The following is a 55216-nucleotide window of genomic DNA, read 5'->3' on the forward strand; positions in this document are numbered from 1 at the left end:
AGCTTCTTGATCAACTCCGGCATCGTCCCTCCCCAGGGCCGCGGGTGCGGCTGGCTTCCCGGGAAGAAGCGGTGCAAACGGATCGGGCCGAGCTAGAGGTAGAGGCCGGTGGCGCTGTTCTCCACCCGCTCGGCCGCGACGGCGTGCACGTCCCGCTCGCGGAGCAGCACGTACCCGCGGCCGTGCAACTCGACCTCCGAGCGGTCGTCCGGGTCGAAGAGCACCCGGTCCCCGGAGACGATCGCGCGGACGTTCGGGCCCACCCCGACGGCGGTGGCCCACGCCAGGCGCTTACCGACCGCGGCGGTCGCCGGGATCACGATGCCGGCGGTCGAGCGGCGCTCACCCTCGCTGCCCTCCATGCGTACCAGCACGCGATCGTGCAGCAGCCGGATCGGCAGGCCGGAGTCGAGATTCTCGTCGGCGGTCACGTAGGCAGACGCTACCGTGTCCCACCCCGCCGACCCCGTCGTGGTTACGCGGCGGGGGGCGGGGCCAATGTGTGGCGGATCTGCCCTACGGTGGCAAGGTCGGACGTATCCTGTCCGACCTGACCCCGTGGCCGGTACGACTTCTTCGCAGGAGGTGCGCTTGAGCCGCTTCGAGCGGATGCGCGGACGGCTCCGCCGCGCGTACGAGTCGGGTCGTGAGTCGGTGCGCACCGGGCGCCCGTCGGCCGAGGCCGGCCGTACGGAGGAGGTGCCCGAGCCGGTCGGCACCGCCTCGCCGGCCTCGCCGGGCCCCGTGGCGCCGCCGGCGGCGACCGTCGTCGGCGCGGAACAACCGGCCGCGATGCACAACTCCACGACCAGCCGCGACGACGCCGACGTGCCGCACGGGCTGCGCATCGCCGCCGCCTGGTCCTGGCGGCTGATCGTGATCGGCATCGTCGCGTGGGCGCTGCTGAGGATCGTCGGCCAGATCCGGATCGTCATCATCCCGCTGGCGATCGCGCTGCTGCTGTCGGCGCTGCTCGCGCCGGCGGTGGGCTGGCTGCTGCGGGCGCGGCTGCCGAGGTCCCTGGCGACCGCCGTGGTGCTGGTGGGCGGGCTGGCCGGGGTGATCGGCACGCTGACCCTGGTGGTCAACGAGTTCATCCAGGGCGTGCCGGAGCTGAGCGAGAAGTCCTCCCAGGGCGTACGGCAGATCCAGGACTGGCTGAAGACCGGGCCGCTGCACCTCTCGGACGGCCAGTTGGACCGCTACATCGACGAGGCCGAGGCCTGGGTCGAGAGCAACACCCAGACCTTCACCAGCGGGGCGCTCTCCACCGCCGCCACCCTCGCCGAGGTGCTGACCGGCACCGTGCTGGTCCTCTTCGCGACGTTCTTCTTCCTCCGCGACGGCAACCGGATCTGGCGCTTCCTGGTCCGGCTGCTGCCGGTGGGCGCCCGCTGGAAGGTCGACGACGCCGGCCGCGCGTCCTGGCAGACGCTGGGCGCGTACGTCCGCGCCACCGTGCTGGTCGCCTTCATCGACGCGGTCGGCATCGGAATCTTCCTGGTCGTCTTCGACATCCCGTTCGCGTTCCCGCTCGCCGCGTTGGTCTTCCTCGCGTCGTTCATCCCGATCGTCGGTGCCACGCTGTCGGGCGGTGTCGCGGTGCTCGTCGCCCTGGTGGACAGCGGTCCGATCACCGCGCTGATCATCCTCGGCGCGGTCATCGGCGTGCAGCAGTTGGAGGGGCACGTGCTCCAGCCGCTGATCATGGGACGGGCGGTGGCCATCCACCCGCTCGCGGTGATCGTCGGCATCGCCGCCGGGGTGGTGCTCGCCGGGATCACCGGGGCGCTGGTCGCGGTGCCGCTGATCGCGGTGCTCAACACGGCCATCCGCCGCCTCGCCGCCCGTACCGTCCCGGACACCCCGCCCGACGCCGTCGTGGTGGCGAGCCAGGCCCCCTGACCCGCCGGCGGCGCGGGGTCAGGACTTGGCGAGGCGTTCGAGGGCGCCGCGGGCCACGTCGGGGCGGGTCGTGTACCAGAACGGGGGCAGGGACCGGCGCAGGAACTGGCCGTACCCCCGGGCGGTCTCCAGCCGGGAGTCGAGCACCGCGACCACGCCCCGGTCGGCGGTGGCCCGGATAAGCCGGCCCACGCCCTGCGCGAGCCGGACGGCGGCGATCGGCACGCTCACCGCCGCGAACCCCGACCCGCCGGTCGCGTCCACCGCCGCGGCGCGGGCGGCGGCGAGCGGCTCGTCCGGCCGGGGGAAGGGCAGCCGGTCGATGACCACCAGCTGGCAGGAGTCGCCGGGCACGTCGACCCCCTGCCAGAGGGACATCACCCCGAACAGGCAGCTCGCCCGCTCCTCCCGGAACCGGCGGACCAGCAGTGGCAGCGACTCCTCGCCCTGGAGCAGCACCGGCAGGTCGGTGCGCGCACGGAGCAGCTCCGCCGCCTGCTGCGCGGCCCGTCGGGAGGAGAAGAGCCCGAGCGTACGTCCACCGAGCGCCTCGACCAGCCCCAGCAGCTCCTCGCCGGCCGCGTCGGGCAGCCCGGAGGCGCTGGGTCGGGGCAGGTGCGCCGCGACGTACAGGATGCCCTGCCGCGCGTAGTCGAACGGGGAGCCCACGTCGAGGGACCGCCAACCGGGCCCGGAGGTGGCCGGGGCGACCGGCTCGGCGGCGCGTCCCCCGCGGGTGGCGGTGGCGAGCGCGGCGGCGGCCGGTGAGGGCGGGGTGTTCGGGACGTCCAGGCCGAGCGCCCGGGCCACCGTGTCGAAGCGCCCGCCGAGGGTCAGGGTCGCGGAGGTGGCGACGACCGTGCGCTCCTCGTAGAGGTGGGTGGCGAGGGTGCCGGCGACCGAGAGCGGGGCGACCACCAGGGCCCGCCGACCGGTGGTGTCGTTCTTCTCCACCCACGCCACGTCGTGGTCGGCCTCCTCCAGCAGCCGCTGCGCCGTGGTCGACAGCTCGTCGAGCACCGCCTTGGCCTGCTGCTTGCGGACCGGGTCCGGGTCGTCGGCCTTGACGTCCCCGATCGCGTCCAGCGCGGCCCGGGTGGCGGCGTCGAGCAGCGTGCAGGCCTCCCGCAGCGGGCCCGGCAGCCCGGCGGTGATCCGCCCGGCCGGTGCCTCGGCCAGCCCGACCGCCAGCGCGTCGCCCGCGGCGGTGAGCGCGTCGGCGGTCTCCGGGCGCAGCAGCGGCCGCGCCCGCCGGGCGGACCGGTCGACCAGCTCGGGCACCAGTTCCGCCTGGGCGGCGGAGGAGACCCGGTCGGCCAGTTCGTGCGCCTCGTCGACGACGAGCAGCTTGTGCGGCGGCACGATCTGCCGCCCGGCCAGCATGTCCACCGCGAGCAGACTGTGGTTGGTCACCACGATGTCGGCCTCGCGGGCGCGGGCCCGGGAGGCCTCGGCGAAGCACTCGGCGCCGAACGCGCAGCGGGCCGCGCCCACGCACTCCCGCGCGGGCATCGACACCAGCCGCCAGGCCTGGTCGTCGACGCCCGGATCCAGCTCGTCACGGTCGCCGGTGCCGGTCTTCTCGGCCCAGTCGCGCAGCCGCTGGATCTGCTTGCCGAGCCGGCCCGCCTCGCCGAGCCACTTCGTGCCCCCGGCGGGCCGCGGAGCGTCGAAGAGAGTGTCGCCGGGCTCCTCCTCGCTGGAGCTGTCCAGGCGGGCCAGGCAGAGGTAGTGGTGCCGCCCCTTCAGCACGGCGAAGGTGGGGCGCCGGCCCAGCAGCGGCTCGACCGCGTCGGCCAGCCGGGGCAGGTCGTGGTCGACGAGCTGCGACTGGAGCGCCAGGGTGGCGGTGGAGACGACCACCGGGCCGTCGACCGTGAGCGCGGGCGCCAGGTACGCCAGGGACTTGCCGGTGCCGGTGCCGGCCTGCACCAGGAGGTGCTCGCGGGCCGCGACGGCCGCCTCGATCGCCGCCGCCATCTCCTGCTGGCCGGGACGCGCGGCGCCGCCCGGAACCGCGCCGACCGCCGCCGCGAGCAGCTCCGCACCGGTCGCCCGCCCGCCGGAGCGCCGGCCACCGGCACGGGACGAGGAGCTGGCGGAACCGGTGGCGGTGCGGGGCGGGGTCACCGTGCGACGGTACCCGCCGGCGCCGACAGCCGCCGTCCGCCCGGCGGCGTGGCGTCGTCACGGTACGGCGGCGCCCGGTTACTTCCCTCCCGCGCCCGTTCGGTCGAATCGGCTAGGGTGCCAGTCATGCCGAGCGACGTGGCCCGCGTGATCTACCGCAAGTACGACGGCAGCGCCCACCGCGACTACCCGGCCCGTCGGCTGACCGAGGACGACCTTGGCGTCTGGCTCGGGGTGCCCGCCGGCACGCCCTCGGTCTACCACGGCCGGCCCTCCGTCGAGCAGATCCCGTTCGTGCTTCTGGTGCCGCACCACGGGTGGTGGACGGGCATGTTCAACCCGCCGCCGCGCACCAGCGAGGTCTACTGCGACATCGCCAGTCCGGCCCGCTGGGAGGACGACGACACGGTCCACCTGATCGACCTCGACCTCGACGTGGTGCGTCGGCGCGGCACCGGCCTGGTCGAGTTGCGGGACGAGGACGAGTTCGCCGAGCACCGCGAGCGGTTCGGCTACCCGGACGAGGTGGTCGCCGAGGCGCAGGCGGCGGCCCGCTGGCTGTTCGACGCGCTCGGCGACGGCACCGAGCCGTTCGCCACCTCGTACCGGAAGTGGCTCGCCCTGGTGGTGTGAGCCGGCGCGGCCGCGACCGCCCTGTCGCGGCACGGCCGCGACCACGCCGACCCGCGGCGCGTCACCAGCGGGGCGGCCAGGTGGCCTCCGGCCCGAGCGGCGGCAGGTCGCGCAGCTTGTCGGGGTTGAGCTGGTTGAAGATGCCGGTGACCCGACCGTCGTCCACCGCGAGCGCGCAGACCAGCCGCAGCGGGCGGCCGTCGCGGAAGACCGTCTCCATCTGCAGCCCGAGCACGCCGTCGACCAGCACCGGGCGCGCCCGCAGGGTCGCGCCGTAACGGCCGCCCTGGCTGAACAGGCCCAGGACGAAGCGGCCCACCTTGTCGGCGCCGTACACCGGGTTGCGCCCCGCCGGGAAGTGACCGCCACCGTCGCCGATCAGCACCACGTCGGGCGCGAGGACCTTCAACAGTGCGTCCAGCTCACCGGACTCGGCGGCGGTGACGAACGCCTCCACCACCCGGCGCTGCTCCACCGCGTCGGCGGTCTGCCGGGGCGCCTCCGGCGCGCTGACGGCCCGGCGGGCCCGGGACGCCAGCTGCCGGGCGGCGACGTCGGTGGTGCCGAGCACCTCGGCGACCCGCGCGAACGGCAGGGCGAAGACGTCGTGCAGGACGAAGGCGACCCGCTGCTCGGGGCTGAGGCGTTCCAGCACGACCAGCAGGGCGGTGCCAACCTGGTCGGTGCGGACCGCCCGCTCGGCCGGGTCGGGCGCGAATCCGTCACTTCGGGGCGCCGCGTCGACCGGCGTCACCACCGGCTCCGGCAGCCACTGGCCGGGGTACGCCTCCCGGCGTACCCGGGCGGAGCGCAGCACGTCGAGGCAGATCCGCGCGCAGGTGGTGGTCAGCCAGGCGCCGAGCTGGCGGATCTCGGCCCGGGCCGCCGGGTCGGCGAGGGCGGCGGCGTACCGCAGCCAGGTCTCCTGTACCGCGTCCTCGGCCTCGCTGCGGCTGCCGAGCATCCGGTACGCGACAGCGGTGAGCCGCCCCCGCTCGGCCTCGAACTCGGTAACCAGATCCGTCACGCGCGACCCCCTTCCCAGGACATGAATTCTCCCGCCCCTTGGACGATCCGGCCGCCCCAAACGTGACAGCAGCCGACCCCGATCCCGCCGATCATGGAATTGTGGCGCCTCGACTTGTCGGGGGCGCTCGGCGAGCGGCCCCGGGCGGAGTGGGTGATGATCCGGGGATGAGTGGGATCGACGGGGCTGTCGTGGTGCCGCCCGTGGGGGCGATGCGCGAACTGCTGCGGGTGGACTCCGGTGACCTGGGTTCGATCGATCCGGGGTCGACGCCCGGGCTACCGGGGCGTGCCGTGACGACGAAGGACCGCAAGGGCTGGGCCCGGGCGCAGGTCCGGCTGCTCGGTGACGAGCTGGGCCGGCAGCAGGAGATGCTCTTCGCCACCGCGAAGGTCCGGGCCGGGGCGGCGGGCGCCACGGAGGCCGTGGCGGACACGAGCGCCGGAGCGGCGGACGCCGCCGAGGCGGGGGCGGCCACGACAGCCGGAGCGACGGGCGCGCCCCGGGTGCTCCTCGTGCTCCAGGCGATGGACTGCGGTGGCAAGGACGGCACCGTGAAGCGGGTGGCCGGCGCGATGAACCCGCTCGGCCTGCACATCCGGTCGTTCGGCGCGCCCACGGCCGAGGAGTTGCGGCACGACTTCCTGTGGCGCATCCGGCGCGCGCTGCCGCCGCCCGGGTACGTGGGTGTCTTCAACCGGTCGCACTACGAGGACGTGCTGGTGGCCCGGGTCGAGTCGCTGGTGCCGGAGGTGACCTGGCAGGCCCGCTACGACGAGATCAACGCCTTCGAGCGGGAGCTGGTCGACGGCGGGGTGGCCCTGGTCAAGGTGCTGCTGCACATCTCGTACGCCGAACAGGGCCGGCGGCTGCTGGAACGCCTGGACGATCCCCGCAAGCACTGGAAGTACGACCCTTCCGACATCGACGCCCGGGCCCGTTGGGACGACTACCAGGCCGCGTACGCGGAGGCGCTGAACCGGTGCGGCACGGACGCCGCGCCGTGGTACGTGGTGCCCGCGGACCGCAAGTGGTACCGGGACTGGGCGGTCGCGCACCTGTTGCGGGAGACGTTCGACACTCTCGCTCTCGGGTATCCGCCTGCCGGTTTCGACGTCCGGCGGGAACGGGAGCGGCTGTTGGGGTTTGAGCAAACGAATGAAGGTGAACGGAAGGTGAACGACCAGTGAATGCCGGCTGGCCAGGGGTGGGCCGGCGAATTCCTGGATCTGCGGACACCTAGCATTCCCACGCGGGCGCCCGTGGGGCGGTCGCCACCCTTCCACCGACACGACGAGGTCCGTGCTGTGAAGTTTTCCTTCCGCCCGAACGAGGGCGCCTTCTACGAGCTCTTCACCAGCGCCGCGCACAACCTGGTGCGGGGCACCGAGCTCCTCAACGAGCTGGCTCTCCCCGGCGTGGAGGTGCAGTCGGTGAGCGAGCGGCTGACCGAGGTGGAGCACGACAGCGACCAGATCACCCACGAGCTGTTCAAGAAGATCAACTCCACCTTCATCACGCCGTTCGACCGCGAGGACATCTACCGGCTGGGCTCCCAGCTGGACGACGTGATGGACCACCTGGAGGCGGTCGGGAACCTGCTCTACCTCTACGGCCTGACCAAGCTCCCCTCCCTGCCGCGCGAAATGCACGAGCTGGTCAACGTGCTGGACCAGCAGGCCAAGCTGACCGCCGAGGCGATGCCCCGGCTGAAGACCATGAAGTCCCTCGAGGACTACTGGATCGAGTGCAACCGCCTCGAGAACGAGGGCGACCAGGCGTACCGGATGCTGCTGGTCCGTCTCTTCTCCGGCGAGTACGACGCGCTGACCGTGCTGAAGATGAAGGAGGTCGCCGACGAGCTGGAGGCCGCCTGCGACGCCTTCGAGCACGTGGCCAACACCGTCGAGACCATCGCGGTCAAGGAGTCCTGATCCTGTGAGTCCCGAACTCATCGCCGTGCTGGCGGTGATCGCGGTGGCCCTGGCGTTCGACTACACCAACGGCTTCCACGACGCCGCCAACGCGATCGCGACCAGCATCTCGACCCGGGCGCTGACACCCCGGGTGGCCCTTGCCATGGCGGCGATCGGCAACTTCATCGGCGCGCACTTCGGCGCCGAGGTGGCCAAGACCGTCGGCAGCGGCCTGGTCAAGCTACCGACCGGCCAGGCCAGCCTCGGCATCGTCTTCGCCGGTGTCATCGGCGCCATCGTCTGGAACCTGATCACCTGGTACTTCGGCCTGCCGTCGTCCTCCTCGCACGCCCTGATCGGTGGCCTGGTCGGCTCGACCATCGCCGCGTCCGGCACCGTGCTCTGGACCGGCATCGGCGAGAGCGTCATCATCCCGATGATCCTGTCGCCGATGGTCGGCTTCCTGCTCGGCTACCTCGTGATGATCGCCGTGCAGTGGATCTTCCGGAAGGGGCACCCGGGCAAGCTCAACCGGGGCTTCCGCTGGGCGCAGACCGCCTCGGCCGCCGCCATGTCGGTCGGCCACGGCATGCAGGACGCCGCGAAGACCATCGGCATCGTCGTGCTCGCGCTCTACGTCGGCGGCTACCAGGACGACGCGACCTTCATCCCGGAGTGGGCGTTCTGGACCTCGGCCGCCGTCCTTGCCGCCGGCACGTACGCCGGTGGTTGGCGGATCATCCGGACACTGGGCCGGAAGATCATCGACCTGCGTCCGCCGGAGGGCTTCGCCGCGGAGACCGTGGCCAGCTCGGTGCTGTACTTCAACGCCCTGGTCCTCGGCGCGCCGATCTCGACGACCCACACGATCACCTCGGCGATCATGGGTGTGGGTGCCACCAAGCGGATCTCCGCCGTGCGGTGGGGCGTCGCCGGCAACATCATCGGCGCGTGGATCCTGACCTTCCCCGCCGCCGGTTCCATCGGCGCCCTGATGTACTTCCTGGCCCGCCCGCTCTTCACCTGAGGTGCAAGGAAGGGCCCCTTGTTAACGCCTGGCGTTGTACAAGGGGCCCTTCCTAACGCGCTCACACGTACTCGACGCCGATCTGGGCGCGGATGCCGTCCAGCAGGGCCATGATCTCCAGCGTCGTCGAGTGCGGGACCAGCGGGCTCTCCAGCAGGCCCTCGGCGAGGCAGCGCTGCACCTCGGCCGCCTCGTCCTGGTAGCCGTTGCCCACGAGCTCCACGCCGACCGTCTCCGGCTCGGCGCCGGCCCGGTGCACGGTCACCGACCCGGGACGGTAGAACGGCTCCGGCAGGTCGATCCGGCCGCCCGTACCGGTGATCGAGGCGGTCAGCGGCGTCGCGCCGACCATGCCGCAGCTGAGCGTGGCGACCGCCCCCGACTCGTACCCCAGGACGATCCCGGTGTTCTCGTCCACACCCTCTGGGCTGATCTTCGCCCACGCGTGGACGTGGTCGGGCACCCCGAGCAGCAGGTGGGCCAGGCTGACCGGGTACACGCCCAGGTCCAGCAGCGCCCCGCCACCGAGGGCGCGGGCCCGTATCCGATGCTCGGGCGGGAACGGCCCGCCCACCCCGAAGTCCGCCCGCACGCTCGTGACCGTGCCGATCGCCCCGTCGGCCACCAGCTCGCACACCCGCCGAATCAGCGGGTTGGTGCGCATCCACATGGCCTCCATCAGGAAGAGCCCGTTCGCGCGCGCCGTCTCCACCAACTCGCGGCTGGTGGCCAGGTCGAGCGTGAACGGCTTCTCCAGCAGCACCGCCCGCCCGGCCCGCAGGCAGGTCAGGGCGGCCTCGTGGTGGGCGGCGTGGGGGGTGGCCACGTAGACGACGTCCAGGTCCGGGTCCGCCGCCAGTTCCGACCAGGAGGCGTACGCCCGGGGTACGCCGTGCCGGCGCGCGAACCGCTCCGCGCTCTCGGCGGTCCGTGAACCGACCGCGACCAGTTCGGCGTCCGGCACCAGCCGGAGGTCTTCGGCGAAACGCCCGGCGATATGGCCGGTGGCGAGGATGCCCCATCGAGTCATGGCGGTCACGCTAGCGAAGATCAGCGGTCCGGAGCAGGGCCGTGAGGTGGCCACGAACGGTGTTGTATCGGGACGAAGCTCCAACGCCCCCGGTCGTCGCCTGGGCCCGCCGCAGGCCGGCGAGGGGCTTTGACACAGGCCCTAGGCTCGTCGCATGACGATCGACCCCCACGGCTTCCCCGCACCACCGGCGCTCGTGGAGCACGCCCGGCGGTTCCGCGCCGAGGGTGGCGTCCCGGCCGTGCCCCGGGTCGCGTCCACCGTGCTGCTGCTCCGCCCGGCCGGAGCCAGCTTCGAGGTGTATCTGATCCGCCGGGTCGCCGCGATGGCCTTCGGCGGCATGTACGCCTTCCCCGGCGGCGGGGTCGACCCGTCGGACTCGGCGGCCCACGTGGACTGGGCGGGGCCCACCCCGGCGCAGTGGGGCGCCCGGCTCGGCCTGGCTCCGGAGGCCGCGCAGGCGGTGGTGTGCGCCGCCGCGCGGGAGGTGTTCGAGGAGGCGGGCGTCCTGCTGGCCGGCCCGGACGGCGGCACGGTGGTGGGCGACGTGAGCGGGGACGACTGGGAGGCGGCCCGGGTCGCGCTGGAGCGGCGGGAGGTGGGCTTCGCGGGCCTGCTCGCCGATCGGGGACTCACCCTCCGGTCCGACCTGCTGCTGCCGTGGAGCCGGTGGATCACACCCGAGTTCGAGCCGCGTCGCTTCGACACTTACTTCTTCGGAGCCCTGCTGCCGGAGGGGCAGCGGACCCGGGACGTCTCCGGCGAGGCCGACCGGACGCTGTGGATGCGTCCGGCGGACGCCTGCGCCCGCGCCGAGGCCGGTGAGCTGACGATGCTCCCGCCGACGCTGGTCACCCTCGGCCAGTTCGCGGCGTGCGGCGACCTGGACGGTGTCGTCGCGGCGTCGGCCACCCGCGACCCGGCCACCCCGGTGACCCCCCACCTCGACCTGCGCCCCAACGGGGACTCCCGCTTCGTCCTCGACTGAAGCAGGCGGCCTCGAACAGAGAAGGAGTGGTCATTCCCGCGGGAATGACCACTCCTTCTCTGTATCTGCGTACCTGGGATGGTGTGGCGCGCCGGGGATGCCGGCGGGTTGGGTGTGGGGCTCAGCCGAAGCGGCCGGTGATGTAGTCCTCGGTCTTCTTCACGCTCGGGTTGCTGAAGATCTTCTGCGTGTTGTCGTACTCGATGAGGCGGCCCGGGTCACCGGTCTTCTCGATCGAGAAGAAGGCGGTCCGGTCGGAGACACGGGCGGCCTGCTGCATGTTGTGCGTGACGATGATGATGGTGAACTTGTCCTTGAGCTGGAACATCAGGTCCTCGATGGCCAGCGTGGAGATCGGGTCGAGCGCCGAGCAGGGCTCGTCCATCAGCACCACCTGCGGCTCGACCGCGATGGTGCGGGCGATGCAGAGCCGCTGCTGCTGACCGCCGGAGAGGCCGGCGCCGGGCTTGCCGAGCCGGTCCTTCACCTCGTCCCAGAGGTTCGCCGAGCGGAGCGCCTTCTCGGCCGCCTCGTCCAGGATCGACTTGCGGCGGACGCCGTTGAGCCGCAGGCCGGCCACCACGTTCTCGTAGATGCTCATCGTCGGGAACGGGTTGGGGCGCTGGAAGACCATGCCGATCATGCGGCGGACGGCGGTGACGTCCACGTCGCGGTCGTAGACGTCCTGGCCGTCGATGGTCAGGCTGCCCTCGACGCGGGCACCGGGGAGCACCTCGTGCATCCGGTTGATGGACCGCAGGAAGGTGGACTTGCCGCAGCCGGACGGCCCGATGAGGGCGGTGACCGTCTTCGGCTCGACGGTGAGGTTGATGTCCTCGATCGCCTTGAAACCGCCGTAGTACGCGGTGACCTTCGAGGCTTCGATGCGCTTCGCCATGGTGGTGGTACCTCCGGGGTTCATCGGCCGAGCCGGTTGCGACGGGCCAGCAGCTTCGCGGCGATCGTCAGGATCAGCACGAGGGCGACCAGGGTGAGAGCGGCGGTCCACGCCCGCGCGGGCGCGTACCGGGACGCGTCACCGGCCTGCTGGTAGACGAAGAGGGCCAGCGACGACTGGTTGTTCTCGAACGGGTGGAAGTTGATCGCCGCGCCGCCGCCGGCGACGAGCAGTACCGGTGCGGTCTCGCCGGCCGCGCGGGCGATGGCGAGCATGACGCCGGTGACGATGCCCGGCAGCGCGGTGGGCAGGACGATCCGCAGGATCGTCTTCCACTTCGGCACGCCCAGGGCGTACGCGCCCTCGCGCAGCGGCGCGGGGACCAGACGCAGCATCTCCTCCGTGGAGCGGACCACGGTCGGGAGCATCAGCACGCTCAGCGCCAACGCCGCGGCGAAGCCGGAGAATCCCGGCCGTCCGTCGTTGAAGTACGGCGAGACGATCAGCACCCAGAACGCCAGGACGAACAGACCCGACACGATCGACGGGATGCCGGTCATGACGTCGACGAAGAACCGGATCGCGAAGGCGAACTTGCCGCGGCCGTACTCGACGACGTAGATGGCGCAGAGGATGCCGAGCGGGACGGTGATCAGCGTGGCGATGCCGACCTGCATGAGCGTGCCGACGATGGCGTGGTACGCGCCGCCCTCCGGGTCCCGCGCCCCGATGTTGTTCATCGAGGTGAGGAAGAAGTTGCCGTCGAACCGCTCCAGGCCCTTGCTGACCAGCGTCCAGACCACCGAGGCCAGCGGCAGGACGGCCAGCACGAACGCCGAGTGGATCAGGGCGCTCCAGGTGCGGTTGCGCGCCGACCGGCGACCCTCGACGGCGTTCGCCGCGGCGAACAGTCCGCCCAGGTAGAGCAGCGCCCCGATCACCACGACCAGGACCGGTCCGCCGATGCCGGTGCCGTACACGATCGCGGCGGCGACCAGCAGCGCGGCGAGCGCGATGGCCGGTGCCACGTACTTCGGCAGCCGGCGGGCCCGCAGCGTGGGCGGCTGGGCCGGCGGGCGTGTGCGGTGCGAGGTGACGGTGGTGGTCATGCGGCCGACTCCGTGAACTCCCGGCGGCGGTAGATGATCGCCCGCGCCGTGATGTTGACGATCAGCGTGATCGCGAAGAGGACCAGACCGGAGGCGATCAGCGCGCCCCGACCCGTCTCGTTCGCCTCGCCGAACGCGTTGGCGATGTTGGCGGCGATCGTGTTGCCGCCGTTCTCGATCAGGTTGAACGAGATGCCGAAGGTGATGCCGAGGGTCAGCGCCAGCGCGATCGTCTCGCCCAGCGCGCGGCCCAGGCCGAGCATCACCGCGGCGATGATGCCGGGACGGCCGTACGGGAGGACCGCCGTGCGGATCATCTCCCACCGGGTCGCGCCGAGCGCCAATGCGGCCTCCTCGTTGGCGGTCGGCGTCTGGAGGAACACCTCGCGGGAGAGCGAGGTGATGATCGGCAGCACCATGATCGCCAGTACGAGCGCACCCAGCAGGATCGAGGCGCCGTACGGTCCGTCGCCGCCGAAGAGGGGGAGCCACCCGAAGTACGTGTTGAGCCAGACGGACAGGTCGGTCACTGGCCCGGAGAAGTAGTCGCGTCCCCAGAGACCGAAGACGACACTTGGCACGGCGGCCAGCAGGTCGATCAGGAAGCCCAGGGCGGTGCCCAGCCGGCGGGGTGCGTAGTGGGAGAGGTAGAGCGCGATACCCAACGCCACGGGGACCGCCATCAACAGAGCCAGGGCGGAGCTGAGCAGGGTGCCGAACGCCAGGGCGCCGATGCCGAACTTCGGCTCGGTGTCGTTCGGCGACCAGCCCTCGTACGTCCAGAAGTTCTCGGTGTTCGCCTGGAGTGCCGGCACCGCCTTGGCGATCAGGAAGACCGCGATCGCCGCGATGACGACGAGCACGGTGGTCCCGGCGGCCATGGTGAGGCCGCGGAAGGCCCGCTCGGCGCCGAACCTGCGGGCCCGCGGCAGTGCGCCGCCGCCGCCCAGCCCGGGTCCGTCCGGGGTGCGAAGTGGTGCCTCGGCCACACGCGCCGAGGCACCGGCGGACCACCCGTGAGTGGTTCCGCCGGTGCCGGCGTTGGCCGAGCGGGGAGGGATGCCCATCAGCTCGCTCGCTCCGATTGAGATACGTGGTGGTGTCAGTCAGGTCAGGAGAGGCTCTTGACCGCGGTCTCGACCTTGGTGCGGACGCTGTCCGGCAGCGGGGCGTAGCCCAGCTCGGTCAGCTCCGCCTGGCCCTCGGTGCTGGCGGCGTAGTTGAGGAAGCCCTTGACCAGCGGGAGCTTGTCGGCGGCGGTGCCCTTCTCGCAGACGATCTCGTACGTCACCAGGACGATCGGGTAGGCCCCGGCCTCCTTGGTGTTGTAGTCGATCTTCATCTTGAGGTCGTTGCCCTGGCCCTCGACGGCCGCGCCCTGGATGGTCTTACCGGCCGCCTCGGCGGTCAGCTCGGCGAACTCACCCGCGCCGTTACCGATCTTGGCGATGCCCAGGCCGGCGTTCTCGGCGAACGACCACTCCATGTAGCCGATGGTGCCGTCGGCACCCTTGACCCGGCTGGCGACGCCGTCCGAGCCCTTGGCGCCGGTGCCGCCCGGGGCCTTCCACTCCTTGGCCTTGCCGAAGGTCCAGTCGGCCTCGGAGGTCTTCGAGAGGAAGTCGGTGAAGTTGTCGGTGGTGCCGGAGGAGTCCGACCGGTGGATCGTCTGGATCGTGGTGGCCGGCAGCTTGGCGTCCGGGTTGTCGGCCTTGATCGCCGCGTCGTCCCACTTGGTGATCTTGCCAGCGAAGATCTTGGCCAGGGTGGCTGGCTTCAGCTGGAGGTTCTCCACGCCGTTGAGGTTGTAGGCGATGGCCACCGGGCCGATCACCATCGGCAGGTTGATGGCTTTGCCGGTGGCGCAGCGGGCGTCCGCCTTCGGCTGCTGGTCCTCCTTGAGGGCGGAGTCCGAGCCGGCGAAGTCGGCGGTGCCGGCGATGAAGGCCTCGATGCCGGCGCCGGAACCCGAGGGCTCGTAGTTGATCGTGACGCCCTGGCACTTCTGCTGGTACGCCTTGATCCACTCGGCCATGGCGTTCTTCTGCGCCGAGGAGCCCTGAGCGTTCAGCGTGCCGGTGGCGCAGTCGACCGCGCCGGCCGACCCGGAGGCGGAGGCGCCACTTGCGGGCTCGTTGTTGTCCGAGCCGCATGCACTGAGAGCGAGCGTCGCGGTAAGAGCGAGGCAGGCGAGAGTGCCGTGCCGCTGGAGCTTCACCTGAGGGGTTTCCCTTCACGTCTGACTGGCATCGCGGCCCCGGGTTGGGGGCCGGGGGAGCCGGCACGCTGACCGGCCTGATGCAAAAGCTAGGAGCGTCAGGTGACTGGTTCGCCGGTCACAAGTGAACGGAAGGTGAACACGTGCGACCCTCGCGGTGGCCGCTCGCTGAGGGCGAGTTGTCCGTTTAGTGAACTCGGCTGCCCCTGTCGGAAGAATGGTCATTTTTCCGGCAGGCCGTTACCGCGCCGAGTCGCGGCCGTTATCCGGCGGTGATGCGGCGGGGCGGCCCCGACCCGGTCACCGGCCCACCGGTCAGCCCCGGTGGTAGTTGACGTGCGCGGACCACCGGGCGAAGCCGAGCCGCTCGTACAGGGCCACCGCCCCGGTGTTCGACTCGTCGACGTAGAGCATCACCCGGTCCAGGCCGCGCCGGTCCCGCAGGTACGCCAGGCCGGCCGCGGTCAGCGCCTTGCCGAGCCCGCCACCGTGGGCGCCCGGGTCGACGCCCAGCACGTACACCTCGCCGATCCGGGCCGAGCCGGGCCGCTCGTGGACCTTGGTCCAGTGGAAGCCGAGCAGCTCACCCGTCGACTCGGCGACGGCGAGCAGGAAGCCGGCTGGGTCGAACCACGGCTCGTCGAGGCGTACCCGCAGGTCGGCGGCGGTCCAGCGGCCCTGCTCGGGGTGGTCGGCGAAGGCTCGCGCGTTGAGCGCCAGCCAGGCGTCGTCGTCCGCGCCCGGCCGGTACGCGCGCAGCGTCACCCCGTCGGGCAGGCGCGGCTCGGGAACCGGGGCGGTGAGCGGCCGGCGCAGTTGCCAGAGCACCCGGGCCCGCCGGAAGTCCAGGTCCACCGCGAGGGCGGCGGCCGAGGGGTGGTCGCCGTGCGCCCAGGCACGCAGCGGCCCGGTCGCCGCCGCCAGCACGCCGCGGGCCAGGGCACGTCCGGTGCCGCGCCGGCGGTGGGCCGGGTGGACGACCATCTCCACCCCGGTGCCCGCCGCCGGGTCGGTGGTGTCCAGGTGCGCGTACCCGGTCAGGGTGCCGTCGTCGGCGCGGGCCGTGAGATGCACGGCCGGAGCCTCCCGGTCCCGAAGCCGGAGGAGGACGTGCTCGTCGAGCGGGTCCGCACCGTCGGCGTCCCCGGCGGCGCGGGCGAGGGCCAGCACGTCGGCGATCTCCGTCGGGTCGAGTCGGTCGGTCCGGTACACCCGGTCGATGGTGTGTTCGGGGCTGCTCACCGGGTCACCGTAGCCCCGTTCCCCCGGCCGGCTCCGGCGGACCGGACGGCATCCGCCGCCGTCGCGCCGACCGGGCGTCCGCCGGTCCTTGCCGCCACGTCCCGCCGCCATGCCCCACCGTCGTTGAGGTCGCCGTCATGTCGCGCCGGGCGGCAGGGCCTCCACCTGGAACCGGCTGGTGAGCTCCGGCAGGATCCGGTAGAGCGCGTCCACCGTGCCCTGCCGGTCGCCGCCGGCATCGTGCAGCAGCACGACCGCACCCGGCTTCGCGCCGGTCATCACCGTCGACGCGATACGGCCCGCGCCGGGCGCGCGCCAGTCGGCCGGGTCGACCGTCCAGTGCAGCGGAATCATGCCCAGTTCCTCTGCCACCGAGACCACCCCGTACGTCCAGGCGCCGCCGGGCTGCCGGTAGTAGGCGACCGGCGCGTTCGGCACCGCCGCCCGGATCGCCTCGGTGGTCCGGAGGAGGTCGGCCCGGATCCGGTCCGGCGACCGGGCGCCGAGCGTGACGTCGTGGTTCCAGGTGTGGTTGCACAGCGTGTGGCCGTCGGCCACGATCGCCTGGATCAGCTCCGGGTGGTTGCGCGCGTTCTCACCGACCACGCAGAACGTCGCCGTGACGTGGAACTCGCGCAGGATCTCGAGGACCTGCGGGGTGTACTGGGGGTGGGGCCCGTCGTCGAAGGTCAGCGCCACTGTCGACGTGCCGGTCGTGCTGCGGGCGCCGTACGTGGGGATGCCGTCGACGATCTCCGGTGCGCTGGTCGCCTCGCCCGAGCCGGGACGCCCGGTGGGGTCACCCGACCGGGGCTGGTCGGCGCCGGTCTCCCCAGGCAGGGACGACTGGTCGCCGTAGTGCGGACCGGTGGCACTGGTGGTGACGCCGGAGCGCAACCCGTCCGGGACGAGGCTGCGGCCGATCGCGTACGCCGAACCGAGCAGCGCGGTCAGCACCAGCGTCACGATGCCGAGGGCGCGGACCGCCGGGGAGACCCGCATCAGTCAGCCCGCCCGTGTCGAACCGCCGCCCCCGTAGTCACTGCACGCACCGGTCGCCCCTTCCACCTCGCCCAACCCGGCAGTCAGAATAAGGCGGGCTAGTAGGGCAAAAGGGGCGAATGCCCAAACGGGGTGGTCAGACGGGCAGTGGTGCGTGCTCGCTGTCGGGCAGCGCCCGCGACGGCGGGACGACGAACTTGTAACCCACCTGGCGGACCGTGCCGATCATCGACTCGTACTCCGAGCCGAGCTTTGCCCGCAGGCGCCGGACGTGCACGTCCACCGTGCGGGTGCCGCCGAAGTAGTCGTAGCCCCAGACCTCGCGCAGCAGCTGGTCCCGCGTGAAGACCCGGCCCGGGTGCTGGGCCAGGAACTTGAGCAGCTCGAACTCCTTGTACGTGAGGTCGAGCGGCCGGCCCTTCAGCTTCGCGGCGTACGTGTCGGGGTCGATCGTGAGTTCGCCCGCCCGGATCGAGCCACCGGCGCCGGCGGTCGCGTTGCTCAGCCGGCCCACGGCCAGGCGCAGCCGCGCCTCGACCTCGGCCGGGCCCGCCGAGGCGAGGATGACGTCGTCGACGCCCCAATCCGCGTTGAGCGCGATCAGGCCGGCCTCGGTGACCACGGCGACCAGCGGCACGCCGAGCCCGGTGGCGTGCAGCATCCGGCAGGTGGCCCGGGCCTCGCTCAGCTCGGAGCGGGCGTCGACCAGCACCGCGTCGGGGCTGGGGCCGGCGACCAGCGTACGGACGTCGCGCGGCGCGGTGCGGACCGAGTGCGGCAGCAGGTCGAGCGCCGGCAGCACAGCGGACGGTTCGCCTGCCCGCGCGGTCACCAGCAGCAGGATCTCCACGATCACCTCCGTCCCGGCGGCCCTCGGCCGCGCGCGACCAGCGGCACACTCCTGGCGGGTGGCGCTGAGAAAATTGCGTGGGTCCCGGCGTCGCTGACGGGCGGGGTAACGGCTTGAGCGTAACCGATCGCCCCGGCTGAGCCCTCGGGCCATTTCCCGTTTGCCCGATGTGCCCTTGATCGCGCAACATGTTTTAACCTCGCCGAAACCGTGACCTCCGTGGTCGCGGCCGGGTCTGGCACGATCGGAGGGTGTTTCCCTCCAGCACGCCGGACACCGGCCGTGACCCGTGGCCAGACCAGCCCCCGGGCGCCCAGCAGCCTGCGCCGCGCCCCGGTGACGGCGAGGAGCGGGCGGAGCGCGGCGGCCCCCGCCGGGCCCGGCGCGGCGGGGAGCCGGCGCGCCGGCCCGCCACGGAACCCAGTGACGAGAAGGACGAGGAGGTCACCCCGCCCGTCGAGGTGCGGCGACCACTCGCGCTGAGCGTCGCCGGCTTCTCCGCGCTGCTCGGAGCCGGTCTGGTGCTGGCGGCGCAGACCTCGGGGCCCGGTCACCGGCTGCCGTTCACGATCGTGGTCCTCAGCGTCCAGTTGCTCTCGGTGCTGGCCTGGACGATGGCGGCGCGGCCACCCGCACTGGCGGTGGTCGCCGCGGTCAGCGCCGTGGCGGCGGTCGCGGCCGACACGGTGGCCGTGCAGACCGACACCGCCCGGCTGATGCCGCTGCTCCAGGTCCTCCTGGTGGGTCTGGTGGCCGCCGTCCTCGGCCAGCTCGTGCGCCGGGTCGACCGGGTGCGGGTCACCGACTCGCTCCGCGGCACCGCAATGATCGTGTCCGGCGTGGTGGCGTTCGGCACACTGATCGTGCTGAGCCGGATCCCGGCGGGGACCCAGACCATCACGGTCTGTCTCATCGCCGCCGGCGTCGCGCTCACCGTCGCCCGGGCCACCGACGCGTTCGCCGCCTGGCCCCGGCTGGCCCCTCAGGTCCCCCGGGGCGCGGCCGGTGTGGTCGGCGGCGCCATGGTCGGCACCCTCGTCAGCGCGGTCCTCGGCAGCTACCTGGTGACCCCGTTCACCCCGACCCGGGCCGCGATCATGGGCCTGGTCGCGGCCGTCGCCGCCGTCCTGACCGACCTCGCGGTCGGGTACGCGGAGGCGGGCCGCCTGATGGCCGGCGAGCAGCCCACCATGTGGGTGGCCCGGCACATGCAGGGCCCCCTCGCCGGCTTCGCCCTCGCCGCTCCGGCCGCATACGCCATGTGCAAGCTGGTCCTCTGACATGTGCAAGCTGGTCCTTTGACCGGAGATTGAGATTTTGCCCGTTCGGGTACCACCGTTGCGCCGCGGCGCGGCACCGGAAGGACGACAGGAGGCGGCGTGACCGAGGAGTACGCGTACCAGGAGCGGCCCCGGCGGCGGGGGCGCCGCACACTCGTCGTCCTCCTCGTCCTGTTGCTTGTCCTGGCCGGGCTGCTGGTGGCGGCCGACCGCGTGGCGGCCGGGGTGGCCGAGCGCGCGATCGCCGACCAGGTCCGGCAGGAGGTCGCCAAGCAGGACGCGCAGTCCTCCCCGCCGGAGGTCGAGATCGGCGGCTTCCCCTTCCTCACCCAGGTGCTCGACGGCCGGTACGAGCGCATCTCCATCGGGCTGCGCGAGGTGCGCGGCTCGGTGCAGGGCGACGCGGTGGCGCTGCCGACCCTCGACGTGGACGCCCGCAACGTGACCGCCTCGCTGGACACCATCCGTTCCGGACGGGGCGACGTGGTCGCCGAGACCGTCAACGGCACCGGCATCATCAGCTACGACAGCCTGGCCGCGCTGCTCGACCGCGAGGGGCTGCGACTGGGCGAGCAGGGCGGCCGCCTCGCGGTGACCGCCCCGGTGGACATCCTCGGGCAGCGGCTGACCGTGACCGGCACCGCCGACATCACGGTCAGCGAGCAGGGAAAGGTGGCCCTGCGGTTCAACAACCTCACCGCCGAGGGGCTGCCCAACGTGCCGCTGGCGCGCACCCTGCTCAACAACTACGCGCAGAGCATCTCGATCGACGTACCCCTGCCGGATCTGCCGTTCCAGCTGGCGGTCCGCGAGGTCCGGCCGCTGCCCGAGGGGCTCCAGGTGACCGCGGACGCGCGCGACGTTCCGATCAACGCGGTGAGCTGACCGGCGACGACGCGTCCCGGATGCTGGTCGGTCCGGTGGCGTCGCCCGGGTTCGCTGGTAGGCTCCCTGCCCATGGGGACGCTCCTCACCAAACGGCGCGCGGTCGACCTGTGCCGCGTGGCCACCTGCCTGTGTCGCCCCGTCATCTGACGGCGGGGCTGTCCTCGGCTGCCTAGCAGCCATCGGCACGCAGGGGCTTCTTTCTTCTCCCGTGCTCTCTTTCCACGCCCGGCAGCGGCGCCGTCGCACGAACCCGTGATCCGTCCATACGGTGGACCCCACGCGTGGTGCGATCGTCATCCATTGCGATGCCTCGTGCTGGTTCACCGTCCATCTTCACCAGGGAGTGATCTGATGAGTCGCGACACCGCACTCGTCTCGGCCGACTGGGCCGAGAAGAACCTCGACGCCCCGGCCGTCGTCTTCGTCGAGGTCGACGAGGACACCTCGGCCTACGACGCCGGCCACCTGCCCGGCGCGATCAAGCTCGACTGGAAGACCGACCTGCAGGACCCGGTGCGCCGGGACTTCGTCAACAAGACCCAGTTCGAGGCGCTGCTCTCGGAGCGGGGCATCGCCAACGACGACACCGTCATCCTCTACGGCGGCAACAACAACTGGTTCGCCGCGTACGCGTACTGGTACTTCAAGCTCTACGGCCACGGCGACGTCAAGCTGCTCGACGGCGGCCGCAAGAAGTGGGAGCTGGACGCCCGCCCGCTGGTCAAGGACGCGGTGACCCGTCCGGCCACGCAGTACGTGGCCCAGGAGCCGGACAGCTCCATCCGGGCCTTCCGCGACGAGGTCGTGGCCGCCATCGGCACGAAGAACCTCGTCGACGTGCGCAGCCCCGACGAGTACGCGGGCCGCCTCCTCGCCCCCGCCCACCTCCCGCAGGAGCAGGCGCAGCGCGCCGGCCACGTGCCGACCGCGATCAGCGTGCCGTGGTCCAAGGCGGCCAACGAGGACGGCACCTTCAAGTCCGACGACGAGCTGCGCAAGATCTACGCCGAGGCCGGGCTGGACGACGGCAAGGAGACCATCGCGTACTGCCGGATCGGCGAGCGCTCCTCGCACACCTGGTTCGTGCTCCAGGAGCTGCTCGGCCACCGCAACGTGAAGAACTACGACGGCTCCTGGACCGAGTACGGCTCGCTGGTCGGCGTGCCGGTCGCGCTCGGCGACGAGCCCGGGGAGGCCTGACGATGACCGCACCCACCGCAGCAGCCGCTGCCACCGCTGCCGGCTGCGCCGCCCCGGACCAGTCCGCCCCGCTGCCCGCCAGCCTCGACCTGGAGAAGGAGACCGTCATCACCGGCGTCGTCCGCTCCGCCGAGGGCGAGTCGGTGCCGGGCGCGTACGTCCGGCTGCTCGACTCCACCGGTGAGTTCACCGCCGAGGTGGTCACCTCGCCGGCCGGGCAGTTCCGCTTCTTCGCCGCCCCCGGCACGTGGACGCTCCGGGCGCTCTCCCGCCACGGCAACGGCGACACCGCCGTGACCGCCGCCCGGGGCATCAACGAGGTGGCCGTCACGGTCGCCAACTGACCCGCGCTCTGAATCGACCGCGGCCCGCCACTCCTGCCGGAGTGGCGGGCCGCTGTCGTGCCGCCTACCTCAGATGCCGGTCGCTCTCGTGCAACTCGACGACGGTTCCAGGCTGAAGTCGAGGGTGCCGACAAAGCCTGCCTCGACCCGGGTGCGCTGCACCTCCGGGATCCAGCCGTCCTTGGCGACGATCACCTCGTACCGGCCCTTGGGCAGCCACCACGCGTACCGGCCCTGGGAGTCGGCGGTGAGCGTGTAGCCGGTGGTGCCGCCGACCAGGTTCACCCGCACCGTCGCCGGTACGCCGACCGTCACGCCGGCGCAGGTGACCCCGGTGACCGTGCCCCGGAGCTTGCCCCAGCTCGCCGGGGGAGACACGTTCATCTCCACGCTCACCGGCGGCACCGGGTACGGTACGTCGGCCGCGAACGCCAGCTCACCCCCGTACCGTCCGGGCTGCGCGACCCCGGCGGCGGCCGTCGCGGTGAGCGTGACGGTCACCGTGCGGGACGCTCCCGGCGCCAGCGTGAAGCTGGTGGGCGAGGTGGCGAGCCAGGGCAGGTCCGCCTCCTCCGCGCACAGCTCCAGGCCACCGAGCCGTTCGCTCTGCGCCGACCCCACGAACGAGGTGGGCGAGCCGCCGATCCGGTACGCCCCGCACGCGGCGGCGCCCCGGTACCGGGCGAACTCCGCGTTCGGCAGGTTCCGCCAGCTGCCGGTCGCCGGGTCGTAGCCGACGGTCCGGTTCGTCACCACGCTGGAACCGCTGGTCACGCCGCCGGCCAGCACGAGCATCCCGCCGGCCGCCGCGTACTGCGAGCCCCACAGCTCCAGCGGCAGGTCGGCGATCCGGGTCCAGCTGTCCGAGGCCGGGTCGTACCGGTACGCGTCGGTGTGCTCGGTGCTGCCGGTGCCGCCGGCGCAGTACACCTGGGCACCGATCCCGCCGCAGCTCAGCCAGGCGACCGGGTGCGGGTAGGGCGCGCCGGTGGTGAAGGCCCCGGTCTTCGGGTCGAACACCACCAGCCGGTCGGTCTCCGCGCAGGCCCCGTCGGTGCAGCCGCCCACGAGGTAGACCTTGCCGCCGGCGACCGCCGTCCCGGCGGCGGCGACCGGTGCCGGGTTGGTCGCCCCGGACAGCGTGCTCCAGGTGCCGGTGCCGGGGTCGAGCACGTCCACCGCCGCGACGGTGTCGTCGTCGGCGCCCCAGCCGCCGAGTACGTAGACCTTGCCGCCCACCGACGCGACGCCCGGCTTGGCGCGAGCGGTCGGCAGGTCGGGCAGCGCCGTCCAGGCGTCGGTGTCCGGGTCGTACGCCCAGGCCTTGCGCTCGGTCCCGGTGCCGCCGCCACCGCCGACCGAGTAGACCCGGCCGTCCAGCGACGCCGCCGCGTTGTCGAAGACGGCCGCCGGCAGGTCGGCGATCCGGGTCCAGGCGTCGTCCGCGGACGTACCGGCCTCCGGCGCCGCGCCGCCGTACGCGGTTCCGGTGCGCGCCTTGCTGATGCCCTTGAGCCTCTGCTCGCGCAGCGGGGCGCCCGCCCGGTTGAGCAGCTCGAACCGGCCGGCGCGCTCCAGCACCGCGACGGTGGCCGGGGCGGTACCGGTGTTCTTCACCGTGAGCCGGGTGCTCCGGGTGCTGCCGTACGGCTGGTGGGACTCGACCTGCGCCGGGGTGACCGTGAGCCGGCCGGCGGCCAGCGTGAAGTCGGCCCGCCGCACGTCGTCGGCGACGACGGTGACGTCCTGGGTCGCGGGCGGGTACGGCGGCCGCGTCGCGGTGAACGGGTGCGTCCCGGTGAGGCCGGAGAAGAGCCAGTAGAAGCCGTCCGGCTGGTTCGGGTCCTCCGGCGTGGCGGCCGAGACGCCCCTGTCGGTGGGCCGGTCCACGCTGGTCACCGTGACTCCGTTCACCGGCGCGCCGGTGTTGCGGTCGGTCGTCGTGCCGACCACCAGGCCGCCCGGCGCCGGCGTGCAGTCCCGGTTGACCAGGGCGACGTCGTCGATCTGCCACCACCAGGCGAACGTGCCCTTGAAACGGAACCGCAGCCGGACGTCCGACGCCCCGCCGGCCCCGGTCAGCGGCACCTCTTCGACGCGCGGCCCGCGCCGGCTCGCGGTCTGGTGCCAGACGTTGGTCCACGTGGCGCCGCCGTCGGTGGAGACGTCCACGTCCGCGGTGTCGGTCACCCCGACCGCCCGCCAGTCGCTGCGGAAGCGCAGCACCGGTACGGGCGTGCCGGACAGGTCCACCGCCGGGGTCACCAGGTCGGTGTCCTGGGTGTTGCCTGAGCCCAGCGCGTCACTGTCGATGATCGCGAAGCCACCGCTGCCGCCGGTGAGGTTGCCGCGGCGCCCCGGGTCGTTGAACACCCAGCCGCCCTTGTCGGTGCGGTTGACCACCGACCAGCCGGCCGGTGCGGTCGTACCGTCGAAGCTCTGCGTCAGCAGCGGCGCGCCGAAGCTCCCGGTGTACCCGGCGGCGGTGCAGGCCGCGTCCACCGGCACCGCCACGTCGACCGTGGTGGCGTCGTCGCCGACCGCCACCTCGCGGGTCGCGGTGCGGTAGCCCGGGTACCGGGCCGTGACGGTGATCCGGTACGCGGCGTCCCCGGCCACCGTGGCGGACCACCGCCCGGTCACCGGGTCGGTGAAGATCGGGCCGCCCGCCCGGCCGGCGACGTCCACGCGCGCGTAGAGCGGCCAGCCGTGTCCGGAGCCGTCGGTGACCCGGCCGCCCAGGGTGACCATCGGGCTCGCCGCGAGCGTGAAGTCCCGGGTGACCGCCGCGCCCTCGGCGACCGTCACGGTGGCCGACTGCGTCGCGAAGCCGTACGCGGAGACCGTCACGGTGGTCTCGCCGGCCGGCACGGTCAGCGCGTACCGGCCGTCCGGGCCGGTGGTGACGGTGCGGGTGCCGTCGCCGACGGTCGCCCCGGCGACCGGGTCACCGTCGCCGGCCGAGGTCACCGTGCCGAGGATCCGCCCGACCGGTCCGCGCGGGGCGGTCCGCACCGCCTCGTACGCGTCGAGCCGCCCTTCGCCGAAGACGTTGTTGTCCGCCGCGGTCCCGCCACAGGTGGTGGCGTCGACGTCGCGGGCGGTGCGGTCCAGCAGTGCCTCCGTGGCCGCGGGATCACCGCGCAGGCTGGGGGCCGCCGACCAGACCAGGGCCACGGTGCCGGAGACGTGCGGGGCCGCCATCGAGGTGCCGTTGAAGGCCTCGTACCCGCCGCCGGGCACGCTGGAGCGGACGGCCACCCCGGGCGCGGCGACGTTCGGCTTCAGCGGGTCGGTGTCGGAGCCGCGACCGGAGAAGCCGGCGATGGCGCCGTTCGACGCGTACGCCCCGACGGCGTACGCGGTCGGGTAGTCGCCGGGTGAGCCGGCGCTGCCGCAGGCCGGGCCGTCGTTGCCGGCGGAGAACACCGGGAAGATGCCGGCGGCCCGCCAGGCGGCGACGGTCTGCTGGTACCACGGGTCGCCCCCGTCGCCGCCCCAGGAGTTGTTGACGATGTCGGGACGCAGGTCGGGTCGCGGGTTCTGGCCGTTCGGGTCGGTCGGGGCCAGGACCCACTGGCCGGCGGCGAGCAGTGCGGCGTCCGAGCACGTGCTCACCTCGCACCCCTTCGCGGCCATCCACCGCGCGCCCGGGGCGACGCCGATCTGGTTGCCGGCCCCGTCGTCACCGACCATCGTGCCCATCACGTGGGTGCCGTGGTCGTTGTTGTCGCAGGGCGCCGGGCCGGGGCAGATCCCCGTCGGGTCGTACCAGTTGTAGGCGTGGTCGAAGCTGCCGCCGAGGTTGCCCCGGTAGGAACGGACGAGGGCGGGGTGGTCGTACTGCACGCCGCTGTCGATGTTCGCCACCACGACGCCCTCGCCCCGGTCGCCGAACTCGTCCCACACCCGGGGCGCGCCGATGTCGGTGAGACCCCACTCCACGGCGGCGGTGCGGGCCCGAGCCTGCGCGGCCGGCGTCGGCCGCACCAGCGGGTAGCTGCGGGTGGGCTCGATCCGGGCCACCTCGGGCCGGCCGGCGAGCTCGTCGATCAGGGCCCGGTCGCCGCGGACGCGGAGGGCGTTGGCGATCCAGTACGACGTGTGCTCCACCTTCCGCGCGTCCAGCAGCCTCCGGAGGTCGCGCTGGGTGCGTTCGGCGGTACCGGTCAGCAGGTGGTGCACGGCGCGGGCGCGGCCGTCCGCGTCCCGCAGCTTCGCGGTGTCCCCGAGTGGGGCCGTCTCCCGCAGGTACACCAGGAACGTCGCGATGTCGGTGGCGGTGAGGCCGTCGAGCAGCCCCGGCGAGACGGTCGCCCGGGCCGGTGTGCCGGGTGGCGACGCGGCGAGCGCGGGCTGGGCGGTCAGCCCGAGCACCAGCGCGCCGAGCGCGACGGCCACACGCCACAGGCGGGACCGCGCGGATGGTCGTACGGACACTGTTGCCTCCCCACGTCCACGGGTCCGGTCAGTTCCGGTCCCGCGAGAGCCATGCTCGTGGGACGACAGACGACGATCAATGAAATGTTTCGGTCAGTACCTGGTCAGTGACGGGACGCGATTCTGGCCGATACGCTGATCCCGGGGCGAGCGCCGGTGCGGGTCGATGGGTGGGAGCCTTCACGTCAGCACGGACGGCCGGGGAGGCAGCGTGTCCGGTGGGGCAGTCCCGATAGTTGTCTGTGTCAGTCCCGACGTGGCGGTGCGCGAGCACGTGCTGCGCCGGCTCGACGGGGTGGGGCCGGTGGTGAGCTGTGCCGACCTGGCCGAGCTGCGCGCGATGCTCTTTCCCGAGCCGCCCGCCGAGCCGCCTGCCGAGGCGCCGGTGCCGGTGCCGGTGGCCCGGGATACTCCGGTGAGCTGCGGCGATCTGGTCGTCGACCGGCCGGGACACCTGGTCACCTGGCGGGGGCGGCCGCTGGCGCTGACCCGCACCGAGCGGGAGCTGCTGGGGCGGCTGGCGAGCCCGCCGCTCGCACTCTGGAGCTACGAGCGGCTCTTCGCCTCGGTCTGGGGCGGCGCGTACCTCGGCGACACGGCCATCCTGCACTCGGCGATGAAACGGCTCCGGCACAAGCTGCGCCTGCTGTCCGGCGGCCCACGCGTGCAGACCGTGCGCGGAGTCGGCTACCGCCTCGTCCCCGCGCCGGACGACGCCACCGGGTGAGCGGTGCGGATGCCGGTGGCCGGTCCGCGCGCGGAGCGGCCCGCCGTACCGACGCCGTCGACTGCGGGCGTGCCGGCGCGTGACACGATGGCGCGGTGAGTGCCGTCCACCCCGGGTACGCCCCACCGTCCGGTCCCGACCGCCCGCCGGGCCGCCACCGGGCCGCGCGTTGGCTGCTCGTCGCGACCGTGGCGTGGGCGATGCTGCTGGTGGCGCTCACGTGGTGGTCGGTCCGCACCGACCCGCCGACCGTGAAGGAGCAGCGCACCATCAGCCAGGCGGTGCCGGTGGTCGACCGGGCGGTGGGCCGCCTCGTCGCCGCGATCGGCCCTGACGGCGTGTGGGTCATGACCCCGGAAACGGTCGAGAAGGGGTGCCGCGTCACGCCGGTCAGCGACGGCGCCGAGCTGATCCGTGGCGTCGACGTGCTGGTCGCCGAGGGCGCCGAACGGCCCCTGCTCGACCGGGTCGCCGACGCGCTTCCGGGGTCCTGGCGGGCCGGGGTGCGCGACAGCGTGGACGGCCCGCGCCTGCGTGCCGACGCCGGTGAGTTCGTCCTGGTCGAGGGCGAGGTGCCGGAGCCGGGCCGGGTCCGGCTCACGGTGGCGACCGGCTGCCGGCCGGCCGACGTGGAGTTCGGGGAGCTGCTGCCGCTGCACGCCGCCGGCCTGGCGCTGGAGGAGGCGTCACGCGCCCTGGGCCGACCGGCGACCGACGCCACCGAGGTGGTCGTGGCGCGGTGCCCCGACGGCGGGAAGGCGTGGACCCGCTGGGTGGACGCCGGCTCCGAGCCGGTGTCGCTGGCCGCGCTGGCGCCGCTGGCCGCCGGCGCCGCCCTCGTCGACACCCCCGACACGTACGCCTACCGGCGCGGCCCGGACATCGTCCTCGCCGACGCCACGGGCGAGGAGCTGCGGCTCGCCGCCTCCACGGGCTGCACGGGCTGACGCGCGCCGGCAGCGGATCGGGACCGCCGGCAGCGGGCCGGGACCGCCGGCAGCGGGCCGGGACCGCCGTCAGTGGCCGCGGCGGCCGTCGTGCGGGGTGCGGCTGCGGCCGAGGGCGTCGACCCGGCCCCAGCGGCCCGGGATGTCGAGCAGTTCGATCCGGCCCATGCCGTCCGGCACGTACGGGTCGATGATGAGGTGGTCCCCCTGCGGCTCCAGGCCGAGGATGACCCGGAGCAGCAGCAGCGGTGTTCCCGCCGACCAGGCCTGGGGGCTGCACGCGGTGGGGTACTGCACCGGGTACTCGGTGAGCGCCCGTTCGTAGCCGGCGAACGCCTCCGGCAGCCGGCCCTGGAAGAAGCGGGACGCGGCGAGGATCCCGTCGCAGATCCGCCCGGCCTCCTCGCGGAGGCCGTACTTCCACAGCCCCCAGGCGATGATCGAGTTGTCGAACGGCCAGACCGTCCCGACGTGGTACCCGATCGGGTTGTACCGGCCCTGGTCGTCGGCGAGCGTCCGGACGCCCCAACCGGAGAAGAGCCGGGGGCTGAGCAGGTGCTCGGCGAGGCGTCCGGCGCGCGACTCGTCCACGATGCCGCTCCAGAGCAGGTGACCGATGTTCGAGCTGAGCGCGTCCACCTGCCGGCCGTCGGCGTCGAGGGCGAGCGCGTAATACTCCTTGTCCGGGATCCAGAAGTCGCGGTTGAACCGGATCTTCAGCTCGGCCGCCTCCCGCTCCAGCCGGTCGGCGTACGCGGGGTCGTTCCAGAACTGGCGGGCCAGGCGGGCGCCCCGGATCTTCGCGTCGTACGCGTACCCCTGGAGCTCGCAGGTGGCGCGGGGGAAGTCCGGCAGCCGCCCGTCGTGGTAGGAGATCGAGTCCCAGGAGTCCTTCCAGCACTGGTTCGGGAGCCCGGTGTCCGGGTTGCGGGTCCGGTACCAGACGTAGCCGGTCCCGAGCAGGTCGCCGTACGTGTCGATCCAGGCGAGCGCGGCACGGACCGTCGACTCCAGCTTCATGACCAGTTCGGCGTCACCGGTCCACCGCTCGTACTCATCGAGCAGGATCACGAAGAGCGGCGTGGAGTCGGCGGAGCCGTAGTAGGGCGAGTGCGGCTGCTCCTCGAACCCCGCGGTCTCGCCGTACCGCAGCTCGTGCAGGATCTTGCCCGGCTCCTCGTCCCGGAAGTCGTCCAGTCGGTGTCCCTGGAGACCGGCGAGGAGCATGACCGTCGACGGGATCAGCTCGGGCAGGAACGGCACCACCTGGAGGGAGGTGAAGATGCTGTCCCGCCCGAACAGGGTCATGAACCACGGCAGGCCGGCGGAGATCAGCCGGGCTCCGAGGGAGAGGGACTCGTAGCGCAGGGCGGCCAGGTCGTTGAGGCTGCGCCGGTACGCGCCGGCCAGCGGCTCGCAGTCGCAGCCGAGTTTCGGCGCCCGCTCGATCAGCTCGTTCTGCTCCGCCTCGATGGCGGCCGGGTTGCGGCTGCCCCGGAACTGCGGCAGGACGTTGCGGATGTCCTCGCCCCGGGCGCCGTAGATGATGGAGCTCACGTGCAGCCGGGTGGTCCACTCCCCGTGCGGGCCGATGCGGATCCGGAACGTCATCCCGGCCACGTCGATGTCGCCGGGCGTGCTGGTCGACACCACGGTCTCCCGGTGGAAGGCCTCGCGCCGGTAGGTGAGCCGCAGTTCGTTCTCGCCGACGCTGGCGGTGGTGTGGCCGTGTTTCTGGCGGACGTTCTTGATCTCGAACAGGTCGGCGAAGTCGGCGCCGATGTCGATCCGGAGGATGAACTCGATCTCCTTGCCGGCGTGGTTGAGCACGGTCACTTCCTCGTCGATGCTCCCACCGATGGCGCGGCTGCGGATCACCGACACCTTCGCGTCGAGGTAGTGGGTCGGCTCGCCGGGGGCCAGGAAGAATCGGGTCTGGTAGGACCGGGCGTCGTCCACCGACAGGGCGTGCAGGCGCTCCCCGTTGAGCGTGAGCAGCCAGGTGGAGAGGAACCGGGTGTCGAACGAGAAGAGCCCGGTGGGGAAGTCCAGGGACGGTTCGATGTCCCCGCGGCGGTCGCTGACCAGGAAGGTGTTGCCGTCCAGGATGCTGATCAGCTCCTTCACCGCAACCGTCCGGCCTGTTCACGAGCGGCCTCGCGCGGGTCCTGGGCGTCCGGCGGGTTGGGGAAGAACCGGCGGAAGGCGAGGAAGAGCACGACGTTGCCGCTGAAGCTGCTTTCGTTGCGCAGCACCGCGGAGATCGCCTGCGCCCGGCCGGTGACGAGCCGGTCGAAGAGGTCCTGGCTGCTGTACCAGATCCCGTCGGCGGGCCCGCGCATGCGGCTGACCTCGATCGAACCGGGTGCCATCCGGATTCGCCAGTGCTCGGTCCGGTTGCCGTTGCTGAGGTCGATCTGGATCGTGCCGCTGATCGGGCCGCGGAGGACGGCCGGGGCGCGCGCCGGTAGTGATTCGAAGAATCGCTCCGTTGCCTCGGTCACACCCGAATCGTAGGCATTGGCCCGACTTGCCGCGTCGGTTCCGGTCTTAGTACACGAGCGCCCGGGCGTCCTCGGCCATGGCCTCCTCGACGAAGACCGCGGCGCCGGCGATCCGGACGCCCGGCAGCACGTCGCCCGGGCCGATGTCGCGCCGCGCGGCGCACTGGGTGCAGGCCGTCACCCTGCCGGTGGTCAGGATCACGTGCAGCAGCTCCGCCAGCGGTGCCGAGTGCGGGAGCTCGAACTCCTGTGCCCGCCCGGGCAGGGCGAACCAGGTCGCCTCGCCGGTCAACCAGAGCGAGACGTCCACCCCGGCCGCGGCCGCGGTGGCCGCCACCGTGAACGCCTGTGCGCACCGCTCCGGGGCGTCGGCGCCCGCGGTGGCCTTGACGACGAGGGTACGGGCCATGACGCCAGCATAGGATGGTCGCCGATGGTCACGGAGATAGGGTTCGTCAGCCTGTTGGTCGCCGGCCTGGGCGCACTCGCCGGTGGCCTGGTCTACCTTGCCGTACGCATTTCGAGAGGCCGTTGGTGAGCGCACCGACGGGGAAGGGCGGAGAGAACCGGTGAGCGACGAGAACCCCCTGCAGCCACCGCCGTGGTTGAACGCGCCGCCGGTCGACCCGTACCCCTACGAGGAGAGCCACGACCTGCGGGTCGGTCCGAAGCTGCACCCGGCGCTGGACGGCCTGCTGCCGTACATCGGGGTGTGGCGGGGGCGTGGCCGGGGCGGCTTCCCCACGATCGAGGACTTCGACTTCGCGCAGGAGATCCGGATCAGCCACGACGGGCGGCCGTTCCTGTTCTACGAGTCCCGGGCCTGGCTCCTCGACGAGCAGAGCCAGCCGGTCCGCCCCGCCGGGCGCGAGGTCGGCTGGTGGCGGCCGGTGCTGGCCGGTGACCGGGCGACCGACGAGCTGGAAGCGCTGATGACCACGCCCACGGGCGTGATGGAGCTGCACATCGGCAAGCGCAAGGGCACGCAGATCGAGTTCGTGACCGACGCCGTGGTCCGCACCTCCACCGCCAAGGAGGTCACCGCCGGCCACCGCCTGTTCGGCATCGTGGAAGGCGCCCTGCTGTACGCGCAGGAGATGGCCGCCGTCGGCCACGGCCTGTCCCCGCACCTCTCCGCCCGGCTGATCCGCGTCGGCGGCTGAGCACCGGCCGGGGTCCGGGCCGTGGACCCCGGCTCAGGCCGGTGGCACGGGGAAGCCCACCAGGGCCTGCAACCGTCCGGTGTAGGCCGACCGGGGCCGGTCGACTCCGTCGAGCGCACGGACCTCGACCAGGCCCCGGACCGACGAGGTGAACCAGACGCCGTCGGCGGCGGCCAGGTCGGCCGGCGTGGCCATCCGTTCGTCGGCGTCCAGCCCCGCCTCGTCGGCGTGGGCGAGCAGCCAGGCGGCGGTGGTGCCGGGAAGGATGCCGGTGTCGGCGGCGGGCACCGTGCAGAGGACGTCCCCGGCCAGCCACACGACGTTCGCGATCGGCCCCTCCAGCGCGTACCCGTCCGAGGAGATCCAGAGCACGTCGTCGACGCCCGCCCGGGAGGCCCAGCGGCGGGCGGCGGTGCTCACCGCGTACGACGTCGACTTGACGCCGGCGGGCAGCCAGTCCAGGCCGGAGCGGGCCCGGGCGGGCACGCCCAGCGGCAGCGTCGCCACGGTGATGGCGTCCCGGCGGGCGTCCCGGGCCGACGCCGGCACCTCGGCCAGCGTGGCGTACACGGTCGGCGGCCCGCCACCCTCCGGCCCCCGGGTGCAGACCAGCCGCAGCGCTCCCTCGACCTCGGCGGGCCACCCGAGGGCGACCTCGTCGAGGAGGGCGACCAGCGCCTCGGTCGGGGGCAGGGGCAGCTCCACCGCCTTCGCCGACCGGGCCATCCGCTCCAGGTGGGCCTCCCGCAGCCAGGGCCGCCCGGACCGCAGGTGCATCGTCTCGAAGAGCCCGTCGCCGCGCAGTACGCCGAGGTCGTCGCCGCGCAGCACCGCCTCCCCGGCCGGCACCCGGCCGCGCCCGAGCACCGCCATTCTCGCTGCCACCATGACCGCCGAGCATAGGGCCTGAGTCGCGTCCGGGCCGGGTCGTGGCTCGTGCCGGCAGGTCGACACAGGGCCCGCGCGGACTCGCCGCCGCGGCCGGGGTCTCGCGCGGGGGCGAACTATGATCGGACGGTGTCCGAAACCTCCCTCGCGGAACTGCTCCGGGCCCGTGGCCTGCGGCTGACGGCGCAGCGGCAGCTCGTCCTCCAGGCGGTGCTCGACCTGGGCCACGCCACGCCGGAGCAGATCCACACGGCCGTCCGTGAGGTGGCCGCGGGGGTCAACATCACCACCATCTACCGCACGCTGGAGCTGCTGGAACGGCTCGGCCTGGTGACCCATACCCACCTCTCGCACGGCTCGCCGACGTACCACGCGGCCGGTGAGGACCAGCACGTGCACCTGGTCTGCCGCGAGTGCGGCGCGATCGACGAGATCGATCCGGACCTGCTGCGCCCGCTGGCCGACCAGCTCGCCGAGCAGCGAGGGTTCCGGGTGGACATCGGCCACGTCTCCCTCTTCGGTGTCTGCGGCCGCTGCGGAAACGGGGACCGGGAATGATCGACATCGAGGGTGCGGTGGCCGTCGAGAGCATCGACGAGGCCAGCCGCGACCAGCCGGAGCCGGTGCACGCGGCGGCCGGCGTACGGGGGGTGGCCGCACACTACGGCGACCCGCTGCGCGAGCAGCGCACGCTGGAGACCGCCGTCGGCCTGGTCGACCGCTCCCACCGGGGCGTGATCGCGGTGCCCGGTGAGGACCGGATCGGCTGGCTGCACACGCTCACCACCCAGCACCTCGGGCAACTGGCCGCCGGGCAGGGCACCGAGCTGCTGGTGCTCTCCCCGCACGGGCACGTGGAGCAGCACGCGATGGTCGCCGAGGACGGCGTCACCACCTGGCTGGACACCGAGCCGGGCGCCACGTGCGGCCTGCTCGCGTACCTGGAGCGGATGCGCTTCTTCAGCAAGGTCGACCCACGGGACGTGACGGCGGACCACGCGCTGCTCTCGCTGGTCGGTCCCGAGGCGCCGGCCGCCCTGACGACCCTGGGCGTGAGCGCCCTGGCCGAACCCGACGTGGTCGCCGTGCCGGGCCCGAAGTTCCGCTCCGGCTCGGTGCCGCCCCGGCCCACCGTCCTCTACGACGTCCGCCCGCTGCCGGTGGGCGGGTGGGCCCGCCGCGGGCCGCTGGGCGTCGACCTGCTGGTGCCCCGGGCCGAGATGGAGCAGGTGGTCGGCGAGCTGCGCGGCGCGGGGGTGCCGGTCGCGGGCCTGTGGGCGTACGAGGCGGTGCGGGTTGCCGCCCGCCGGGCCCGGGTCGGGGTGGACACCGACCACCGCACCATCCCCGCCGAGGTGGATCTGATCGCGCCGGCCGTGCACCTGGAGAAGGGCTGCTACCGGGGGCAGGAGACGGTGGCCCGCGTGCACAACATGGGACGGCCGCCACGCCGGCTCGTCCTCCTGCACCTCGACGGGGTGACCACCGACCAGCCGCCGGCTGCCGGGACGCCGGTGGCCCTCGACGGCCGGGCGGTCGGCTTCGTCGGCACCGCCGTGCACCACCACGAGCTGGGCCAGATCGCCCTGGCGGTGGTCAAGCGCAACGTCCCCGACGACGCCCGACTGCTCATCGGTGACACCGCCGCCGCGATCGATCCGGCGTAGGGCTGCCGCCAGAGGAAGGTTCACTTCCCTGTGCCCCGGATGGCGGAAAACTTCCTGTCGACGGCGCCCGGGCGGCCGTCTAGGATCCGGGCATGACGACAGGGACGTTGATCACGGTTGCCCCGACCGGCGCGGAGTCGGCCAAGGCGGAGGTGCCGGCGCTGCCGGTGACCCTCGACGAGTTGCTGCTGACCGCGAAGGAGTGCGAGGCGCTCGGCGCCGCCGTGATCCACGTCCACATCCGGGACGACGACGCCCGGCCCACCCTCGACCAGGGCCGGCTGCGCGACACCGTGGCGGCGCTGCGGGACAGCACGGACCTGGTCGTCCAGCTCTCCTCCGGCGGCGCGGTGACCGACCCGGAGGCCGACCGGCTCGCCGTCCTGGACGCCGGCCCGGACATGGCCTCCTGCACCATGGGCACGGTCAACTTCGGCGACGACGTCTTCCTCAACCGCTGGGAGTTCATCGTCGAGCTGCACACGCGCATGCAGGAGCGGGGCATCGTCCCCGAGTACGAGATCTTCGACCTGGGCCACCTCACCGCCCTCCAGCGGCTGCTCGGGAAGTACGGGCTGCCGGCCGGCGGGCACGTGCACGTCGACTTCGTCATGGGCGTGCCCGGCGGTATGCCCGGCACCACGGCGACACTGGTCGCGGCCCAGCAGATGCTGCGCGACCTGCCGGAGGGCACCACGTTCTCGGCGACCGGCATCGGTCGCAGCACGATCCCGGTGCTGCTCGCCTCGCTGTCCGCGGGCGGGCACCTGCGGGTCGGCATGGAGGACACGGTCACGTACGCGAAGGGCCGGCCGGTCGAGTCCAACATGCAGCTCGTCGCGCGCGCCGTCGGGTTCGCCCAGCTCGCCCAGCGCCCGCCGCTCACCACCGCCGAGGCCCGGGGGCTGCTCGGCGTGACCGCCGCCGGCAGGTAAGCGGCGGCCGGGCGGGCGCCCCTGTACGCCGCCGCATCGAGCACCTGGTCACCCGCCCGACGGCCCTGATCGGCGGGCGGTACCGTCCACGTTGTGGGAAAGACGTACGAGGGCGGCGTGCCGCTCGCCGAGGTGGTCCGGTCCGGGTTCGTGGAGGGCATGCACCGGGGGTCGGTGGTGGTGCTGGACCCCGCCGGTACGCCGGTGGCCGCCGCCGGGGACGTGACCGCACCGGTCTTCCCCCGCTCGTCGAACAAGCCGATGCAGGCGGTGGGCATGATCCGCGCCGGGCTGCCGTTGACCGACCCTGCCGACCTGGCGCTGGTCTCGGCCAGCCACGCGGGGGAGGAGTTCCACCTCGCCCGGGTCGGCGCGCTGCTGGCGCAGGCCGGGCTCGACGAGTCGGCGCTGCACTGCCCGCCGGACCTGCCGGTCGGGGAGGACGCCCGCACCGCCGTGCTGCGGGCCGGCGGCGGCCCCACGCGTACGCAGATGAACTGCTCCGGCAAGCACAGCGGGATGCTGTTGACCTGCCGGGCCGCGGGGTGGCCGTTGGAGAGGTACTGGCGGCCCGAGCACCCGTTGCAGCAGCGGCTGCGGGAGGCGGTCGAGGAGTTCACCGGTGAGCCGGTGGCGGCGACCGGCGTGGACGGGTGCGGCGCCCCCGTGCTCGCCGTGTCGCTGACCGGCCTCGCGACGGCGTACCTCCGGCTGGTCTCCGCCGAGCCCGGCTCGGTGCCGCGTACGGTGGCCGACGCGATGCGCGCCCACCCCGAGATCGTGGGCGGTACGCAGGCCGACGACACCCGGCTGATGCGCGGGGTGCCGGGGCTGCTCGCCAAGGTGGGCGCGGAGGGCGTCATCGCGGCGGCCGTGCCCGGCGTCGGGGCGGTCGCCCTCAAGATCGACGACGGCGCCGGCCGGGCCCGGATGCCGGTGCTGGTCTCCGCACTGGGCCGGCTCGGGGTCGCCGCGCCGGTGCTGGAGGAGTTCGCCGAGGTGCCCCTGTTCGGCGGCGGCCTCCCGGTCGGAGCCGTCCGCCCCCTCTGGTAGCCGGCCGGGGCCCCACCCGCGTTGCGGAGATCAACTCGCCCGCCAACTTCATGATCCGGCGGGGCCGCCTCGGTGTTTCAGGGGAGAAAGTCGCGCAGGGCGGCGTTGACCGGTTCGGGGCGCTCCAACGGGAGCAGGTGACCCGCGTCCGGCACGTCCGGCAGGCGGACCGCCTCGGGCGCCTCGGCCGCGATCCGGTCGGCCAGGCGGCTGACGTCCGGCAGGTCGGCGGCGCCGGCCGTGACGAGGACGGGCATCCGCAATTCGCCGAGCCGGCCGATGGCGGGCGGGTCGAGGTCGGTGACTTCGACGGCGCTGAGCGCCTGTTCGGCGGCGAGGGCACGCAGGTCCAGCTGGTGCGCGAAGGCGATCAGGTCCGGATCGACGTCCTCCGGACGGCGGCCGGGGCCGACCACCCAGAAGCGCACCTCGGCGGCGGCGTTGGCGGGGACGTCGTCGGGGTCCACCTCGCCGATCAGGCTGTCCCAGAGGTCGTTGGCCTCGTCGGACCACCGGTTGCCGGAGACCGCCGCACCCAGCAGGGCCAACGCCGTCACCCGGTGCGGGTGCGCCAGCGCGGTGTCGATCGCGACCGCGCCACCGAAGGAGCAGCCGACCAGGGCGGCACGCTCGATGCCGAGCGCGGCCAACAGCCCGGCCAGGTCGTCGTGGTTGGCGAACGGTGCGGGCGGCAACCCGGACTCGCCGTAGCCGCGCAGGTCCAGGGCGATCACCCGGTGCCGGGACGCCAGTGCGTCCACCTGCTCCCGCCACATCCGGCGGTCGGCGATCCCCGCGTGCAACAGGACGACGGGCGTACCGTCGCCCGTGTCGTCGTACGCGAGCCGTGCCCCGTTGACCATGATCTTCGCCATCACGCGCAGGTTAGAGATCGGGATACCCGGGGCGCAACGGGATTGCTGAGACGCTGCTAACTCTGGCTAGCAATCCGCTTGCAGGAGCTAGCAGTACGGGGTAGCGTCGAGGTATGGCTACTGGTAAAGACCTTCCCGACGTCGGCGGGTTCATTCGTGACCTGCGCCGGAACGCGAAGATCTCGCTCCGGCAGCTCGCCGAGCAGGCGGGGGTCAGCAACCCGTACCTGAGTCAGATCGAGCGTGGGCTGCGCAAGCCCAGCGCCGAGGTGCTCCAGCAGCTCGCCAGCGCGTTGCGGGTGTCGACACCGGCGATGTACCTGCGGGCCGGGCTGCTGGACGACAAGGAGGGCCAGGGCGTGCTGGCGGCGATCGCCGTCGACCCCGACCTGACCATGGCGCAGAAGCAGTCGCTCACGCAGATTTACGAGACGTTCCGCCGGGAGAACGCCCGGCTCGCGGAGGCGACCGCGGCCGCCGGCGGCGCGACACCGACCACCACCGACGAGGCGGCGGGCCCCGCCACGCCGCCCGGATCGGCCGCGGACCTGGCCAACGCCGCCGCCACCGGCCCGACCACGCCGGAGGGCACGCCGACGGAGGCGGTCCTCGAGTCGGTCGCCGTCACGGAGTCCGGCCCCGCACCCGCCCCGACCCCCGCGAAGAAGGTCGCCCGCCGGGCGGCCCCGAAGGCCGCCGGTGCGGCCGAGGAGGAGAAGTCATGACCACCCAGCCGAAGACCAACCGCATCCCGGCCCCGCTCTACGCCGCCGCCGGCGCGGGTGAGCTGGCGTACCAGCAGCTTCGTAAGCTTCCCGCCGTGGTGAGCGACCTGGGCAACCGGGTCGTCGCCGACCTCGGCGGCAAGGCCGTCGTCACCGGCGTCGAGCTGCGGCAGAAGGCCAACGAGACCCTGCGCACCGCGACGGTGACCGCCGACGGCCTGCGCCAGAAGGCCGCCACCGACCTGGACCTCAACCGGCTCCGCGAGGCCGCGGACCTCAAGCGGGTCCGCGAGGCGGCCGACCTCAACCGGCTCCGTGAGGTCGCCGACCTCGACAAGCTGCGCGAGGTCGCCACGCGCAACGCGGCCGTCGTGGTCGCCGGCGCGCACGCCGCCCAGGAGCGGGCGCTCGCCGCGTACGGCGCGCTGGTCGCCCGTGGTGAGCGGGTCGTCGGTGCCGGCGTGCTGGAGGCCGCCGAGACCGTGAACGCCGACATCGAGGCCACCGAGGCCGCGCCGGCCGCGACCGCCGCGCCGGCCACCGCCGAGGCGCCGACCCCGGCCGAGGTCGCCGAGGTGGCCGAGGCCAAGCCGGCCGCCGTGAAGAAGCGGACCACCAAGGCCACCGCCAAGCCGGCCACCCCGTCGGCGAAGCTGCCGCGTGCCACGAAGCGGACCCGCCCGGCCGCCGAGTGACCTGCTGAGAGCGACCCCGGGTCCGTCCTGTCGGACGGACCCGGGGTCGCAGGCATAAGCTTGCCGTCATGGCCACCGCCGCGCCGATCTTCGCCTTCGCCGTCCGTGACGTGATCGAGCTGATCCTGCTCGCCTTCGCGCTGATCGTCCAGGGTGTAGCCCTGGTGCATGCCATCACGCAGCGGTCCGACGGGTTCACCGCGATCGGCACCCTGCCCAAGGGTGGCTGGGTCGCCATCCTCGCCGTCTGCCTCGTGCTGACCCTCCTCGGCTTCGGCCCCATCAGCCTCTTCGGACTGATCGGCATCGCCGCCGGGCTCATCTACCTGCTCGACGTCCGGGTCGGCCTGCGCGACCTCAGCGACGGCCGAGGATCCTGGTGAGGGGTTTCCGCTGGCCCCCACCACCGGACGGCGGTCCCCGCACCTGGGGCCCCGGCCCGGGAGGCCCCCGCACCGGCCGCCCGGCCCTGCCGGAGCCGGAGACGGACCTGGTCACCACCCCGCACGGCGTACGGCTGGAGCAGCTGGTCACCGGCGCGGGTGACCCGGTCACGGTGTTCGCGCACGGGCTGGGCAACGGCATCGCGACCACCCGGCCGTTCGGCAGCGGTGTGGCCGGCCGCAAGATCTTCTTCCAGTTCCGCGGTCACGGCCGCTCCGACGCGCCGGCCGGCCCGTGGAACTACGTCGACCTCGCCCGCGACCTGCGCGCGGTCGCCGACCTCGGCGGCGCGACCCGGGCGTTCGGCGCGAGTCTCGGTGCCGGCGCGCTCTGCCGCCTGCTCATCGAGAGTCCGCAACGGTTCGAGCGGCTGGTCTTCTTCCTGCCGGCGGTCCTGGACCGACCGCGCGGCGAGGTGGCCCGGGAGCGGCTCACCGCGCTGCTCGACGCGGTCGAGAGCGGCGACGCGGCCACGGTCGCGGACGTCGTCCAGGTGGAGCTGCCGCCGGCCGTACGGAACACGCCCGCCGGCTGGGCGTACCTGCGGCAGCGCCTCGACCAGCTCCTGCGCGACGGTCTCGCGTCGGGCCTGGCCAGCCTGCCCGACTCGGTGCCGCTGCGGGACACCGCGGCACTGGCCGCGGTGACCGCGCCAGCCCTCGTGATCGGGTGCGCGGGCGACGACCTGCATCCGGTCGGGGTCGCCGAGCAACTCGCGGCGGCGCTGCCCCGGGCCACCCTGCACGTGTACGACCGGCCGGGCGTCCTCTGGACCGACCGCGCCGACCTGCGGGAACGCGTTTCGGGGTTCCTCAACGAGTAACCTGCGGTGTCATGGGCGTCACACACCACGGCCGCACCCACCGGCTCGACCTCGCCGACCCGACCCTGCGGGAGTGGGAGTGCAGGGTGCTGCTCGCCGATCCTGAGCAGGGCATCGTGCTGGACCGCTCGGCCTTCTACCCGGGCGGCGGCGGGCAGCCGCCGGACCACGGCGTCCTGCTCTGGCAGGGCGTGCAGACCCGCATCGTCGGCACCCGCAAGGGCGACGACCTCTACCTGATCCCGGCCGAGGGTGACCCGCTGCCGCCGCCCGGCACGACCGTCACGGGCGCGGTCGAGGACGAGCGCCGCACCCGGCTGATGCGCACCCACTCCGGCCTGCACGTGCTCTGCGGGGTGGTCTTCCGGGACTTCGGCGCGCTCGTCACCGGCGGCAACATGGAAGCTGGCGAGGCACGGATGGACTTCAACCTTCCCGAGGTGCCGCCGGACTTCAGGACCCGCATCGAGGAACTGGTCAACGCCGAGGTCGCGGCGGACCGGGCGGTGGCCGTCCGGGTGCTCCCGCGGACGGAGGCCCTCGCCCTGCCGGACATCATCCGCACCCAGTCCAACCTGATCCCGCCGGACGAGCAGGAGGTGCGGATCGTCGACATCGTCGGGTTGGACGTGCAGGCCGACGGCGGCACCCATGTGGCCTCCACCGCCCAGATCGGCAAGGTCCAGGTGGTCAAGGTGGAGAGCAAGGGCCGTGCGAACCGCCGGGTCCGCGTCCGCCTGGTCGACTGAGGACGCACGCGCCAGGGCGACCTTGCCGAGAGGTTGCCATCAGGTGAACAGGTGGCGAGGATCTCCGAAGGATCGGTCCCCGGCCTCGACGACCGGGGCCCCGGCGACAAAGGAGTCCCCCGATGCCTGATCTCAACCGGCGTACGTTGCTGCGCGGCGCTGCCGCCGCGGCCGGCGGCGCCGTCCTCGGCGGCCCGTTCCTCGGGTTCGTGGCGCGTGGCGAGGCCGGCGCGGTCGGCCGGCGTCCGGCACCCGACCCGGTCCTCGGGCCGGTGCCGGACCTGCGCGACGGCAAGGTCCGCCTGCACCTGCCCGAGGGCTTCCAGTACCGGTCGTTCCACGACACCGAGTTCCCGGTGGTGCTCGACGACGGCACCCGGCTGCCGGGCCGGCACGACGGCATGGGCGCGTTCCGCGGTCGCGGCGGCACGGTGCGGCTGGTCCGCAACCACGAGGTGAACAACCCCGGCCCGGCGTTCGGCGACGCCTCCACCGCGTACGACCCGATGGCGCAGGGCGGCACCACCACGGTCGAGGTGACCCGGTACGGCGAGGTCCGCCGCTCCTGGACCAGCCTGAACGGCACCATGATGAACTGCTCCGGCGGCGTGATGCCCTGGGGCAGCTGGATCACCTGCGAGGAGACGGTCAACGGGCCGGATGTCGGCCCGGACTTCACCGGTACCTCCAACGTGCCGCTCACCCAGCCGCACGGCTTCATCTACGAGGTACCCGTCGACGGGCGGTCGGACGGTAGCCCGATCACCGCTGCCGGCCGGTTCGCCCACGAGTCGGTGGCGTACGACCCGCGCGGCGGGCACCTGTATCTCACCGAGGACAACTTCGGCTTCCCGTCCGGCTTCTACCGCTACACCCCGCCGAGGCACCCGCGGTCGTGCGGTCGGCTGATGGACGGGGGCCGCCTGCAGATGCTGGCGGTGCGCGGTCGGCCCAATCTGGACCTGGCCGCGGCCCAGCCCCGGCACGCCGCGTACCGGGTGGAGTGGGTGGACATCGACGATCCGGCGCCCCGGTTCCCGTACACCCCGGGCGAGGTCGCGCCCACGACCAACGACAAGGCGCTGACGTACGTCTCCCGGCAGGGCTGGGAGCGGGGCGCCGCCTACTTCTCCCGGCTGGAGGGGTCGGCGTACGACGACGGCGTCGTGTACTTCACCGCCACCCAGGGCGGTGGCCCGGCGGAGACCTCGACCGGCCCGATCGCCGACGGCTACGGCAACGGGCACGGCCAGGTGTGGGCGTACCACTGCCGGACGCAGGTGCTGCGGCTGGTGTACGAGTCGCCCGGCCCGGACGTGCTGGACTTCCCGGACAACGTGACCACCAGCCCGCGCGGCACGCTGGTGGTCTGCGAGGACAACGTGAACGACAACTACCTGCGCGGGCTCACCCCGCGTGGCGAGCTGTTCGACATCGCGCTGAACCGGTTGGTCAGCAGCACCGGCGCGGACCGGTCCAACGACGAGTTCGCCGGCTCCACGTTCAGCCCGGACGGGCACACCCTGTTCGTCAACATCCAGGCGAGCCGGGGCATGACGTTCGCGATCTGGGGTGACTGGCGCCGGATCGGGGTCTGACTCACCGGCCGCGGGGGTGGGCTGGCGGTGCCCCACCCCCGCGACCGTGTCAGCCGCGTAGCCCCGCCGGCAGGTGGGCGGCGCGGACGTCGAGCAGCCACCGCTCCACGGTCGCCTCGTCGGGGCGGTCCGGCAGCGGCGTCCGGATCGAGTCGAAGTCGCGTTCCGCCTCCGCCAGCAGCGTCCGGGCCACCTCGATGTCACCGCCGGCCACCTGATCCCCGAACGACCGGAACCACTGTGGATCCTCGAGCCGGATCTCCAGCGTTCCGGTGGCGTAGAGGCGCCGGCCCTGGTGCACGAGCCGGGCCAGGTGCCGGGCGTGTTTCGCGGTCCGCCGCCGCACGTCGGACGAGAACGTCCCGTCGCCGCGGGACTCCAACTTGCGGAACTGCCGGGACGCGTACCCGAGGAAGGCGTCGCGGACCCGGGGCGCGGACAGGAACGCGGACCGGATCTGGATCAGCCGCTCGCCGAACGCCGTCCGTGTCTCGTAGCAGTCGTCCGGCAGCCACATCAGCTCGGTGGCGGTCGGGTTGCCGCTGAGCGCCAGCTTCGCGTATTTCGCAGCCTCGTGCAGGGTCACGTCCGGGTCGGTGGTGACGACGGACTCCTTCGGCGGGTGCAGGCCGTGGAAGGCGACGGTGGGCGCGGCGAACACGCCGATCCGGTCGACGTCCGATCCCGGCCCGGCCAGCCCGTACGCGACCGAGCCGACGATCCCGGAGAGCAGCAGGTGCATCCGGCGAGCATGACGCACGAAACCCGGTCGCGAAACCGGACTCCGGATGTCAGGTATTCCTGCGAGGGTCGGACGCATGACGACGAAACCGCTGACAGGGAAGGTCGCGCTGGTCGCCGGCGCGACCCGGGGCGCCGGCCGGCAGATCGCCGTCCAGCTCGGCGCGGCCGGCGCGACGGTGTACGCCACGGGTCGCAGCAGCCGGACCACCGGCCGCTCCGAGATGGACCGGCCGGAGACCATCGAGGAGACCGCCGACCTGGTGACCGCGGCCGGCGGCACCGGCATCGGAGTCCGGGTGGACCACCTGGTCCCCGACGAGGTCCGCGCACTGGTCGAGCGGATCGACGCCGAACAGGGCCGGCTCGACGTGCTGGTCAACGACGTCTGGGGGGCCGACCCGCTCATCACCTGGGAGAAGCCGGTCTGGGAGCAGCCGCTCGACGGTGGCTTCCGCACCCTGCGCCTGGCGATCGACACCCACATCATCACCAGCCACTTCGCGTTCCCGCTGCTGATCCGCCACCCCGGCGGGTTGGTCGTCGAGATCGGCGACGGCACGAAGGCGTACAACGACACGACGTACCGGCTGTCGGTCTTCTACGACCTGGCGAAGGTGTCGGTCAACCGGCTCGCGTACTGCTGGGGGCACGAGCTGAAGCCGCACGGCGGCACCGCCGTGGCGCTCACACCCGGGTGGATCCGCTCCGAGATGATGCTGGAGCACTACGGCGTCACCGAGGAGAACTGGCGCGACGGCGCCGCCAAGGACCCGCACTTCCTCATCTCGGAGACCCCCGCCTTCGTCGGGCGCGCGGTCGCCGCGCTGGCCGCCGACGAGGACCGGGCCCGCTGGAACCAGGCCTCCGTCTCGGCCGGCGAGCTGTCCCAGGTGTACGGGTTCACCGACGTCGACGGCAGCCAGCCGGACGCCTTCCGCTACATCACGGAGGTCGTGGAGAAGGGCCGGCCGGCGGACGTCACCGGCTACCGCTGAGCGGGGCGGGCGGTCCCGCGCTGTCCGGGCCGCCCGGGGCATCCGATGGGCCGGCGTCACCCCGAGCCGTCCGCGTCAGCCGGTTGGAGCGGCGTCGCCCGGGCCGCCCGCGGCCTCGTCCGCGTAGAGCGCCGCGCTGCGCCGGGCGGCATCGGCCAGCCGCGCCCGCAGCTCGGGCGGGTCGAGCACCGCCACCTCCGGACCGAGCCCCAGCAGCTGCGGGTACGCGACCTCGAGCGACTCGACGGGCAGGCGGGTCACCACCCACCCCTGCCCGTCGGGCTCGCCGGCGGCGGCGAGCGCCTCGTCGTACACGAAGGGGGCGTCGGCGAGGTAGCGGAGCCGGCGCAGGCCGGCGGGGCTCAGCCGGATCGTCACCTCGGCCCGGAGCATGCTCCGCAGGAACGCCTCGGCCTGCTCCCGCCAGTGCGCGGCCAGGTCGAAGCCGGCGTCCCGGTCGAAGGTCTCCGCGTCCACCTCGACGTGAATGACCCGGTCCACCCGGTACGTGCGGTACGCGTCCCCGACGCGGCCGACCAGATACCAGACGCCGCTCTTGAGGACCAGCCCGTACGGGTGCGCCTCCCGCTCGACCTCGCGGTCGCCGCGCCGGTAGCGCAACCGCACCACCCGGTCCCGCCAGACCGCGCCGGCCAGCTCGCTCAACCACGGCGGCGGCCCGGTCTCGCGGAACCACCCCGGCACGTCCAGGTGGAACCGCTGCCCGGTGCGGACCGGCGCGTCGCGCAGGCTCGGCGGCAGCGCCGCGAGCACCTTCAGCTCGGCGGACGCCACTGCGTCGGTCAGTCCCATGTCGCCGGCCGGCCCCGGCAGCCCGGCCAGGAAGAGCGCCTCCGCCTCGTCCCGGGTCAACCCGGTGAGCCGGGTCCGGTAGCCGCCGAGCAGCCGGTAGCCGCCCGCACGACCCCGGTCCGCGTAGACCGGCACCCCGGCGGCGGACAGGGCCAGCACGTCGCGGTAGACGGTGCGCTCGGAGACCTCCAGCTCGCGCGCCAGCTCCGCCGCCGTCATGGTCTCCCGCGACTGCAGCAGCAACACCAACGAGATCAACCGAGCCGCCCGCACCCGCCCATTGTGTAAGGAAGGGCCCCTTGTTAACGCCGGCGGTAGAGGAAGGGACCCCTGTTAACAGGCAGCGCGGCTTCAGCGACGGCCGAGCGCTAGGCTCGGCGACCGTGAGCGCACCCCGTGACCTTGCCGCCCCCGTGACCGGGGCCGCCGGCCGGTTCCTCGCTGGTGTCGGGCTGTTCCTGCGCGGGCTCGGCCTGTACGTCCGCAGCCCCGGCCTGATGCTGCTCGGCGTCGTGCCGGCGCTGCTTTCCGGGGTGCTCTTCGTCACCGCGTTCGCCACGCTGGTGTACTTCGTCGACGACCTGGCGGCGCTGCTCACGCCCTTCGCCGACGGCTGGTCGGCCACCTGGCGCGGCCTGCTCCGGGTGGTCGCCGGGCTGGCCCTCCTCGGGCTGGGCGGCCTGCTCGCGGTGGTCGCGTTCACCGCCGTCACCCTGGTCATCGGCGACCCGTTCTACGAGAAGATCTCCGAGCGCGTGGAGGAGCGGTACGGCGGCACGCCGAACGCCGTCGACGTGCCGTTCTGGTCGTCGCTGCGGCGCAGCGCGGCCGACTCCCTGCGGTTGGTGGCGCTGTCGGTGCTGTTCGGGGTGCCCCTCTTCGCCGCCGGCCTCATCCCGGTCGTGGGCCAGACCGTGGTGCCGGTGCTCGGCGCGGCCGTGGGTGGCTGGGTGCTCGCGGTGGAGCTGACCGGTGCGCCGTTCTACCGGCGCGGCAAGCGGCTGCCGGAGCGGCGTGCCGCACTGCGGGCGGACCGTCCGACCGCCCTCGGCTTCGGGACGGCGGTCTTCGTCTGCTTCCTGATCCCGCTCGGCGCGGTGCTGCTCATGCCGGCCGCCGTCGCCGGTGCCACGCTGCTGGCCCGTCGCGTGCTCGGCCAGCCGACGACGGAGGGCTGACCGTGGAGATCACCCTGGTCGAGGGCGACATCACCGCCCAGCGGGTCGACGTCATCGTCAACGCCGCCAACTCGTCCCTGCTGGGTGGCGGGGAAGTCGACGGTGTACGGCTGGCCGCTGGAGGACGCCGTCCGCCAGGGGCTGTCGGTGCTTCGGTCGGCACGGCCCGTCAACGTCACCGAGGCGCGGCTGGTCCTGTTCGGCGCGGACACGTACGCGGTCGCCGAGCGGGTGCTCGCCGGCTGATCAGGTCAGCTCGCGCAGGCAGGACCACTGGGACGCCACCGGGCGGTAGCCGAGCCGGGCGTTGATGGCGAGCATCGGCGCGTTCGCCTCGTCGTTGCCCGTGTACGCGACGGTCACCCCGTCGGCGGCGGCCCGGTGCAGGGCGGCCAGCTTCGCCGCGGTCGCCAGCCCGCGTCCCCGGTGCTCCGGGGCGGTGCCCGTGTAGTCCGACCACATCCGCGCGCCGTCCCGCTTCACCAGGCTGATCGCGGCCAGGACGCCGTCGACCTCCGCGCCCGTGCTGGCCTCCCGGTCCAGCCCGACGTTGTCCCACGTGTCGGCCCGCCAGTGCTCGTACGTGAGAGCGTCGGTCGGCACGTCCCCGGGCTCGTCGACGCTGGCGGCCACATCCACCTGGTACACCCGGTGCGGGTCGACACCGGCCAGGGAGACCAGGCGCACCCCGGCGGGGGCGGCCGGCAGCGGCGGCAGCGACCCGAGGTCGAGAGCGGAGAAGCGTTCCTCCCGGCTCGGTGTGAAGCCGCGCCGCCGGGCGTACGGCAGCGCCTCCGGCAGCACCCGCCCGCGCAGCACCGGTAGCCGGAGCGGGGCGAGATGGTCCAGGGCGGCGTCCAGGAGCCCACTGCCGATACCGCGTCCCCGGTGCTCGGGGTGGACGTGCAGGAGCGAGATCTCGCCCACCGGGCGGGTGGAGCTGGTGTTACGGAACGTGGAGACCCAACCGACGATCTCGCCCTGAATCTCGGCGACGAAGGCCGTCCAGTGCCGGTCTCGTGGCGGCTGCGCGATCATCTGCCGGGTCGACGGGACGCCGCGCACCAGGTACGGCAGGACGTGGGCGCGCAGCGCCACGACGGCCGGAGCGTCGTCCGGCACGGCGGTACGGATCCGCACGTCAGCTCTCCGCCGGGACGGCGGCGACGGCTTCGACCTCAACGAGCTGGTCGGGGTAGCCGAGGACGGCCACACCGAGCAGGGTGCTGGGTGGGTCGTGGTCGCCGAACGCGTCCCGGACCACCTGCCAGACGGTCACCAGGTCGGGGCGGTGCGCCGACGCCACGTAGACCGTGGTCTTGACGACGTCGGCGACGCGGGCGCCGGCCGCCGCGAGCGCGGTCTCCAGGTTGGCCATCACCTGCCGGGCCTGGGCGGCGTGGTCACCGGGGGCGACGGTACGACCCTCGCGGTCCAGCGGGCACGCGCCGGCGGTGAAGACGAGGCGCGTCGCTGACTCGACCGTGGCGACGTAGGCGTACTCGGCATCGGCGAGCGCGGGGACGTGGCGGAGATGGGGCACGGCCCGACGCTAGCCGCGCCCCGGCGGGAGCTCGACCCAATTTCGGGGTGTTAACAGGGGGCCCTTCCTCTACCGGAGGCGTTAAGAAGGGGCCCTTCCTTCAGGCGGACTCGCGTACCACCAGCTCCGTCGGGAGGATCACCACCCGCTCGATCGGCTCGCCGGCGGCGAGGCGCAGCAGTTGCCGGGTCATCTGCCGGCCGATCTGCTGGATCGGCTGGCGGACGGTGGTGAGCGGCGGCTCGGTGTACGCGGCGGTCTCGATGTCGTCGAAGCCGATCACCGCGACGTCGTCCGGCACCCGCCGCCCCGCCTCGCGGAGCGTCCGCAGGGCGGCGTGCGCCATCAGGTCGGAGGCGGCGAAGACCGCGTCCAGGTCCGGGTGCTCGGCGAGGAGCTGCCGCATCGCCGCCGCCCCGGACTCGCGGGTGAAGTCCCCGACGGCGACGATCTCGGGCAGCCCGGCGGCGGCCACCGTCTCGCGGTAGCCGGTGAGCCGCTCGATGCCGGCCACCATGTCCTGCGGGCCGGCGATGGTGGCGATGCGCCGCCGGCCGCCGTCGATCAGGTGCCGCACCGCCCGGTTCACCCCGCCGACGTGGTCGACGTCCACGTACGGCACGTCCTCGTCGCCGAGCGGCCGGCCGCTGCACACCACGGGGATGCCCAGCCGGGCCAGCCGGCCGGGCAGTGGGTCGGCGCCGTGCAGGGAGGCGAACAGCACCCCGTCCACGTGCCGGCCGGTGGTGTACCGCTCCACGCGCTCGTGCCCGCCCGGCGAGCCGGCCAGCATCAGCACCAACTGCTTGTCGGCCGCCTCCAACTCCTGGGCCGCCCCCCGGATGATGCCGGGGAAGACCTGGTCGTCGGAGAAGACCCGGGTCGCCGCCTCGGGCATGACCAGCGCGATCGAGTCGGTCCGCTGGGTGACCAGGCTGCGGGCGGCCAGGTTCGGCACGTACCCCAGCTCGGCGACCGCGCGGCGCACGGCCTCGCGGATCGGCTCGGCCACGGTGGTGGAGCCGTTCACCACGCGGGAGACCGTGGCCCGGGAGACCCCGGCCCGCCGGGCCACCGCCTCGAGCGTCGGTCGTTGCGCCGTCGTCATCGCCGTCGTACCCCCGCTCGTCACAGCCCGTTCCGGGAGATCACCTCCTGGTACCAGCGGGCGCTCGCCTTCGGTGTGCGCCGCTGGGTCAGGTAGTCGACGTGGACGATCCCGAACCGCTTCCGGTAACCCTCGGCCCACTCGAAGTTGTCCAGGAACGACCATACGCAATAGCCGCGCAGATCCACTCCCCGGGCGATGGCCTCGTGTGCCGCCCGTAGGTGCCCGTCGAGGTACGCGATCCGGTCGGTGTCGACGATCTCCCCGGCCGGGTCGCTCCCGGTCTTGTCCGGGAACGCCGCGCCGTTCTCGGTGACCAGCAGCGGCACTCCCGGGTAGTCGGTGGCGAGGCGTTCCAGCATCCGGGTGAGCCCGGCCGGCTCGATCATCCAGCCCATGTCGGTGAGCGGACCGGCGGGCGGCAGGAACTCCACCGCGCCGTCGGTGCCCGGGTACGCTCCGCCGCCCCCGGCGCCGTCCGGCCGTCCGGCGACGTAGGTGGGCGCGTAGTAGTTGACCCCGAGCAGGTCGATCGGCGCGGCGATCAGCTTCTCGTCCCCGTCCCGGAGGAACGTCGGCTCGACGATCCGCGCGACGTGCTCCAGCACGTCCTCCGGGTAGGCCGCCCGCAGCAGCGGATCCAGGAAGATCCGGTTCTGCAGGCCGTCGACCAGGCGTACCGCGGCGGCGTCCGCCGCGCTGTCCGGGTCGGCCGGGCGGATGTCGCCGGTGTTGAGCGTGATCCCCACGGTCTCCGCGCCGGCCGCCCGCAGCGCCCGGGCCGCCAGGCCGTGCCCGAGCAGCAGATGGTGTACGGCGGTGAAGGCCGCCCCCGCGTCCTGCACCCCGGGGGCGTGCACCCCGTTGCCGTATCCGAGGTAGGCCGAGCACCACGGCTCGTTGAGCGTGGTCCAGGTGCGGACCCGGTCGCCGAGCCGGGCGTGCACGGCGGTGGCGTACGTGGCGAAGTGCTCGGCGGTCTCCCGCTCGGTCCAGCCGCCCCGGTCCTCCAGCGTCTGTGGCAGGTCCCAGTGGTAGAGCGTGACGATCGGCTCGATGCCCCGGTCGAGCAGCGCGTCGACAAGCCGGTCGTAGAAGTCCAGGCCGCGCGGGTTGACCGGACCGACGCCGTCGGGCTGGATCCGCGGCCAGGCGACCGAGAACCGGTACGCGTGCAGCCCCAGCTCCGCCATCAGGGCCACGTCGTCGGCGTACCGGTGGTAGTGGTCGCAGGCGACGTCACCGGTGTGGCCCTGGTGGACCTTGCCGGGTGTACGGCTGAAGGTGTCCCAGATCGACGGGCCGCGACCGCCGTCGCGGACCGCACCCTCGATCTGGTACGCCGCGGTGGCGGCGCCCCAGCGGAAGTTCTCCGGAAATCGCAGCTCGTTCACTGAGCCTTCTTTCGTTCGCGACTGCGGGGCTCGCAACCCCGGCTCACTCCTCGCGCTCACGCCTTGACCGCACCTTCCATGATCCCGCCGATGATCTGGCGGCCGAACAGGACGAAGACCAGCAGCAGCGGGAGCGTCGCGATGGCCGTGCCGGTGAAGACCTGCGACATGTCCTGGTAGTACCCGTCCGACAGGGCCCGCAACGACAGCTGCACGGTCGGGTTCTCCGGGTCGTTGAGCACCGCGTACGGCCAGAGGAAGTCGTTCCAGGTGGTCATGAACGTGAGCAGGCCGAGGACCGCGGCGGCCGGGCGGAGCGCCGGCAGCACGACGTTCCAGTAGATGCGCGCCGTGCCGCAGCCGTCGACCCGGGCCGCCTCGATCAGCTCGGTGCTGACCGCCTGCGCCGCGTACTGGCGCATCATGAACACCCCGAACCCGGTGACCAGGGCGGGGACGATCACGGCGGGCAGGCGGTCGTTCCAGTTCAACTTGGTCATCAGCATGTACAACGGGATGACGCCGAGCTGGGTCGGCACCATCATCGTCGCGATGATGACCATGAGCAGGGCGTTCCGCCCGCGGAAGCGCAGCTTCGCGAAGGCGAACCCGGCCAGGGTGGAGAAGAAGACCACCGACACGGTCACGGTGCTCGCCACGATCGCCGAGTTGATCAGACCGGTGAGGAAGTACGCGTCGGTGTTGGCGAAGAGCCGGGAGATGTTCGCGCCCAGGTTGCCGCCGGGGGTGACCGGCGGGGGGAGCTGACCCATCGCGTCGCTGGACCGGCTGGCCACCACGAACATCCACCAGATCGGGAAGATCGAGGAGAACGCGGCGACCACCAGGGCGCCGTACGTGAGCGGGCTGGCCCGCCAGAGCCGGCTCATCCCCGGCCCCCCTTCCGGCCGCCCGTGCGGGTTCCCACGCCGGTGCCGAGCCGGCGGATGATCAGCACGTTGACCACCGCCACGACGGCGATGAGCGCGAAGAGCAGCCACGCCACGGCCGAGCCGTACCCGAAGTTGTAGTACGGGGCGAACGCGTTCTCGAACATGTACATCGTCACCGTCTGTGACTCCCGGGACGGCCCACCGCGGATCGCGTTGGTCCCGGAGTGGAAGAGGCGGGGCTCGGTGAAGAGCTGGAGCCCGCCGATGGTGGAGATGATGACCGCGAAGATGATCGTCGGCCGGAGCAGCGGGACGGTGATCGACCAGAACTGCCGGGCCCGGCTCGCCCCGTCGATCGCCGCGGACTCGTACAGGTCACGGGGGATGGCCTGCATGGCGGCGAGGAAGATCAGCGCGTTGTAGCCGGTCCAGCGCCAGTCCACCATCGTGGAGATGGCGACCCAGGAGGCGACGCGGTTGGCCTTCCAGTCGATCGCGTCGACGCCGATCAGGTCGAGCAGCCAGTTGACCATGCCGAACTCGCGGCCGAACAGGACCCCGAAGACGATCGCCACCGCGGCGGTGGAGGTGACGTTGGGGACCAGCACCGCCATCCGCCAGCCGGTCCGGGCGCGGAGCTGACGGTTGAGCAGGTTCGCCAGCCAGAGCGCGGCGAGCAACTGCGGGACGGTGGAGATGACGAAGATGCCCAGGGTGTTGACGACCGCGTGCCAGAAGTCCGCGTCGGCCAGCAGCCGGGTGTAGTTCTCCGCGCCGATGAACGTCGGGTTGGTGCCGAGCAGGTCCCACTCGTGCAGGGAGACCCAGAGGGTGTAGCCCAGCGGGTACGCCCCGAAGACCGCGAAGAGCAGGAAGAACGGGGCGATGTAGAGGTAGGGCGACCAGCGTGTGTCGAACCGGCTGAGCCGGTAGGAGCGGATGGGCCGCGAGGATGGTGCCGCCGCCACGGGCGGCCGGGCGTCAAGCTGAACGCTCATGCCCGCGTACTCCTTTCCACGCCGCCCGCTCCCCACCGGCCCCGGCGCGACGGTTCGCGGGGCCGGTGGGGAAGCGGGGAGCGGCTACTTGGCGGCGGCCTTCTTCGCGTTCGTCACCGCGTCGGTCCAGCCCTGCCCGGGCGTACGCTGCCCCAGCTCCACGGTGCGGACGGCGTTCTCCACCTCGGTGCGGACGGCCTGGTTCTTCGGGCCCATGTAGACCGGCTTCAGGCTCTTGGCGCCGGCGGCGAAGATCTGGCCCACCGGGGCGTCGGAGAAGTACGCGTTGGTGGCCCCGGCGACGGCCGGGTCCTCGAGCGCCTGCGGTGACGAGGGCAGCGGGCCCTTGGCCTTGAACGCGCCGATCTGGCCCTTGGCGCTGGTCAGGAACTTGGCCAGCTTGACCGCCTCGTCCTGGTGCTTGCTCTGCTTCGGCACGGCGAGGTAGGAGCCGCCCCAGTTGCCGCCGTTGCCGGGCACCCGGGCGATGTCCCACTTGCCCTTGGCCGCCGGGCCGGCGTTGCCCTCGATGACGCCGGTCATCCAGGCCGGGCAGGCGATGGTGGCGAACTTGGCCTGCTTGAACGCGGAGACCCACTCCTCGGACCACGCGCCGTACTTTCCGGACAGGCCGGAGTCGATGATGTCCATGGTGGTGTCCCAGGCCTGCTTCACCGCCGGGTTGGTGTCGACCACCAGGTTGTCGCTGGTGTCGTAGTAGTGGTAGCCCGAGGTGTTGCCGGCGGTCTGGAGCACGATCGTGTTGAACGTGTTGGTGGCCGCGTCCAGGAATGACGCCCCGGTCTTCGCCGCCGCGAACTTCTCGCCGGCGCGGATGTAGTCCGGCCAGGTCGGCCAGAGCGCCGACACGGCGTCCCGCTCGGTGGGCAGGCCGGCCTTGGCGAACAGGTCCTTGCGGTAGCACATCGCCATGCCGCCGACGTCGGTGCCGAGACCGATGAGCTGCTTGCCGTCGGCGGTGAGGCCGGCGTTCCACTTCCAGTCGAGGAAGTTGCCCTTCAGCTCGGCCGCGCCGTGGTCGAGCAGGTTGACGAAGTTGCCCGGGTTGGCCTTGTACTCGACCAGCAGGCCCTCCTCGATCGCGACCACGTCGCCGGCGCCCTTGCCGGCGGCGAGCCACTGGGTGAGCTTCGGCGAGTACTCGTCGAGGTTGCCGCCGGTGCCCCGCTCGACGATCTTCACGCCGGGGTTGGCGGCCATGTACTCCTTGTACAGCTCGTCGTAGCCGAACTGGCCGAACACGTCGACGGTCAGCGTGACCGTGCCGTCGCCGGCGTCGTCGCCGCCCCCGCCGCAGGCGGTGGTGGCGAGCAGGGTGGTGGCGGCGAGAAAGGCGACCGCCGCGAGGCGGCGGCGCGAGGTGGCACCCATGTCTCGGACCCCTCTCAGGTCGGGTGGGTGGTCGTGGGTGAATCTGAGAGAGCGCTCTCTCACAGCCTCACCTGCCGCCGCGCCGGATGTCAAGAGAGCGCTCTCTCGCCCCGTCGCCCCGTGCCGCAACAGGCCGCTTACACGGAAAGAGTGGCTGTTCCGGCGCGAACAGCCACTCTTTCCGCGAAAGTGCGCCTCTTGGGGGCGGGGGCGGGGCGGGGGGTGGGGTGGGTCAGCCGACCCGGAGGCCGCCCAGGAGGTTGCGGTCGCCGGCCACGGTCAGGGTGTCGAAGCTGACCCGGCCCCACAGCGCCAGCAGCAGGTCGCTGGCCGTGCCGACGACCTGGACCCGGGCGTGGTGGTCGTCGTGGTCGAGGATGGTCGCGGTGTCCAGCAGGGCCACGCCCTCGCCGCGCAACCGCAGGAACCACTCCTGGGCCGCGTCGGGAGCCGACAGGTGCACCACCCCGTGCCACGGCCCGCCCGGCTGGCGCCGCCCGGCGGGCAGCCAGGTGTCCAGCACCTCGCTCACCCCGTCGGCCGCGAGCTTCGCCTCGACCGGCTCACCGGCGGCGATGGCGAGCTGGGCGTCCCAGCGGTGCACCGCCGTCTCGTGCGCCATCCGGCGCGGCCAGAAGCCGGCCTTCTTCGGCTGGGGCGCCCAGTTCCACGCCGGTGCCTCCGGGTCGAGCGTGTCGAAGCGGGCCATGAGCTGGTCGTACGCCTGCTGCCAGAGTCGGAGCGGGGTCTCGCCTGGACCCGGCTCGACCGGCTGGGCGCGGCCGGACGGTGCGGTGGTGGCGGACGTCCCGGCGATGCCGTGGACCCAGCGGTAGATCCCGGCGAGGTGCAGCGTCAGGTCGGTCACCGTCCAGCCGGGGCAGGACAGCACCGGCGTCTCGGCGGGTGCCTCGGCCACCGCCGCGGCGAACGCCCGGCCCTCCGCCCGGAGCGCCCCGATCCAGAAGTCCTTTGTGCCGTGCAGTCTGCTCATCGCCATCCTCCCGGGGGTGACCGGGCCACCAGTGGGCGCCCCGGCTACCCCTCAGCCTAGGGTGAAGGGCGTGTCAGACGTCCATACCCAACCGACAACCGGGGCCGAACGGGACGCCGAGTGCCACCTGGCGCCGTACACGACACTGCGCCTGGGCGGCCTGGCGACCCGCGTCGTCACGGCCACCACCGCCGACGAGATCGTCCGCGCCGTGTGGGAGGCGGGTGAGCGAGACGAGCGGATCCTGATCCTCGCCGGGGGCAGCAACGTGGTGATCGGTGACGCCGGCTTCCCCGGGACCGTGGTGCTGGTCCGCTCCCGAGGCCTCCAGGTCGTCGCGGAGGACGCCGACATCGTGACCGTACGTGTCGAGGCCGGCGAGCCGTGGGACGAATTCGTCGCCGCCACGGTGGCCAACGGCTGGTCCGGCCTCGAGTGCCTCTCAGGGATCCCCGGCTCCACCGGCGCCACCCCGATCCAGAACGTCGGCGCGTACGGGCAGGAGGTCGCGGAGACCATCACCGGCGTGCAGGTCTACGACCGGGTGGCCGGCACCACCGACCGGATCACCGCCGCCGACTGCGGCTTCATGTACCGGTCCAGCATCTTCAAGTACAGCGACCGGTGGGTGGTGCTGTCGGTCGACTTCCGGCTCGCGCGGTCGCCGCTGTCCGGCCCGATCCGGTACGCGGAACTGGCCCGGGCGCTCGGCGTCGAGGTGGGTGACCGGGTGCCGCTGGCCGACACGCGTGCCGCCGTGCTGCGGTTGCGGGCCGGCAAGGGCATGGTGCTCGACCCCGCCGACCCGGACACCTGGTCGGTCGGGTCGTTCTTCACCAACCCGGTGCTCGACCGGGCCGCGTACGAGCGCCTGCGGGAGCGGGCCGCCGACGTCGGTGAGCCGCCGTCCTGGCCCGGAGCCGGGGACACGGTGAAGGTCAGCGCGGCCTGGCTGATCGACAAGGCCGGCTTCGGCAAGGGCCACCCCGGTCCGGACGGCGCCGTCACCATCTCCACCAAGCACACCCTGGCCCTGACCCACCGCAGCGGCACCGCCCGCACCGCGGATCTGGTGGCCCTGGCCCGCGAGATCCGCGACGGCGTGGAGTCCCGCTTCGGCGTGACCCTGCACCCCGAACCCGTCCTGGTGAACTGCACTCTGTAACCGCGGGGGCCCGGCCCGTGTTGATCATGAGGTTGACGGCGATGTGGATCTCCTTCACTGCCGCCAACCTCATGATCAA

Annotated in this window: 57 protein-coding genes and 1 pseudogene (2 of these 58 only partly in view); 29 read left to right on the forward strand and 29 right to left on the reverse strand. The window is 73.0% G+C overall.

Going from position 1 to position 55216, the window contains the following annotated elements; genetic code table 11:
- Together ACTMS0_RS09680 and ACTMS0_RS09685 are read right to left on the reverse strand one after the other, a co-directional pair.
- On the reverse strand, nt 1-23 hold the 5' portion of the coding sequence (locus ACTMS0_RS09680) for a hypothetical protein (protein ID WP_441154808.1). Its footprint begins 145 nt before the window's first position; the window shows 23 of its 168 coding nt (coding positions 1-23); the start codon lies at nt 21-23; its stop codon lies beyond the left edge, outside the window.
- A gap of 69 nt (nt 24-92) precedes the next feature.
- The gene (locus ACTMS0_RS09685) at nt 93-431 is read right to left on the reverse strand and encodes a GroES family chaperonin (RefSeq protein WP_441154809.1); all 339 of its coding nucleotides are present in this window, start codon (nt 429-431) and stop codon (nt 93-95) included.
- Nucleotides 432-591: 160 nt separating this feature from the next.
- Here ACTMS0_RS09685 and ACTMS0_RS09690 point away from each other — a divergent pair, with 160 nt between their 5' ends.
- Entirely contained in the window at nt 592-1905 is a 1314-nt protein-coding gene (locus ACTMS0_RS09690; RefSeq protein ID WP_441154810.1) for an AI-2E family transporter, read from the forward strand.
- A gap of 18 nt (nt 1906-1923) precedes the next feature.
- On the opposite strand, the gene ACTMS0_RS09695 is transcribed toward ACTMS0_RS09690, so the two are convergent.
- On the reverse strand, nt 1924-4035 hold the full coding sequence (locus ACTMS0_RS09695; protein ID WP_441154811.1) for an ATP-dependent DNA helicase: 2112 nt from the start codon (nt 4033-4035) through the stop codon (nt 1924-1926).
- 126 nt (nt 4036-4161) lie between these two features.
- On the opposite strand from ACTMS0_RS09695, the gene ACTMS0_RS09700 reads away from it, so the two are divergent.
- Nucleotides 4162-4668, forward strand: coding sequence for a DUF402 domain-containing protein (locus ACTMS0_RS09700; RefSeq protein ID WP_441154812.1), 507 nt, complete (start codon nt 4162-4164; stop codon nt 4666-4668).
- A gap of 61 nt (nt 4669-4729) precedes the next feature.
- On the opposite strand, the gene sigJ is transcribed toward ACTMS0_RS09700, so the two are convergent.
- Nucleotides 4730-5695 carry an RNA polymerase sigma factor SigJ gene (sigJ, locus tag ACTMS0_RS09705; RefSeq protein ID WP_441154813.1) on the reverse strand — a complete coding sequence of 322 codons (966 nt, stop codon included), beginning with the start codon at nt 5693-5695 and terminating at the stop codon, nt 4730-4732.
- A 167-nt stretch (nt 5696-5862) separates the two neighbouring features.
- Between sigJ and ACTMS0_RS09710 the strand changes: the two genes are divergently transcribed.
- The 3 genes from ACTMS0_RS09710 (at nt 5863) to ACTMS0_RS09720 (ending at nt 8638) form a co-directional block, all read left to right on the forward strand.
- On the forward strand, nt 5863-6885 hold the full coding sequence (locus ACTMS0_RS09710) for a PPK2 family polyphosphate kinase (RefSeq protein ID WP_441154814.1): 1023 nt from the start codon (nt 5863-5865) through the stop codon (nt 6883-6885).
- Nucleotides 6886-7002: 117 nt separating this feature from the next.
- The gene (locus ACTMS0_RS09715) at nt 7003-7629 is read left to right on the forward strand and encodes a DUF47 domain-containing protein (protein ID WP_441154815.1); all 627 of its coding nucleotides are present in this window, start codon (nt 7003-7005) and stop codon (nt 7627-7629) included.
- 4 nt (nt 7630-7633) lie between these two features.
- Nucleotides 7634-8638, forward strand: coding sequence for an anion permease (locus ACTMS0_RS09720; RefSeq protein ID WP_441154816.1), 1005 nt, complete (start codon nt 7634-7636; stop codon nt 8636-8638).
- 61 nt (nt 8639-8699) lie between these two features.
- On the opposite strand, the gene ACTMS0_RS09725 is transcribed toward ACTMS0_RS09720, so the two are convergent.
- On the reverse strand, nt 8700-9668 hold the full coding sequence (locus tag ACTMS0_RS09725) for a Gfo/Idh/MocA family protein (RefSeq protein WP_441154817.1): 969 nt from the start codon (nt 9666-9668) through the stop codon (nt 8700-8702).
- 154 nt (nt 9669-9822) lie between these two features.
- Between ACTMS0_RS09725 and ACTMS0_RS09730 the strand changes: the two genes are divergently transcribed.
- Nucleotides 9823-10656, forward strand: a complete 834-nt coding sequence (locus ACTMS0_RS09730) for an NUDIX hydrolase (RefSeq protein WP_441154818.1) — start codon at nt 9823-9825, stop codon at nt 10654-10656.
- 121 nt (nt 10657-10777) lie between these two features.
- Here the strand turns inward: ACTMS0_RS09730 and pstB are convergent, their stop codons facing one another.
- The 7 genes from pstB to ACTMS0_RS09765 all read right to left on the reverse strand — a co-directional run bounded on the left by pstB (nt 10778) and on the right by ACTMS0_RS09765 (nt 17981).
- The gene (gene pstB, locus ACTMS0_RS09735) at nt 10778-11554 is read right to left on the reverse strand and encodes a phosphate ABC transporter ATP-binding protein PstB (protein ID WP_441154819.1); all 777 of its coding nucleotides are present in this window, start codon (nt 11552-11554) and stop codon (nt 10778-10780) included.
- A 20-nt stretch (nt 11555-11574) separates the two neighbouring features.
- Entirely contained in the window at nt 11575-12663 is a 1089-nt protein-coding gene (gene pstA, locus ACTMS0_RS09740) for a phosphate ABC transporter permease PstA (RefSeq protein ID WP_441154820.1), read from the reverse strand.
- Complete coding sequence (pstC, locus tag ACTMS0_RS09745; RefSeq protein ID WP_441154821.1) at nt 12660-13730, reverse strand: phosphate ABC transporter permease subunit PstC; 1071 nt, start codon at nt 13728-13730, stop codon at nt 12660-12662. Before pstC ends, pstA begins: the two co-directional genes overlap by 4 nt.
- A 44-nt stretch (nt 13731-13774) precedes the next feature.
- A complete protein-coding gene (pstS, locus tag ACTMS0_RS09750) occupies nt 13775-14881 on the reverse strand; it encodes a phosphate ABC transporter substrate-binding protein PstS (protein ID WP_441154822.1) in 1107 nt (368 codons plus the stop codon).
- Nucleotides 14882-15196: 315 nt separating this feature from the next.
- On the reverse strand, nt 15197-16123 hold the full coding sequence (mshD, locus tag ACTMS0_RS09755; protein WP_441154823.1) for a mycothiol synthase: 927 nt from the start codon (nt 16121-16123) through the stop codon (nt 15197-15199).
- Between the two features lie 135 nt (nt 16124-16258).
- Entirely contained in the window at nt 16259-17125 is an 867-nt protein-coding gene (locus tag ACTMS0_RS09760) for a polysaccharide deacetylase family protein (RefSeq protein ID WP_441154824.1), read from the reverse strand.
- A gap of 136 nt (nt 17126-17261) precedes the next feature.
- Complete coding sequence (locus tag ACTMS0_RS09765; RefSeq protein ID WP_441154825.1) at nt 17262-17981, reverse strand: winged helix-turn-helix transcriptional regulator; 720 nt, start codon at nt 17979-17981, stop codon at nt 17262-17264.
- A 245-nt stretch (nt 17982-18226) separates the two neighbouring features.
- On the opposite strand from ACTMS0_RS09765, the gene ACTMS0_RS09770 reads away from it, so the two are divergent.
- The 5 genes from ACTMS0_RS09770 to ACTMS0_RS09790 all read left to right on the forward strand — a co-directional run bounded on the left by ACTMS0_RS09770 (nt 18227) and on the right by ACTMS0_RS09790 (nt 21687).
- Complete coding sequence (locus ACTMS0_RS09770; protein ID WP_441154826.1) at nt 18227-19255, forward strand: hypothetical protein; 1029 nt, start codon at nt 18227-18229, stop codon at nt 19253-19255.
- Between the two features lie 99 nt (nt 19256-19354).
- Complete coding sequence (locus ACTMS0_RS09775; RefSeq protein WP_441154827.1) at nt 19355-20140, forward strand: LmeA family phospholipid-binding protein; 786 nt, start codon at nt 19355-19357, stop codon at nt 20138-20140.
- 72 nt (nt 20141-20212) lie between these two features.
- Nucleotides 20213-20290 carry an Ms5788A family Cys-rich leader peptide gene (locus ACTMS0_RS09780; protein WP_311202345.1) on the forward strand — a complete coding sequence of 26 codons (78 nt, stop codon included), beginning with the start codon at nt 20213-20215 and terminating at the stop codon, nt 20288-20290.
- Between the two features lie 204 nt (nt 20291-20494).
- Complete coding sequence (locus ACTMS0_RS09785; RefSeq protein ID WP_441154828.1) at nt 20495-21343, forward strand: sulfurtransferase; 849 nt, start codon at nt 20495-20497, stop codon at nt 21341-21343.
- Between the two features lie 2 nt (nt 21344-21345).
- Nucleotides 21346-21687, forward strand: coding sequence for a DUF1416 domain-containing protein (locus ACTMS0_RS09790; RefSeq protein ID WP_441154829.1), 342 nt, complete (start codon nt 21346-21348; stop codon nt 21685-21687).
- A 69-nt stretch (nt 21688-21756) separates the two neighbouring features.
- On the opposite strand, the gene ACTMS0_RS09795 is transcribed toward ACTMS0_RS09790, so the two are convergent.
- Nucleotides 21757-26127 carry a S8 family serine peptidase gene (locus ACTMS0_RS09795; protein ID WP_441154830.1) on the reverse strand — a complete coding sequence of 1457 codons (4371 nt, stop codon included), beginning with the start codon at nt 26125-26127 and terminating at the stop codon, nt 21757-21759.
- 211 nt (nt 26128-26338) lie between these two features.
- Between ACTMS0_RS09795 and ACTMS0_RS09800 the strand changes: the two genes are divergently transcribed.
- Nucleotides 26339-26854 carry a winged helix-turn-helix domain-containing protein gene (locus ACTMS0_RS09800; RefSeq protein WP_441154831.1) on the forward strand — a complete coding sequence of 172 codons (516 nt, stop codon included), beginning with the start codon at nt 26339-26341 and terminating at the stop codon, nt 26852-26854.
- A gap of 95 nt (nt 26855-26949) precedes the next feature.
- Nucleotides 26950-27801, forward strand: coding sequence for a hypothetical protein (locus ACTMS0_RS09805; RefSeq protein WP_441154832.1), 852 nt, complete (start codon nt 26950-26952; stop codon nt 27799-27801).
- Nucleotides 27802-27870: 69 nt separating this feature from the next.
- Here the strand turns inward: ACTMS0_RS09805 and ACTMS0_RS09810 are convergent, their stop codons facing one another.
- The 3 genes from ACTMS0_RS09810 to ACTMS0_RS09820 are packed head-to-tail and all read right to left on the reverse strand — an operon-like array spanning nt 27871 to nt 30714.
- The gene (locus ACTMS0_RS09810) at nt 27871-29928 is read right to left on the reverse strand and encodes an amylo-alpha-1,6-glucosidase (RefSeq protein WP_441154833.1); all 2058 of its coding nucleotides are present in this window, start codon (nt 29926-29928) and stop codon (nt 27871-27873) included.
- Nucleotides 29925-30305, reverse strand: coding sequence for an SCP2 sterol-binding domain-containing protein (locus ACTMS0_RS09815; RefSeq protein WP_441154834.1), 381 nt, complete (start codon nt 30303-30305; stop codon nt 29925-29927). The genes ACTMS0_RS09810 and ACTMS0_RS09815 overlap by 4 nt, the downstream gene beginning before the upstream one ends.
- A 46-nt stretch (nt 30306-30351) precedes the next feature.
- Nucleotides 30352-30714, reverse strand: a complete 363-nt coding sequence (locus ACTMS0_RS09820) for a DsrE family protein (protein WP_441154835.1) — start codon at nt 30712-30714, stop codon at nt 30352-30354.
- 24 nt (nt 30715-30738) lie between these two features.
- Here ACTMS0_RS09820 and mtfM point away from each other — a divergent pair, with 24 nt between their 5' ends.
- On the forward strand, nt 30739-30843 hold the full coding sequence (gene mtfM, locus ACTMS0_RS09825; RefSeq protein ID WP_267897534.1) for a small membrane protein MtfM: 105 nt from the start codon (nt 30739-30741) through the stop codon (nt 30841-30843).
- A gap of 31 nt (nt 30844-30874) precedes the next feature.
- Nucleotides 30875-31468 (forward strand): FABP family protein, encoded by a 594-nt coding sequence (locus ACTMS0_RS09830; RefSeq protein WP_441154836.1) that lies wholly within the window; start codon nt 30875-30877, stop codon nt 31466-31468.
- 33 nt (nt 31469-31501) lie between these two features.
- Here ACTMS0_RS09830 and ACTMS0_RS09835 read toward each other — a convergent pair whose 3' ends face one another.
- Nucleotides 31502-32356 carry an aminotransferase class IV gene (locus ACTMS0_RS09835; protein WP_441154837.1) on the reverse strand — a complete coding sequence of 285 codons (855 nt, stop codon included), beginning with the start codon at nt 32354-32356 and terminating at the stop codon, nt 31502-31504.
- Nucleotides 32357-32485: 129 nt separating this feature from the next.
- On the opposite strand from ACTMS0_RS09835, the gene ACTMS0_RS09840 reads away from it, so the two are divergent.
- The 4 genes from ACTMS0_RS09840 (at nt 32486) to ACTMS0_RS09855 (ending at nt 36011) form a co-directional block, all read left to right on the forward strand.
- Nucleotides 32486-32914, forward strand: coding sequence for a Fur family transcriptional regulator (locus tag ACTMS0_RS09840; RefSeq protein ID WP_441154838.1), 429 nt, complete (start codon nt 32486-32488; stop codon nt 32912-32914).
- Nucleotides 32911-34023, forward strand: a complete 1113-nt coding sequence (ygfZ, locus tag ACTMS0_RS09845) for a CAF17-like 4Fe-4S cluster assembly/insertion protein YgfZ (RefSeq protein ID WP_441154839.1) — start codon at nt 32911-32913, stop codon at nt 34021-34023. The genes ACTMS0_RS09840 and ygfZ overlap by 4 nt, the downstream gene beginning before the upstream one ends.
- 92 nt (nt 34024-34115) lie before the next feature.
- On the forward strand, nt 34116-34958 hold the full coding sequence (locus tag ACTMS0_RS09850; protein ID WP_441154840.1) for a 3-keto-5-aminohexanoate cleavage protein: 843 nt from the start codon (nt 34116-34118) through the stop codon (nt 34956-34958).
- A 93-nt stretch (nt 34959-35051) separates the two neighbouring features.
- Nucleotides 35052-36011 carry an asparaginase gene (locus ACTMS0_RS09855; protein WP_441154841.1) on the forward strand — a complete coding sequence of 320 codons (960 nt, stop codon included), beginning with the start codon at nt 35052-35054 and terminating at the stop codon, nt 36009-36011.
- A 77-nt stretch (nt 36012-36088) separates the two neighbouring features.
- On the opposite strand, the gene ACTMS0_RS09860 is transcribed toward ACTMS0_RS09855, so the two are convergent.
- On the reverse strand, nt 36089-36886 hold the full coding sequence (locus ACTMS0_RS09860) for an alpha/beta fold hydrolase (RefSeq protein ID WP_441154842.1): 798 nt from the start codon (nt 36884-36886) through the stop codon (nt 36089-36091).
- Nucleotides 36887-36999: 113 nt separating this feature from the next.
- Here ACTMS0_RS09860 and ACTMS0_RS09865 point away from each other — a divergent pair.
- The 6 genes and pseudogenes from ACTMS0_RS09865 to ACTMS0_RS09890 form a co-directional block, all read left to right on the forward strand.
- A pseudogene (locus ACTMS0_RS09865) lies at nt 37000-37485 on the forward strand (helix-turn-helix domain-containing protein); the annotation flags it as partial.
- Nucleotides 37486-37607: 122 nt separating this feature from the next.
- The gene (locus ACTMS0_RS09870; RefSeq protein WP_441154843.1) at nt 37608-38306 is read left to right on the forward strand and encodes a hypothetical protein; all 699 of its coding nucleotides are present in this window, start codon (nt 37608-37610) and stop codon (nt 38304-38306) included.
- Nucleotides 38307-38374: 68 nt separating this feature from the next.
- Nucleotides 38375-38689, forward strand: a complete 315-nt coding sequence (locus ACTMS0_RS09875) for a DUF2516 family protein (protein WP_167999880.1) — start codon at nt 38375-38377, stop codon at nt 38687-38689.
- Nucleotides 38686-39573 (forward strand): alpha/beta fold hydrolase, encoded by an 888-nt coding sequence (locus ACTMS0_RS09880; RefSeq protein WP_441154844.1) that lies wholly within the window; start codon nt 38686-38688, stop codon nt 39571-39573. The genes ACTMS0_RS09875 and ACTMS0_RS09880 overlap by 4 nt, the downstream gene beginning before the upstream one ends.
- A gap of 11 nt (nt 39574-39584) precedes the next feature.
- Nucleotides 39585-40322, forward strand: a complete 738-nt coding sequence (locus ACTMS0_RS09885) for an alanyl-tRNA editing protein (RefSeq protein ID WP_441154845.1) — start codon at nt 39585-39587, stop codon at nt 40320-40322.
- Between the two features lie 122 nt (nt 40323-40444).
- The gene (locus ACTMS0_RS09890) at nt 40445-41920 is read left to right on the forward strand and encodes a PhoX family protein (RefSeq protein WP_441154846.1); all 1476 of its coding nucleotides are present in this window, start codon (nt 40445-40447) and stop codon (nt 41918-41920) included.
- 49 nt (nt 41921-41969) lie between these two features.
- On the opposite strand, the gene ACTMS0_RS09895 is transcribed toward ACTMS0_RS09890, so the two are convergent.
- On the reverse strand, nt 41970-42662 hold the full coding sequence (locus tag ACTMS0_RS09895) for a nucleotidyltransferase domain-containing protein (protein WP_441154847.1): 693 nt from the start codon (nt 42660-42662) through the stop codon (nt 41970-41972).
- A gap of 76 nt (nt 42663-42738) precedes the next feature.
- On the opposite strand from ACTMS0_RS09895, the gene ACTMS0_RS09900 reads away from it, so the two are divergent.
- Nucleotides 42739-43659, forward strand: coding sequence for an SDR family oxidoreductase (locus ACTMS0_RS09900; RefSeq protein WP_441154848.1), 921 nt, complete (start codon nt 42739-42741; stop codon nt 43657-43659).
- Nucleotides 43660-43734: 75 nt separating this feature from the next.
- Here the strand turns inward: ACTMS0_RS09900 and ACTMS0_RS09905 are convergent, their stop codons facing one another.
- On the reverse strand, nt 43735-44745 hold the full coding sequence (locus ACTMS0_RS09905; protein ID WP_441154849.1) for a helix-turn-helix transcriptional regulator: 1011 nt from the start codon (nt 44743-44745) through the stop codon (nt 43735-43737).
- Nucleotides 44746-44855: 110 nt separating this feature from the next.
- On the opposite strand from ACTMS0_RS09905, the gene ACTMS0_RS09910 reads away from it, so the two are divergent.
- Both ACTMS0_RS09910 and ACTMS0_RS09915 read left to right on the forward strand, forming a co-directional pair.
- Nucleotides 44856-45650, forward strand: a complete 795-nt coding sequence (locus tag ACTMS0_RS09910; RefSeq protein ID WP_441154850.1) for an EI24 domain-containing protein — start codon at nt 44856-44858, stop codon at nt 45648-45650.
- Between the two features lie 102 nt (nt 45651-45752).
- Nucleotides 45753-45896: a hypothetical protein gene (locus ACTMS0_RS09915; RefSeq protein ID WP_441154851.1), complete on the forward strand. Its 144-nt coding sequence runs from the start codon at nt 45753-45755 to the stop codon at nt 45894-45896.
- Here the strand turns inward: ACTMS0_RS09915 and ACTMS0_RS09920 are convergent, their stop codons facing one another.
- From ACTMS0_RS09920 to ACTMS0_RS09955, 8 genes are all read right to left on the reverse strand, one after another.
- Nucleotides 45897-46790, reverse strand: a complete 894-nt coding sequence (locus ACTMS0_RS09920) for a GNAT family N-acetyltransferase (RefSeq protein ID WP_441154852.1) — start codon at nt 46788-46790, stop codon at nt 45897-45899.
- A gap of 1 nt (nt 46791) precedes the next feature.
- Nucleotides 46792-47193 carry a RidA family protein gene (locus ACTMS0_RS09925; RefSeq protein WP_441154853.1) on the reverse strand — a complete coding sequence of 134 codons (402 nt, stop codon included), beginning with the start codon at nt 47191-47193 and terminating at the stop codon, nt 46792-46794.
- Nucleotides 47194-47293: 100 nt separating this feature from the next.
- Nucleotides 47294-48301, reverse strand: a complete 1008-nt coding sequence (locus ACTMS0_RS09930; RefSeq protein ID WP_441154854.1) for a LacI family DNA-binding transcriptional regulator — start codon at nt 48299-48301, stop codon at nt 47294-47296.
- Nucleotides 48302-48321: 20 nt separating this feature from the next.
- The gene (locus ACTMS0_RS09935; protein WP_441154855.1) at nt 48322-49695 is read right to left on the reverse strand and encodes a GH1 family beta-glucosidase; all 1374 of its coding nucleotides are present in this window, start codon (nt 49693-49695) and stop codon (nt 48322-48324) included.
- 56 nt (nt 49696-49751) lie between these two features.
- Nucleotides 49752-50585: a carbohydrate ABC transporter permease gene (locus ACTMS0_RS09940; RefSeq protein WP_441154856.1), complete on the reverse strand. Its 834-nt coding sequence runs from the start codon at nt 50583-50585 to the stop codon at nt 49752-49754.
- On the reverse strand, nt 50582-51586 hold the full coding sequence (locus ACTMS0_RS09945) for a carbohydrate ABC transporter permease (RefSeq protein WP_441154857.1): 1005 nt from the start codon (nt 51584-51586) through the stop codon (nt 50582-50584). Before ACTMS0_RS09945 ends, ACTMS0_RS09940 begins: the two co-directional genes overlap by 4 nt.
- Nucleotides 51587-51670: 84 nt before the next feature.
- The gene (locus ACTMS0_RS09950; RefSeq protein WP_441154858.1) at nt 51671-52978 is read right to left on the reverse strand and encodes an extracellular solute-binding protein; all 1308 of its coding nucleotides are present in this window, start codon (nt 52976-52978) and stop codon (nt 51671-51673) included.
- A 232-nt stretch (nt 52979-53210) separates the two neighbouring features.
- A complete protein-coding gene (locus ACTMS0_RS09955; protein ID WP_441154859.1) occupies nt 53211-53972 on the reverse strand; it encodes a maleylpyruvate isomerase family mycothiol-dependent enzyme in 762 nt (253 codons plus the stop codon).
- A gap of 70 nt (nt 53973-54042) precedes the next feature.
- Between ACTMS0_RS09955 and ACTMS0_RS09960 the strand changes: the two genes are divergently transcribed.
- On the forward strand, nt 54043-55137 hold the full coding sequence (locus ACTMS0_RS09960; protein WP_441154860.1) for a UDP-N-acetylmuramate dehydrogenase: 1095 nt from the start codon (nt 54043-54045) through the stop codon (nt 55135-55137).
- A 75-nt stretch (nt 55138-55212) separates the two neighbouring features.
- Here the strand turns inward: ACTMS0_RS09960 and ACTMS0_RS09965 are convergent, their stop codons facing one another.
- Nucleotides 55213-55216, reverse strand: the 3' end of a protein-coding gene (locus ACTMS0_RS09965) for a class I SAM-dependent methyltransferase (RefSeq protein WP_441154861.1). The gene runs 800 nt beyond the window's last position; the window shows 4 of its 804 coding nt (coding positions 801-804); its start codon lies beyond the right edge, outside the window; the stop codon is at nt 55213-55215.

Origin of the sequence: Micromonospora sp. H33 (assembly GCF_052068455.1) — a bacterium.
Taxonomy (GTDB): domain Bacteria; phylum Actinomycetota; class Actinomycetes; order Mycobacteriales; family Micromonosporaceae; genus Micromonospora.

Coding starts and splice junctions, on each gene's coding strand:
- ACTMS0_RS09700 (WP_441154812.1), top strand. CDS start 4,162: ATGCCGAGCGACGTGGCCCGCGTGATCTACCGCAAGTACGACGGCAGC.
- ACTMS0_RS09710 (WP_441154814.1), top strand. CDS start 5,863: ATGAGTGGGATCGACGGGGCTGTCGTGGTGCCGCCCGTGGGGGCGATG.
- ACTMS0_RS09725 (WP_441154817.1), bottom strand. CDS start 9,668: ATGACTCGATGGGGCATCCTCGCCACCGGCCATATCGCCGGGCGTTTC.
- ACTMS0_RS09730 (WP_441154818.1), top strand. CDS start 9,823: ATGACGATCGACCCCCACGGCTTCCCCGCACCACCGGCGCTCGTGGAG.
- pstB (WP_441154819.1), bottom strand. CDS start 11,554: ATGGCGAAGCGCATCGAAGCCTCGAAGGTCACCGCGTACTACGGCGGT.
- pstA (WP_441154820.1), bottom strand. CDS start 12,663: ATGACCACCACCGTCACCTCGCACCGCACACGCCCGCCGGCCCAGCCG.
- pstC (WP_441154821.1), bottom strand. CDS start 13,730: ATGGGCATCCCTCCCCGCTCGGCCAACGCCGGCACCGGCGGAACCACT.
- ACTMS0_RS09760 (WP_441154824.1), bottom strand. CDS start 17,125: ATGCGGGTCTCCCCGGCGGTCCGCGCCCTCGGCATCGTGACGCTGGTG.
- ACTMS0_RS09780 (WP_311202345.1), top strand. CDS start 20,213: ATGGGGACGCTCCTCACCAAACGGCGCGCGGTCGACCTGTGCCGCGTG.
- ACTMS0_RS09785 (WP_441154828.1), top strand. CDS start 20,495: ATGAGTCGCGACACCGCACTCGTCTCGGCCGACTGGGCCGAGAAGAAC.
- ACTMS0_RS09790 (WP_441154829.1), top strand. CDS start 21,346: ATGACCGCACCCACCGCAGCAGCCGCTGCCACCGCTGCCGGCTGCGCC.
- ACTMS0_RS09820 (WP_441154835.1), bottom strand. CDS start 30,714: ATGGCCCGTACCCTCGTCGTCAAGGCCACCGCGGGCGCCGACGCCCCG.
- mtfM (WP_267897534.1), top strand. CDS start 30,739: ATGGTCACGGAGATAGGGTTCGTCAGCCTGTTGGTCGCCGGCCTGGGC.
- ACTMS0_RS09835 (WP_441154837.1), bottom strand. CDS start 32,356: ATGGTGGCAGCGAGAATGGCGGTGCTCGGGCGCGGCCGGGTGCCGGCC.
- ygfZ (WP_441154839.1), top strand. CDS start 32,911: ATGATCGACATCGAGGGTGCGGTGGCCGTCGAGAGCATCGACGAGGCC.
- ACTMS0_RS09850 (WP_441154840.1), top strand. CDS start 34,116: ATGACGACAGGGACGTTGATCACGGTTGCCCCGACCGGCGCGGAGTCG.
- ACTMS0_RS09860 (WP_441154842.1), bottom strand. CDS start 36,886: ATGGCGAAGATCATGGTCAACGGGGCACGGCTCGCGTACGACGACACG.
- ACTMS0_RS09870 (WP_441154843.1), top strand. CDS start 37,608: ATGACCACCCAGCCGAAGACCAACCGCATCCCGGCCCCGCTCTACGCC.
- ACTMS0_RS09875 (WP_167999880.1), top strand. CDS start 38,375: ATGGCCACCGCCGCGCCGATCTTCGCCTTCGCCGTCCGTGACGTGATC.
- ACTMS0_RS09885 (WP_441154845.1), top strand. CDS start 39,585: ATGGGCGTCACACACCACGGCCGCACCCACCGGCTCGACCTCGCCGAC.
- ACTMS0_RS09890 (WP_441154846.1), top strand. CDS start 40,445: ATGCCTGATCTCAACCGGCGTACGTTGCTGCGCGGCGCTGCCGCCGCG.
- ACTMS0_RS09895 (WP_441154847.1), bottom strand. CDS start 42,662: ATGCACCTGCTGCTCTCCGGGATCGTCGGCTCGGTCGCGTACGGGCTG.
- ACTMS0_RS09900 (WP_441154848.1), top strand. CDS start 42,739: ATGACGACGAAACCGCTGACAGGGAAGGTCGCGCTGGTCGCCGGCGCG.
- ACTMS0_RS09930 (WP_441154854.1), bottom strand. CDS start 48,301: ATGACGACGGCGCAACGACCGACGCTCGAGGCGGTGGCCCGGCGGGCC.
- ACTMS0_RS09940 (WP_441154856.1), bottom strand. CDS start 50,585: ATGAGCCGGCTCTGGCGGGCCAGCCCGCTCACGTACGGCGCCCTGGTG.
- ACTMS0_RS09945 (WP_441154857.1), bottom strand. CDS start 51,586: ATGAGCGTTCAGCTTGACGCCCGGCCGCCCGTGGCGGCGGCACCATCC.
- ACTMS0_RS09950 (WP_441154858.1), bottom strand. CDS start 52,978: ATGGGTGCCACCTCGCGCCGCCGCCTCGCGGCGGTCGCCTTTCTCGCC.
- ACTMS0_RS09955 (WP_441154859.1), bottom strand. CDS start 53,972: ATGAGCAGACTGCACGGCACAAAGGACTTCTGGATCGGGGCGCTCCGG.